60 protein-coding genes and 1 pseudogene (1 of these 61 cut by a window edge) are annotated in these 57,671 nt (G+C 38.8%); 14 read left to right on the plus strand and 47 right to left on the minus strand.

The window, feature by feature from the left end:
* The 3 genes from H1R81_RS13670 to H1R81_RS13680 form a co-directional block, all read right to left on the minus strand.
* On the minus strand, window positions 1-206 hold the start of the coding sequence (locus H1R81_RS13670) for a DUF1801 domain-containing protein (protein WP_181841284.1). 226 nt of this gene lie to the left of the window's left edge; 206 of the gene's 432 nt are visible here — the first part of the coding sequence; its start codon is at window positions 204-206; its stop codon lies off the left edge, out of view.
* A 65-nt stretch (window positions 207-271) separates the two neighbouring features.
* A complete protein-coding gene (locus H1R81_RS13675; protein WP_181841285.1) occupies window positions 272-778 on the minus strand; it encodes an SRPBCC domain-containing protein in 507 nt (168 codons plus the stop codon).
* A complete protein-coding gene (locus H1R81_RS13680; RefSeq protein ID WP_116982384.1) occupies window positions 775-1,101 on the minus strand; it encodes a helix-turn-helix transcriptional regulator in 327 nt (108 codons plus the stop codon). The genes H1R81_RS13675 and H1R81_RS13680 overlap by 4 nt, the downstream gene beginning before the upstream one ends.
* A 169-nt stretch (window positions 1,102-1,270) precedes the next feature.
* Here H1R81_RS13680 and H1R81_RS13685 point away from each other — a divergent pair, with 169 nt between their 5' ends.
* Both H1R81_RS13685 and H1R81_RS13690 read left to right on the plus strand, forming a co-directional pair.
* Window positions 1,271-2,374: a TlpA disulfide reductase family protein gene (locus H1R81_RS13685; protein ID WP_181841286.1), complete on the plus strand. Its 1,104-nt coding sequence runs from the start codon at window positions 1,271-1,273 to the stop codon at window positions 2,372-2,374.
* Between the two features lie 78 nt (window positions 2,375-2,452).
* Entirely contained in the window at window positions 2,453-2,953 is a 501-nt protein-coding gene (locus H1R81_RS13690) for a hypothetical protein (protein WP_181841287.1), read from the plus strand.
* Window positions 2,954-3,026: 73 nt separating this feature from the next.
* Here the strand turns inward: H1R81_RS13690 and H1R81_RS13695 are convergent, their stop codons facing one another.
* Complete coding sequence (locus tag H1R81_RS13695) at window positions 3,027-3,413, minus strand: VOC family protein (RefSeq protein ID WP_181841288.1); 387 nt, start codon at window positions 3,411-3,413, stop codon at window positions 3,027-3,029.
* Window positions 3,414-3,740: 327 nt separating this feature from the next.
* On the opposite strand from H1R81_RS13695, the gene H1R81_RS13700 reads away from it, so the two are divergent.
* On the plus strand, window positions 3,741-4,619 hold the full coding sequence (locus tag H1R81_RS13700; protein ID WP_181841289.1) for a C1q-like domain-containing protein: 879 nt from the start codon (window positions 3,741-3,743) through the stop codon (window positions 4,617-4,619).
* A 72-nt stretch (window positions 4,620-4,691) separates the two neighbouring features.
* On the opposite strand, the gene H1R81_RS13705 is transcribed toward H1R81_RS13700, so the two are convergent.
* From H1R81_RS13705 to H1R81_RS13715, 3 genes are all read right to left on the minus strand, one after another.
* Window positions 4,692-5,168, minus strand: a complete 477-nt coding sequence (locus tag H1R81_RS13705) for a hypothetical protein (protein WP_181841290.1) — start codon at window positions 5,166-5,168, stop codon at window positions 4,692-4,694.
* Window positions 5,169-5,279: 111 nt separating this feature from the next.
* Window positions 5,280-6,227 (minus strand): DUF1080 domain-containing protein, encoded by a 948-nt coding sequence (locus H1R81_RS13710; RefSeq protein WP_181841291.1) that lies wholly within the window; start codon window positions 6,225-6,227, stop codon window positions 5,280-5,282.
* A 140-nt stretch (window positions 6,228-6,367) separates the two neighbouring features.
* The gene (locus H1R81_RS13715; protein WP_181841292.1) at window positions 6,368-8,059 is read right to left on the minus strand and encodes a 3-coathanger stack domain-containing protein; all 1,692 of its coding nucleotides are present in this window, start codon (window positions 8,057-8,059) and stop codon (window positions 6,368-6,370) included.
* 258 nt (window positions 8,060-8,317) lie between these two features.
* On the opposite strand from H1R81_RS13715, the gene H1R81_RS13720 reads away from it, so the two are divergent.
* Window positions 8,318-9,718: a C1 family peptidase gene (locus H1R81_RS13720; protein ID WP_181841293.1), complete on the plus strand. Its 1,401-nt coding sequence runs from the start codon at window positions 8,318-8,320 to the stop codon at window positions 9,716-9,718.
* Window positions 9,719-10,162: 444 nt separating this feature from the next.
* On the opposite strand, the gene H1R81_RS13725 is transcribed toward H1R81_RS13720, so the two are convergent.
* The 4 genes from H1R81_RS13725 to H1R81_RS13740 form a co-directional block, all read right to left on the minus strand.
* Entirely contained in the window at window positions 10,163-11,695 is a 1,533-nt protein-coding gene (locus H1R81_RS13725) for an SBBP repeat-containing protein (RefSeq protein ID WP_181841294.1), read from the minus strand.
* Window positions 11,696-11,920: 225 nt separating this feature from the next.
* The gene (locus H1R81_RS13730; RefSeq protein ID WP_181841295.1) at window positions 11,921-13,432 is read right to left on the minus strand and encodes a hypothetical protein; all 1,512 of its coding nucleotides are present in this window, start codon (window positions 13,430-13,432) and stop codon (window positions 11,921-11,923) included.
* 11 nt (window positions 13,433-13,443) lie between these two features.
* The gene (locus H1R81_RS13735) at window positions 13,444-13,992 is read right to left on the minus strand and encodes an RNA polymerase sigma factor (RefSeq protein ID WP_181841296.1); all 549 of its coding nucleotides are present in this window, start codon (window positions 13,990-13,992) and stop codon (window positions 13,444-13,446) included.
* Window positions 13,993-14,141: 149 nt separating this feature from the next.
* Complete coding sequence (locus H1R81_RS13740; protein WP_181841297.1) at window positions 14,142-15,089, minus strand: Ig-like domain-containing protein; 948 nt, start codon at window positions 15,087-15,089, stop codon at window positions 14,142-14,144.
* Window positions 15,090-15,434: 345 nt separating this feature from the next.
* Here H1R81_RS13740 and H1R81_RS13745 point away from each other — a divergent pair, with 345 nt between their 5' ends.
* A complete protein-coding gene (locus H1R81_RS13745; protein ID WP_181841298.1) occupies window positions 15,435-17,099 on the plus strand; it encodes a tail fiber domain-containing protein in 1,665 nt (554 codons plus the stop codon).
* A 167-nt stretch (window positions 17,100-17,266) separates the two neighbouring features.
* Complete coding sequence (locus H1R81_RS13750; RefSeq protein WP_181841299.1) at window positions 17,267-18,508, plus strand: hypothetical protein; 1,242 nt, start codon at window positions 17,267-17,269, stop codon at window positions 18,506-18,508.
* A 96-nt stretch (window positions 18,509-18,604) separates the two neighbouring features.
* Here the strand turns inward: H1R81_RS13750 and H1R81_RS13755 are convergent, their stop codons facing one another.
* The 34 genes and pseudogenes from H1R81_RS13755 to H1R81_RS13920 form a co-directional block, all read right to left on the minus strand.
* The gene (locus H1R81_RS13755) at window positions 18,605-19,465 is read right to left on the minus strand and encodes a glycosyltransferase family 2 protein (protein ID WP_181841300.1); all 861 of its coding nucleotides are present in this window, start codon (window positions 19,463-19,465) and stop codon (window positions 18,605-18,607) included.
* Window positions 19,466-19,594: 129 nt separating this feature from the next.
* A complete protein-coding gene (locus H1R81_RS13760; protein ID WP_181841301.1) occupies window positions 19,595-21,454 on the minus strand; it encodes a T9SS type A sorting domain-containing protein in 1,860 nt (619 codons plus the stop codon).
* Window positions 21,455-21,668: 214 nt separating this feature from the next.
* Window positions 21,669-24,758: a T9SS type A sorting domain-containing protein gene (locus tag H1R81_RS13765; protein ID WP_181841302.1), complete on the minus strand. Its 3,090-nt coding sequence runs from the start codon at window positions 24,756-24,758 to the stop codon at window positions 21,669-21,671.
* Window positions 24,759-24,826: 68 nt separating this feature from the next.
* Window positions 24,827-25,954 (minus strand): hypothetical protein, encoded by a 1,128-nt coding sequence (locus H1R81_RS13770; protein ID WP_181841303.1) that lies wholly within the window; start codon window positions 25,952-25,954, stop codon window positions 24,827-24,829.
* A 292-nt stretch (window positions 25,955-26,246) separates the two neighbouring features.
* Window positions 26,247-26,852: a 50S ribosomal protein L17 gene (gene rplQ / locus H1R81_RS13775; RefSeq protein WP_181841304.1), complete on the minus strand. Its 606-nt coding sequence runs from the start codon at window positions 26,850-26,852 to the stop codon at window positions 26,247-26,249.
* Window positions 26,853-27,009: 157 nt separating this feature from the next.
* The gene (locus H1R81_RS13780) at window positions 27,010-27,999 is read right to left on the minus strand and encodes a DNA-directed RNA polymerase subunit alpha (protein WP_181841305.1); all 990 of its coding nucleotides are present in this window, start codon (window positions 27,997-27,999) and stop codon (window positions 27,010-27,012) included.
* Between the two features lie 119 nt (window positions 28,000-28,118).
* Window positions 28,119-28,724 carry a 30S ribosomal protein S4 gene (rpsD, locus tag H1R81_RS13785; RefSeq protein ID WP_181841306.1) on the minus strand — a complete coding sequence of 202 codons (606 nt, stop codon included), beginning with the start codon at window positions 28,722-28,724 and terminating at the stop codon, window positions 28,119-28,121.
* Between the two features lie 225 nt (window positions 28,725-28,949).
* Window positions 28,950-29,345 carry a 30S ribosomal protein S11 gene (rpsK, locus tag H1R81_RS13790; protein ID WP_116982355.1) on the minus strand — a complete coding sequence of 132 codons (396 nt, stop codon included), beginning with the start codon at window positions 29,343-29,345 and terminating at the stop codon, window positions 28,950-28,952.
* 111 nt (window positions 29,346-29,456) lie between these two features.
* Window positions 29,457-29,831, minus strand: coding sequence for a 30S ribosomal protein S13 (gene rpsM, locus H1R81_RS13795; protein WP_130022933.1), 375 nt, complete (start codon window positions 29,829-29,831; stop codon window positions 29,457-29,459).
* 6 nt (window positions 29,832-29,837) lie between these two features.
* The gene (gene rpmJ, locus H1R81_RS13800) at window positions 29,838-29,954 is read right to left on the minus strand and encodes a 50S ribosomal protein L36 (RefSeq protein WP_015027349.1); all 117 of its coding nucleotides are present in this window, start codon (window positions 29,952-29,954) and stop codon (window positions 29,838-29,840) included.
* A 169-nt stretch (window positions 29,955-30,123) separates the two neighbouring features.
* Window positions 30,124-30,342 carry a translation initiation factor IF-1 gene (infA, locus tag H1R81_RS13805; RefSeq protein ID WP_181841307.1) on the minus strand — a complete coding sequence of 73 codons (219 nt, stop codon included), beginning with the start codon at window positions 30,340-30,342 and terminating at the stop codon, window positions 30,124-30,126.
* 56 nt (window positions 30,343-30,398) lie between these two features.
* A complete protein-coding gene (gene map / locus H1R81_RS13810; RefSeq protein ID WP_181841308.1) occupies window positions 30,399-31,220 on the minus strand; it encodes a type I methionyl aminopeptidase in 822 nt (273 codons plus the stop codon).
* A gap of 15 nt (window positions 31,221-31,235) precedes the next feature.
* Window positions 31,236-32,570: a preprotein translocase subunit SecY gene (gene secY / locus H1R81_RS13815; protein ID WP_181841309.1), complete on the minus strand. Its 1,335-nt coding sequence runs from the start codon at window positions 32,568-32,570 to the stop codon at window positions 31,236-31,238.
* A gap of 438 nt (window positions 32,571-33,008) precedes the next feature.
* A pseudogene (rplO, locus tag H1R81_RS13820) lies at window positions 33,009-33,446 on the minus strand (50S ribosomal protein L15); the annotation flags it as partial.
* A gap of 110 nt (window positions 33,447-33,556) precedes the next feature.
* The gene (rpmD, locus tag H1R81_RS13825) at window positions 33,557-33,736 is read right to left on the minus strand and encodes a 50S ribosomal protein L30 (RefSeq protein ID WP_181841310.1); all 180 of its coding nucleotides are present in this window, start codon (window positions 33,734-33,736) and stop codon (window positions 33,557-33,559) included.
* A gap of 86 nt (window positions 33,737-33,822) precedes the next feature.
* Window positions 33,823-34,326: a 30S ribosomal protein S5 gene (gene rpsE, locus H1R81_RS13830; protein WP_101727426.1), complete on the minus strand. Its 504-nt coding sequence runs from the start codon at window positions 34,324-34,326 to the stop codon at window positions 33,823-33,825.
* Between the two features lie 18 nt (window positions 34,327-34,344).
* The gene (rplR, locus tag H1R81_RS13835) at window positions 34,345-34,692 is read right to left on the minus strand and encodes a 50S ribosomal protein L18 (protein ID WP_181841311.1); all 348 of its coding nucleotides are present in this window, start codon (window positions 34,690-34,692) and stop codon (window positions 34,345-34,347) included.
* 47 nt (window positions 34,693-34,739) lie between these two features.
* Window positions 34,740-35,300: a 50S ribosomal protein L6 gene (gene rplF, locus H1R81_RS13840; RefSeq protein WP_181841312.1), complete on the minus strand. Its 561-nt coding sequence runs from the start codon at window positions 35,298-35,300 to the stop codon at window positions 34,740-34,742.
* Between the two features lie 124 nt (window positions 35,301-35,424).
* A complete protein-coding gene (gene rpsH / locus H1R81_RS13845) occupies window positions 35,425-35,826 on the minus strand; it encodes a 30S ribosomal protein S8 (protein WP_181841313.1) in 402 nt (133 codons plus the stop codon).
* A 192-nt stretch (window positions 35,827-36,018) separates the two neighbouring features.
* The gene (gene rpsN / locus H1R81_RS13850) at window positions 36,019-36,288 is read right to left on the minus strand and encodes a 30S ribosomal protein S14 (protein ID WP_181841314.1); all 270 of its coding nucleotides are present in this window, start codon (window positions 36,286-36,288) and stop codon (window positions 36,019-36,021) included.
* Window positions 36,289-36,316: 28 nt separating this feature from the next.
* The gene (gene rplE, locus H1R81_RS13855) at window positions 36,317-36,874 is read right to left on the minus strand and encodes a 50S ribosomal protein L5 (RefSeq protein ID WP_181841315.1); all 558 of its coding nucleotides are present in this window, start codon (window positions 36,872-36,874) and stop codon (window positions 36,317-36,319) included.
* 75 nt (window positions 36,875-36,949) lie between these two features.
* Window positions 36,950-37,288, minus strand: coding sequence for a 50S ribosomal protein L24 (gene rplX / locus H1R81_RS13860; protein ID WP_181841316.1), 339 nt, complete (start codon window positions 37,286-37,288; stop codon window positions 36,950-36,952).
* 100 nt (window positions 37,289-37,388) lie between these two features.
* A complete protein-coding gene (gene rplN / locus H1R81_RS13865; protein ID WP_116982343.1) occupies window positions 37,389-37,757 on the minus strand; it encodes a 50S ribosomal protein L14 in 369 nt (122 codons plus the stop codon).
* Window positions 37,758-37,809: 52 nt separating this feature from the next.
* The gene (rpsQ, locus tag H1R81_RS13870; RefSeq protein WP_116982342.1) at window positions 37,810-38,067 is read right to left on the minus strand and encodes a 30S ribosomal protein S17; all 258 of its coding nucleotides are present in this window, start codon (window positions 38,065-38,067) and stop codon (window positions 37,810-37,812) included.
* 41 nt (window positions 38,068-38,108) lie between these two features.
* Window positions 38,109-38,291 (minus strand): 50S ribosomal protein L29, encoded by a 183-nt coding sequence (gene rpmC / locus H1R81_RS13875; protein WP_116982602.1) that lies wholly within the window; start codon window positions 38,289-38,291, stop codon window positions 38,109-38,111.
* Between the two features lie 77 nt (window positions 38,292-38,368).
* The gene (rplP, locus tag H1R81_RS13880) at window positions 38,369-38,797 is read right to left on the minus strand and encodes a 50S ribosomal protein L16 (RefSeq protein ID WP_181841317.1); all 429 of its coding nucleotides are present in this window, start codon (window positions 38,795-38,797) and stop codon (window positions 38,369-38,371) included.
* Window positions 38,798-38,907: 110 nt separating this feature from the next.
* The gene (rpsC, locus tag H1R81_RS13885) at window positions 38,908-39,792 is read right to left on the minus strand and encodes a 30S ribosomal protein S3 (RefSeq protein ID WP_181841318.1); all 885 of its coding nucleotides are present in this window, start codon (window positions 39,790-39,792) and stop codon (window positions 38,908-38,910) included.
* Between the two features lie 84 nt (window positions 39,793-39,876).
* Window positions 39,877-40,221 carry a 50S ribosomal protein L22 gene (gene rplV / locus H1R81_RS13890; RefSeq protein ID WP_181841319.1) on the minus strand — a complete coding sequence of 115 codons (345 nt, stop codon included), beginning with the start codon at window positions 40,219-40,221 and terminating at the stop codon, window positions 39,877-39,879.
* A 20-nt stretch (window positions 40,222-40,241) separates the two neighbouring features.
* Complete coding sequence (gene rpsS, locus H1R81_RS13895; RefSeq protein ID WP_116982338.1) at window positions 40,242-40,520, minus strand: 30S ribosomal protein S19; 279 nt, start codon at window positions 40,518-40,520, stop codon at window positions 40,242-40,244.
* Window positions 40,521-40,548: 28 nt separating this feature from the next.
* Window positions 40,549-41,373, minus strand: coding sequence for a 50S ribosomal protein L2 (rplB, locus tag H1R81_RS13900; protein ID WP_116982337.1), 825 nt, complete (start codon window positions 41,371-41,373; stop codon window positions 40,549-40,551).
* A gap of 76 nt (window positions 41,374-41,449) precedes the next feature.
* Window positions 41,450-41,737 (minus strand): 50S ribosomal protein L23, encoded by a 288-nt coding sequence (gene rplW, locus H1R81_RS13905; RefSeq protein WP_116982336.1) that lies wholly within the window; start codon window positions 41,735-41,737, stop codon window positions 41,450-41,452.
* 35 nt (window positions 41,738-41,772) lie between these two features.
* Window positions 41,773-42,399, minus strand: coding sequence for a 50S ribosomal protein L4 (gene rplD, locus H1R81_RS13910; RefSeq protein ID WP_116982335.1), 627 nt, complete (start codon window positions 42,397-42,399; stop codon window positions 41,773-41,775).
* A 104-nt stretch (window positions 42,400-42,503) separates the two neighbouring features.
* Window positions 42,504-43,124 (minus strand): 50S ribosomal protein L3, encoded by a 621-nt coding sequence (gene rplC / locus H1R81_RS13915; RefSeq protein ID WP_181841320.1) that lies wholly within the window; start codon window positions 43,122-43,124, stop codon window positions 42,504-42,506.
* A 735-nt stretch (window positions 43,125-43,859) separates the two neighbouring features.
* Window positions 43,860-45,089, minus strand: a complete 1,230-nt coding sequence (locus H1R81_RS13920) for an exo-beta-N-acetylmuramidase NamZ domain-containing protein (RefSeq protein WP_181841321.1) — start codon at window positions 45,087-45,089, stop codon at window positions 43,860-43,862.
* Between the two features lie 264 nt (window positions 45,090-45,353).
* Here H1R81_RS13920 and H1R81_RS13925 point away from each other — a divergent pair, with 264 nt between their 5' ends.
* The 3 genes from H1R81_RS13925 (at window position 45,354) to H1R81_RS13935 (ending at window position 48,542) form a co-directional block, all read left to right on the plus strand.
* Window positions 45,354-45,755 carry a thioredoxin family protein gene (locus tag H1R81_RS13925; protein ID WP_181841322.1) on the plus strand — a complete coding sequence of 134 codons (402 nt, stop codon included), beginning with the start codon at window positions 45,354-45,356 and terminating at the stop codon, window positions 45,753-45,755.
* Between the two features lie 247 nt (window positions 45,756-46,002).
* Complete coding sequence (locus H1R81_RS13930; RefSeq protein ID WP_181841323.1) at window positions 46,003-47,844, plus strand: 7TM-DISM domain-containing protein; 1,842 nt, start codon at window positions 46,003-46,005, stop codon at window positions 47,842-47,844.
* A gap of 35 nt (window positions 47,845-47,879) precedes the next feature.
* A complete protein-coding gene (locus H1R81_RS13935; protein ID WP_181841324.1) occupies window positions 47,880-48,542 on the plus strand; it encodes a response regulator transcription factor in 663 nt (220 codons plus the stop codon).
* Between the two features lie 12 nt (window positions 48,543-48,554).
* On the opposite strand, the gene H1R81_RS13940 is transcribed toward H1R81_RS13935, so the two are convergent.
* Together H1R81_RS13940 and H1R81_RS13945 are read right to left on the minus strand one after the other, a co-directional pair.
* Window positions 48,555-49,379 (minus strand): DNA/RNA non-specific endonuclease, encoded by an 825-nt coding sequence (locus H1R81_RS13940; protein ID WP_181841325.1) that lies wholly within the window; start codon window positions 49,377-49,379, stop codon window positions 48,555-48,557.
* Between the two features lie 22 nt (window positions 49,380-49,401).
* The gene (locus tag H1R81_RS13945) at window positions 49,402-52,119 is read right to left on the minus strand and encodes a hypothetical protein (protein ID WP_181841326.1); all 2,718 of its coding nucleotides are present in this window, start codon (window positions 52,117-52,119) and stop codon (window positions 49,402-49,404) included.
* Between the two features lie 180 nt (window positions 52,120-52,299).
* Here H1R81_RS13945 and mnmE point away from each other — a divergent pair, with 180 nt between their 5' ends.
* The 5 genes from mnmE to H1R81_RS13970 all read left to right on the plus strand — a co-directional run bounded on the left by mnmE (window position 52,300) and on the right by H1R81_RS13970 (window position 57,536).
* A complete protein-coding gene (mnmE, locus tag H1R81_RS13950; RefSeq protein ID WP_181841327.1) occupies window positions 52,300-53,670 on the plus strand; it encodes a tRNA uridine-5-carboxymethylaminomethyl(34) synthesis GTPase MnmE in 1,371 nt (456 codons plus the stop codon).
* Between the two features lie 220 nt (window positions 53,671-53,890).
* Complete coding sequence (locus H1R81_RS13955; RefSeq protein WP_181841328.1) at window positions 53,891-54,445, plus strand: helix-turn-helix domain-containing protein; 555 nt, start codon at window positions 53,891-53,893, stop codon at window positions 54,443-54,445.
* A gap of 7 nt (window positions 54,446-54,452) precedes the next feature.
* Complete coding sequence (locus tag H1R81_RS13960) at window positions 54,453-55,601, plus strand: site-specific integrase (RefSeq protein WP_181841329.1); 1,149 nt, start codon at window positions 54,453-54,455, stop codon at window positions 55,599-55,601.
* Window positions 55,602-55,612: 11 nt separating this feature from the next.
* The gene (locus H1R81_RS13965; protein WP_181841330.1) at window positions 55,613-57,055 is read left to right on the plus strand and encodes a hypothetical protein; all 1,443 of its coding nucleotides are present in this window, start codon (window positions 55,613-55,615) and stop codon (window positions 57,053-57,055) included.
* Between the two features lie 127 nt (window positions 57,056-57,182).
* Window positions 57,183-57,536, plus strand: coding sequence for a helix-turn-helix domain-containing protein (locus H1R81_RS13970; protein WP_181841331.1), 354 nt, complete (start codon window positions 57,183-57,185; stop codon window positions 57,534-57,536).
* Window positions 57,537-57,671 lie beyond the last annotated feature (135 nt).

Raw genomic sequence — 57,671 nt, forward strand, 5'->3', positions numbered from 1 at the left:
GTTCCATTTACATAGTGTATAGTGTATAATCCATAACCAATTGTGGGATTAGTGATAACACGGCCATCACTGTCTTTACCATCTGTAAACCACAATTTACCTTCTGGTAACAGCCTAAGTATAAGTTCATGCAACCCCTGCATCTCTTTACGTTTCGGTTCGGGCTGGCTGGCAATATAATCTTTGATTTGCTCTTCTATGTTCATGTTAGATATTATTATAACAAATCAATATGGCAGCCGAAGGGTTGCCATATTGATTAATTGGTATTTCAATTCTTCCCATTACCCAACAACTCATCCAGATTACCAAAACAAGCAGACATACCCTCTATAAATCCATTTTTCACTATAAATTCAAGCGTTTCTACACTTCCATACTGGGCATGAATTTTTACCAGTGTTTTACCATTCTCTTCTCTGAAATCATTTGTGGCAGTGGTACGCGCAAAATTTGGGTTAACAGTTCCGTTTGCATCACAGAATCCTCTCAACTCCACGATGGTCTTCTGAGGTTCAATCTTCTGATAATCATAACGGCTATAGCCAACTTTCTCATCTTGCGGGTTTATCATAGCATAGTGCCAGAAGCCACCCTCTCTGAAATCCATCGTCTGGGTCTCGGCTCTGAATGGTTTCGGAGCATACCATTTATCCAGAATTTCGGGGTTTGTCCACGCTTCCCAAACCATGGCAAGGTCTGCATCAAACTCACGTTTAATGGTAATCGTTCTGTTGTCTTTATCAACAACAAAGTCGAATAATAGGGCTGAGTTCATTTTTTCAGGTTTTTAAGTGTTGCTAATACTTCATCCAATTGATTAAAGCGTGCCTCCCAAATCTCCCGGAATTGGGCCAGCCATTGGTCAATTTCTTTCATTTTGTCTATTTCCAGTTGGTAAAAGATTTCTCTGCCTTGTTGTTTTTGTGTCACCAGTTCACATTCGGTCAGAATCCGCAAATGTTTCGAAACAGCCTGCCGGGTGGTATCAAAATGTTCGGCTATAGCGTTGGGGGTCATTGCCTGTAAAGCAATGAGTGTAATAATCGCCCGTCTCGTCGGGTCGACTATCGCTTGAAATATATCTCGTCTGGTTTCCATTATGCAATTATCTGGTTGCAAATATATGCGCAACTATCTGGTTTCGCAAATTATTTTTTAAAAAAGTTTTATTGATTGATTCGCGCTAAAAAAGTTTACAGTTTATCCTGTGAAAATCGTTAATTCTGAAATAGCTTTACACAACCACAAGTACTTAACCAAAATTATCATGCGTGCCCGACTAAAAACGTTCATTCTCCTATCAATTCTGATACTTCCGTATCAACTACTGGCGCAGAAGAAATTCGCGGTTAAGATTAGTTTTCCACCGAAAGCAAACATTGGCAGTATCTCCATTCGCTATGATAATGGGCGAGATGCCAATAATGAATTAGCGAATGTTATAAAAGCCAATCAGTGTGTAATTGCAGGTGAGTTTTTTTCGAGATATGCTACAATCATCATTAGTTTTGAAGCTGATTCTCTATTCTACTATAGCCGTTTCTGGGTAACGGAAAAAACGGCTACTATCAGGTTTGTAAACAGAGGCGAAAAAAAACTAACTGATGCTATTGATTTAAAAACGGTTGAGGCCGAGAAATTCACTGCCTATGTTTCAGTTGAGCAAAAGGATTTAGACGATTTTTATGAAGAAAATTTTAAGAAAATCGCAGATAATGATTCTTTAAGGTACTTATATTCTCAGAAAATAGATCAACTACAACAGAAACAACTCGCGTTTGTTAAGGCTAATAATAAAGACTATTATAGCTTATGGTTATACCGAGACCTTATCTATACCGATAACAGTTTAGACAGTCTTAATGCTATTTATAGAGCCTTTCCCGATAGTTTAAAAAATACCTATGAAGGAAAAACCATCGAACGGGTACTCTACAGCCGAACCATAAAAAGTGGCGTAAAAGCGCCTGATTTTATTACCAGAGACATCAAAGGCCGCGCGCTTTCGTTAGCAGATTTTAAAGGCAAGTATCTTTTGCTTAATTTCTGGGCTTCGTGGTGTGAGCCTTGTATCGCAGAACTACCAGCTATCAAGCTTATACACGATACTTATGCAAGTAATCAACTGGAAATTCTGGCAGTTACGCAGGATACGAAATACAAGGCTTTTGAAACGGCTGTTAAAAAATACAACATGAACTGGCTACATGTTTTCAGAGATATGGAATTATTTAAATCATACGGTGACATGAGCCTCCCTAAAGTCTTTTTAATAGACCCGACCGGAACTATCATTTATGTACGGGATGAGCAAAATGATATTGATTTGAGTTTGCTTACTAAGTTGATGAGTGAGGAATTGAAGAAATAATATTAGTTCTTGTAATAGCCTTTGCTTGTTTGGATGAAACCTGTTAACTAACAGCAAAATCTTTTATAATAATATTTCATGAAAAAGTTACTTTGTATTTTTCTCATCTTAGCTTCATGTACGCCAAATAAAGTAGAAAGAAAAGATTTGACCTTAAAAAACGGATTTTATTATAAAAACGACAATCTGTTTACAGGAAAAGTAATTTTCAGACGTTCAGATAATTCGATTTCTTATGCAATGAATCTGGTTAATGGTGTACCTGAAGGGAAATCTGAATCTTTTGGTTATATAGAAGACGTGATTCAGGTAGAAAATTATTCAACTATACAAAATCCAACTATACAAAAGCAATTGAACCTGATAAGGATTTCGAAAGATGTATTTATTGAAGGAGATTTGCTGATAGGTCATTATATACATTTAATTACAAATGAAGATTCGGTTCAATTGAAGCGATTTGACAAAGCGTATGTAATAACTCTCCTTAAGCCCATTTTAGATGAAAAAGTAGAGAATCACATTATTTTTTCGAAGGGTGAATTAGAAGAGTCTACTTTAGAGTTTGAAGAATTTTAGTCAGCTCATAATCATTTTTTGCCAACTATAGTTTGGCTCTTAGTCAATTATAAGGAGACTATATTAGAATACCCTACATATAAAACACATTAAACTTATGCCCGTCAGGATCAGCGAAAACAAAGCCGTAATAGCCTTCACCAAAAGCTTCAGGTTGTGAAACTAACTTTCCTCCGGCTTGTTGTATTTCTTCTGCCCAGGTATCAACCTCTTCTTTGCTATTTGCCGAAAGAGTGAAGATGATTTCATTTCCGGTTTTAGTATCAATCAATTGCCCTTTTGTATTAGGTTCCAGAATCTCTTTTTTAAAAAAATGGATGATAAAATTTTCGTCACCAAAGAAGAAACTCGTTAATTGGTCAGATGCACCGTTGTGCTTGAAACCGAGTTGTTGGTAGAATTGTGTGGTTCGTGCTAAATCCTGCACTCCGAAATTAGCCCAGATTTTTTTGGTTTTCATAGATAGAAAGTTTTCGAGATCAATAGTTTTTATTTTCGGTAATCATGAGTGCCCATTATCCGGCACGATTAATACAAACCGTAATATTACGAATACCAACCACTTAATACTAAAATTTGTTCAGATTTGTCTGTTTTGAAAAACCTTCTTTTACGCTACCATACTATGTTTTCGTCTGAAAACCAATGTTAACCAACGACTCAATTCTAAAAATTAACCATTCATTTCCAGCTTGTGGCCATTCGCCAAAGTAAATTTCCTATAACCCATGTTCAAATCTAATTTTGGGAATCAAATCACCCAAAATTATTAAAATGCTTTATAACCATGAAATCAATACTCTTTTCTATAGCTTTTGTTGGCTGCATTTCAATAGGCTTTGCCCAATCTATCAGTCTTGACCCCAATAGTTTACAATTACCTCGAGTAGCTGCAAATCCGGCTTGTGCGGTGGCAGATAAAGGCAAGCTGATTTATAATACTACACAGAATAAAGTATTATTCTGCAATGGCTCTGCCTGGGTTGACCCTTCAACCGCCGCTGCTCCAAGTAATTGGGTAAACTCTGGTAACAATGCTGTATTACTCAACGGCCGCGTGGGTATTGGTACTGAAGCCCCAACTACCACGCTTGATATTAATGGAAACCTGAGAGTGAGGGGCAATTTCCCGGTGAAAGGTTCAACACTCGTAAGTATTGATAATAATGGCACGCTCAACTGGCAAAAACCTTATGCTTTCAGGGCTGAGGGGCTGGAAGGAGAAGCTAATATGACAGTTGGCGCAAATCAGACCGTCCAATTGATGTTTACTTATCCAGATTATAATATTGGACAAATGTATTCGGTTAATTCGGGGAAATTTACAGCCCCGGTGAGAGGAATTTATCATATTGAAACACATGTAGCCAGCTACAAAAAAACACAAGGACCAAACAGCGGTTATGCACCCTATGTGAGTCTGGTAAGAAAAAGAATTGGAGATCCTGTAAACAGAACCATACAATATACAAAATTTGGAATTTATACCGAAGATGGGTCTGATATATTTGGCCCGACAGTGCATCATACAATTAGTGGAGATTTTATGTTGGAAGTAGGAGACGTACTCTGGATTGACCTAAATGCAGAAATTGTGGCACAATTAATTGATGGTGGAAAAAACCAGATTTCTTTCAGTGGCCGATTGGTGATGCAGATTTTTTAAGAGAAGTGTTTTTAATCGTATCTATACCTGAAACAGGTTTGTATGAGTCTGTTTCAGGGATAACCGATTCTCTCAACGTCCTTTCTTTGGCGGGTCATTAAAGAAAAGCGCCCGGTGGCTATCCATACTAAAAGGGATCGCAACTGAATATAAAAAAGTACCCTCTTCCTGAATATCAAAAATGAATAATGCCCAATGATTGATAGCCATATTCAGTTGATTTTCTGAGAACACATGTTCCATGTATTCCATGTTTCCATCAGCTATTATCTGCCTGATGTCATCATACGATGTGCTTCTATCGACTTCTATTGAGTTAAATTTGAAAGTAAAACTTTGCTTAAAGCTGAAATCTATCTTTATATAGTCTAAAATATCATGGGTGTAAGATAGCTGAATAGTATCAATCCTGAAAATGATAATGCTGTGCTTCTTCGATTCATAGGTGTCGTAGGGCGGAGGATATTTCTCATAAAAAAGAGAAACATGGCTATGCATAGGTAACTCTAAAAAGTCTTCCGGGGCCGTAGGTATGTTTATTATCTCCATTAGATAATTAAATCTCTTTTTCGTGTCACTAACAAAAGGTAAATGTCTGGTTATGAAAAAATTAATATAAATCTATTTCAAAACCAGACATTCAGTATAAAACCTTCTCAATTATTTCGCAGGAGTAATCACGATATTACGATACTCAATCGGGCCATGGTCTCCCTGGAAGAAGATCGGACCCGGCTCACCTTCATTACTATCTAATGCGCCACCTGTAATGCCCGGAATCTCGTTTTTGTAGATAATCGTTTTGCCATTCAATACTACTGTTACTACTCTTCCCACTAAAGTAATATCAAAACTCTGCCATTCTCCGGCAGATTTTGCTGGCATTTCCAATGGAGCAATAAAACCATAAACCGCCCCTAACTGGTCTTTCAAAGGGTCTCTGCCTTTGCTGTCTGTCACTTGTACTTCATAACGACCTCTTAAATACACTCCACTATTGCTTTCTTCAGGGTATCTGAACTCTACATGCAGTTTAAAATCGTTGAAAGTCTTAACGGTACGAAGATTAGACCCTGATTTCGGGCTTTTTAACACGCCATTTTCTACAATCCATTGATTGGTTGCTCCGGTAGCTTCCCAGCCATCAAGGTTTTTACCGTTAAATAACTTAATCGGTGTGCCCCACACAGGTGTTTTGGTGCTGTTCAATTTAGGGGCCCGAACTCCTGTCCAACTCACCATTTCACCGCTGGGGGTGTGCATAGTTCCGGTTAGTTTATCGCCATTCAAAGTGGCTTCTACTACTAAATCCTTATCGATATTTTCCCATTGTGGTGGAATTGAAAATGACATTTTATCTCCTTCAAATGTGATACGCGAGATTGGCCTGGCACTACCACCACTGCCCACAAAGTACCCGTTCAGGTATTTTACACCTGAGTGATTCACTTCTAACCACGACGGTGAGGTTTTACCATCTTTATTAGTTATGGTAATATCCCAGCGGCCTTCGATATGCTTAATGGGTGCTAATTGCGCCGATACGGTTTGGCCTAAAATAAAAATAAAGCTGAAAATGCCGGCAATTTTTTGAAATCGAGTAGTCATTTCTGGTATTTTTTAGGTTGAATTAAAAGTTAAAGTAATAAATTTAATTCATCGATAGTGTATCGATGATTTCTACTGGCAAAATAGCAATAAAAGTGGCAGTTTTTCATCAATAAACAGGGTTTATTTTTATCCATGCTTTAATTACAACCGGAAAGATCTGCGCTGAAAACTGCCCCGTTTGCTACCTGAAACCCTGGCATTAACTCAATTTTATTAACTGATTGATAGCTTACACCTGTGGTATTCGGGATACTGCTGATAGAATAGATATTCTGAGAACTTTTAAATTGGGTTAAACCATCAGGGGGTGTACCATATAGCCGATAACTGAATGGACAAGGCTGAGACTCATAGGCTCCGATATCTATGGTGCTGCTTTTCCGGGTATTTCCATCAAAATCATTGTTTCCGGCTTTATTGTCAATAGAGACCCAGCCTGCATTTAAGGCCGGAGAGTTACTCTTCAGATGCAATTCAGGTTGAGGGAACACTGGGTTCAGTAACTGGGGGTCTGTTGTAACAGCGTTTGAATCATAGCCTAAAGATAGATAATGGTTATATGAAAAAACATTATCAGACCCGCCAATATGCTTGACCAATATCAACGAATTAACTCCGTTATCATTATAATACAGATTATAGTTAATTGTCATATTTGTTAAATCAACCGGATTAGTCCACTTCATGAATACTGCATTGCTTGCCTGATAGCGCACAAAACACAGGTTGTTCATAATTGACGAGTTTCTTACTTTTTGCAGCAACAGCTCACCGAAATTCCCATAATATGTTCCATCAAAATAACGATTATTCTTAAAAAGTGTATTGTTCAGCACTGCAGAGTTTTCAACAAAGCCTATATCTCCGCCAACACCAATCCCCCATTTTTCATTATCATATACCAGGTTGTTTCGCAGGGTATCATTACTGGCGGTTTTCCCTTCATTTTCACACCCCAATTGCATACCTACCTGACATCTGAAAACCCTGTTCTGTTCGGCAATAATATTATGCCCTCCATCAATATAGATGCCCGATGCACTTGAATTAACTGATAATTCGGGAAATACACAATTATATACCACATTCGCCCGGATGATTCCGTTTTGGGCTACTCCTGGGCAAAAATTCGCGTATTGCCCTGCTGCCACAATGCCAATATTACTTATGTCGTGCACAGAATTATTGCTTATCAGAAAGCCATTCACATTGCCACTTACCGAAAGCCCCTCGCTACAGCCAGTCTGGCAATCAAAAATTTCATTGCCATCAATAATTATATCTGTAATAGCTGTCGGGCTACTTCCGCAAACCTTAAGTGGTAAGGCATTTATTAAATTGCATCTTGAAATATTTTCAACCAGTTCATTGGTTTTTATATCACTGATTTTACAATCCCTGATTTCGATATGGTGCGAGCTTCCATCAATATTGAGGCCGTAGGCATTGCGTCCTTTACTGTTTCTAAAATGGACACCCACTATTTTTATATAACTCTGTGACGTAATATTCAGCATTTTCTGGCTTGTAGCAGCACCCCCATCAATTATTACGGTTTCGTTCTGATAATTTTTAAGTGTCAGGTAGTTTAAAGCCGTGCCCGACCGTACTATGTTGAGGTTTGTAGCAGAATAAACACCTCCTCTGATATTTATAATATCTTTATCTATCATTACCATGAATGCCTTTTGTATGGTTTTAAAAGGAGTATTGAGCGTCAACCCATCGTTACCTGCGTCATTTCCACTGGTGGCGTCTACATAGATATTTCGTTGGGCAACAAGTTGGTAGCTGAAAAAAAGCAGCATTAAGGTAAGTTCTTTTTTCATAGCACAGTCAATTGATAAGATTTAGTTAAGATACAATTTTACAAATAATCCGTAATAATAAAAATATAATACCTTAAAATAAATTATAATTTAATCTGATTAAACCAACCCACAATTGTTTTAAAGTATTATGTATCAATTTGCCCGAATTAAAATTCAAATCCCTGATCGAAAACCCTTTCCGAAATAAACTATTCTCCATATCTTCCCGAAATTTTTAATTGCGTTGATTAACATTACACCTAAACATCTATGAGTATGGAATTTAAGCAAAAAGATGGCACTAAGAGTGTCCTGAAAGGCTATGCCTATATGGCAGCAAGCTCAAATGCAGAAAACTACAAGCCCTCGTCAAATCTGAAGAAAAGTGACCTCCCACAAAAAGTTGACCTACGCCCGTACATGACAAAGGTCGAAAACCAGAAACATCTCAGTAGCTGTACAGCTAACGCTACTGCCGGAGCTTATGAGTATCTGGCAAAAAAACATCTGAAAAACAGAGCCTTCGAAGTAAGCCGCTTATTTGTGTATTACAATGCCCGCCTCCGTGCCAGTAGCAATATTCAGGATAAAGGCAGCTATATTCAGTATGCAATTGAGAGTTTACACAAATTAGGAGCCTGTACCGAAGAAACCTGGCCATATGATACTAAAAAAGTAAATGAAAAACCACATTCTGATACATATTCAGAAGCGGCAAATTTTAAGGTACAGGAAACAAAATATGTACCTACCGACCTGAAAGCCTGGAAACAATGTCTGGCAGAGGGATACCCGATTATCTTTGGTATAGCCCTTTTTAAAGGATTCGATAGCTGCAATCAGAACAAGGGTATTGTTCCCATGCCGTCGCCAGATGAAGCCGGTCGCCAGGCGCACGGGCTTCATGCCATGCTTTGTGTGGGGTATTCAGAGGTTGATAAAATGTTTATTGTACGTAATTCGTGGGGAGAGCAATGGGGTGATAAAGGATATTGTTATATGCCTTATGACTATGTAATAAACACTAAACTGAATATGGGAGATAGCTGGATGATTGCACGTACAGCTCCTATACCGGATTATGAAGATACATGGAAAGAAGACAAGAAATCGGTAATAGACGGTGGAAAAGGTTATGACCGCAACGATTTTGTAGTCTATACAGAAGATGATTATGATGATTTTGATGTATTTGACACCATTGAAATAGTTGAGTATGAAGAAGACGGTCCTGAAGAATATGAAGAGTTAGAAGAATATGATGAGGAGGAGTACGAAGAGGAGGAAAGTGATGAGGAAGAAGAAGACGAGGAAGAGGGGTATGACGAGGAAAGCGAAGAGGAAGAAGAAGACGAGGAAGAGGGGTATGACGAGGAAAGCGAAGAGGAAGAAGAAGACGAGGAAGAGGGGTATGACGAGGAAGAGGAGTATGACGAGGAAAGCGAAGAGGAAGAAGAAGACGAGGATGAAGAGTACGATGAGGAAAGTGATGAGGAAGAAGAAGACGAGGATGAAGAGTACGATGAGGAAAGTGATGAGGAAGAAGAAGACGAGGATGAAGAGTACGATGAGGAAAGTGATGAGGAAGAAGAAGACGAGGAAGAGGAGTATGACGAGGAAAGTGATGAGGAAGAAGAAGAGGATGAAGGAGAAGAAGATGATGATGAAGAAGAATAGCAAAAGTGTTAATCCATGCAAATTCTTTTTCATGTATAAATAAAAACGTTTTAGAGAATAAATCTAAGGCGTTTTTATTTATACGTATATCTATTAGAGTTAAACACCTTAAGAATCACAAGGCAAGGTTTGTTTTCATTTTTTTTAACAATTACTCTTCAATGAATTTTTCATTTGACGATTAATTTGTGTCAGTTTTTTTGAATAAAATCCCGTTTAATAAAATTATTTGACAAATGCCTGCAAAATAGCTAAATTAGTTCTTTAGTCAAAAAGCAAAATGTTTTGAGATAAGGGCTACCTTTTGGGTGGCTCATTATTTTTTAGCAGAATATGCTTTGCACCTACAGCCACCCGATAATAAAATTATAGTGTTTGTATTATTTATTTTGAGAATAAAAGCTTTAAAAATATTTTCAAGGGTTTTGTTCAATGGTTTTCTGGTTACTGGTCAAGCCGGACAACAAAAATATCCTTATCTGCTTGAGCTGTTTTAGATGTTTGGCCAAATTTGGCAGTACCCCTGTAGTTACCGACAACATATACATTTCCGGTAGTATCAACAGCTATATCTGTTCCTTCGTCTCTTTCTGTGCCACCTGCTGTTTGTACCCATATAAAATTACCAGTAGATTTGTTATACTTAGCTATCAGAATATCATATTCATAACTCTCAGGAGTGATAATTTTTGAACTAAATGAAACTGTGCTTGAGTAATGCCCTGTGATATAGACACCTGTATCATCAACAGCTATGCCTACACTACCCTCTGTTGATGTTCCACCTGCTGATTTCACCCAAATTATATTACCATTGCCATCATACTTAGTTATAAAGAAATCTCGCCCGCCCTGCGAAGCAATAGAAGTTGTACCAAAAGTGATAGTACCAAAAAAAGTACCCGTTATATAAATATTGCCGTCGCCATCAATAGCCAGATTCTGTCCAATATCATAGTCAGACGCTCCTGCTGTTTGTACCCACTGAAAGTTGCCATTGTTGTCATACTTAGTAAAAAAAATATCACCCCCTCCGTTAGACGTTTTTTGTATTTCTCCAAATGTAGCCATTCCTGTAAAATAGCCTGTTACATACACGTTTCCACTATTATCAATGCCAATACCTGACCCGGATTCATTGCCACCACCACCTGCCGACTGCACCCAATCAAAAGCACCATTGCTATCATACTTAGCTATAAAAATATCATATGTAAAAGACTGTGAAGTAATTGACGTTGCCCCAAATGTTGCTGTATTAGCATAATTACCCGTGACATATACATTATTACTCTCATCAATTGCTATACTTGTTCCCATTGCATCACCTGCACCACCTACCTGCTGCACCCAAAGTAAAACACCATTATTAGTATATCCGGCTATAAATACATCATTATTACCTCCGGAAGTAATACTCGATGTGCCAAAAGTAGCTGTTCCCGAAAAACCGCCTGTGATATAGATATTGCCGCTGGCATCGACCGCTATATCTGATCCATACTCTCCGGCCGTACCTCCTGCCGACTGTGCCCATTGCACAACACCGGCTTTATTATACTTGGCTATAAAAATATCACTATGCCCTGATGAGGTTAAAGTAGTGGCTCCAAATGTAACACTCCCCGAATACATACCAACGACGTAGAAATTACCGCTACCATCTACAGCTATTGATGGGGTAGAATCAAATAATGACCCTTTTATTGATACCAAAGGTGTTAGATTAGGTGTATAATTGTTTGGATTCTGATAGCTGCACAACCATTTGCCGTTGGCATAGATACGTAAACATTTAAAGGTAGTATCATAGGCCAGGTCTCCCTCTTGAGGAGAAGGCAGAGCCAGAATAGCATCATAACTGATCCGGGGGTGAGAGATAACAGGAGTAATGCCCGCAGGTGTAATTGTTACATGCTGGGCTTGTACTTTAGTCAATAAACCAATCAGTACACAGCAATAGATGATTTTTTTCATGCGTTTAATGGTTTGTTTTTAAGTCTGTGAAATGAGAAAACTATAATCAGTACATTAATTTTAGCAACAAGAATCCTGTAACAGCAATATTAACTCACTGTCAATTGTATGATAAAAAAAAGTCTTGAATACTAATTTAGTCTTGTGGGGTTCGCGCTGCACCCATTTCCTGGCACATAATCAGTCACAAAATTATCATAGGAGTCACTTATTTACTCATCGAGCCTACCTCAACAAACTAACACCCATATTCAGTCCAAAGCCTGTAGTGCGATACATAAACAGGTTTTCTAAGGCATGGTGTGAAGATAAAGATACCGATACGGTTGGTTCAAGCCATAAAGCCCAGTGTTCGGCAATGGCTTTGCTTACCCTGTATCCTAAGCGCGCTTGTAGCAAAGGCTTATTTATAGCGGAAGTCTGAAGACCGAATTTCATTCCTAACGAAAGTGCGTGCATTTTCTTTACCTCGTAGAGCACATCGCTTTGCAGTTCGAAATACTGCCAGTTTCTGTTTTCATCTTTAGTTGACCTCCCCGGGTTTATCTGAACCGAATTATCATTCAGAACGGTTACACTTTTCTGAGAATTATCAGTAATACCATAACTGATACGCGATTTCCCTTGAAAATAGCTCATTCCTGTACGTAAATCCATCTTTTTGGCTAATGGATATACAAACCCCAGTTGCGCCGCAAAACCTAAACGCTGCGAAGAACTGCTAAAGTTATTGACCAGTATCTGGTCTCCCTTATTAGGCGAAAACATATAATAACTAAGCGTGGATGATACATTGGCGAATATCTCTGTTGGGGGTATAAACACCAGTCTTCGTTTTTCTTCTTCGGCCACAGATAATTCAGCCACAGGTAATTCCGGGGCTTCTAATGGCCTGGCTGTTACGGCTAATTGTTGTACCTCTTTTCCATTAAGGGTATTGATATTCGGAAACAAGGTATCCTTTACTACTAACACCGGGTTTGCTTCATTTGCTAAAGCATCCGCACTACCCACAGGTTGATCTGGAACAGGATTAACCGCCAATTTAGGTTCACCTGTTTTCTCTTCTGCAATAGTTTTAGCTGTTTCTTTTGCCTGCCTATCGTCATTGTGTGCCAATACTGCTTTCTCTGTTTCATATGGCTTTGTCTCTGTTATAACAGATTTCTCAGTTCCTGATTCCTGAGTAACAGGGTTCACAGCAATAATCGGTTTGTTTTCTTCCTGATTCTTTTTTTCAACAGATACTTTAGCTATTGTTTCTTGGGTATCTGTTGTTGCTAACTGTGTTTTTTTCAGACCTGGTGTCTGTGCGGCAACCCTGTTCTTTTGGTTGCCAATCGTTTCTGTTGAGGCTAATGGCTTTGGTTCATTATTCACAGGATTTCCTGTTTTGATACCAGTTGCGGTGTTTGAAGCAACAGTATTATCTTTTTGGGTTAAGTCTGGCTTTCTGGGTTGCGATGTAATCTCATTCGGTTGCTTAGGCAAATCACCTGTCCGGACAGTATGATCCGGTTGTATGAAAAAATAGACCCCCAATAGCAAGCCTAACAAGACAGTTGCTGCAATGCCCACAGGACCGCGCATATTGCTCCACCATACAATAAAAGGCCGTTCCTTTTCAGGTTTTATGCGCGCCTGAATCTTTTCCCATAGCATATCGTCAGGCATTTCGTCAAAATTCCCGAAACGCTTCCGATACTCATTTTCCAAGTTTTCATCAAAATTTTCCATCTTTTATCTGGCTAATCAATGGCTACTCCAATGGTCTGTAATTTTTTTTTAAGCACTTTCTTTGCAAAGAATAGTTGAGACTTAGAAGTGCCTTCTGAAATCTTCATCATCTCTGCTATTTCCTGATGGCTATAGCCATCAATAACATATAGGTTAAACACCATACGAGCCCCGTCTGGCAGTTCGTTCACCGCACTCAATAGTTCCTGATTACTCATCTGCGAAATCACCGATTCACTCTGCCAGTCTGACGGCATGGCTTCGGGTATTTCGCTTATATCCACCAGGTTGACCTTCTTGTGGTAATAGTCAATGCACACATTTACTACTACCCGGCGGATCCATGCACTTAGCTGGTCTGCACTACGCAATTCTTTCAGGTTAAGGAATATCTTTACGAAAGCGTCCTGAAAAATATCTTCGGCATCTTCTTTATTTTGTGCATACCTTCGGCAAATGCCAAAAAAGCGACCCTTATACTGGTGGTAAAGAGCCGCCTGTGCTTTAGAATCTCTTCTTAAGCACCCTTCTAAGAGTTCAAGGTCACTTTTTGTTTGCACAAAAGCTGGTAAAAATCGAGGCTAATAATAATTTATTTAGATGGCCGCTAAGCAGTGTGAAATATGAATGAGGATTGACGAATTAGCGAATAATTCTTATTGCTTTGAGAGATTTGCTAATTCACAATTCACTAATTCGTCATTCACTATTAATTAAAATTCACTGTAACTTTCGCTTTGATAAAAAGTCTTTCAGAGCGATACAAAGCATATTCAAAACTTTGCTGGCCTTTATAAGGCTCTGTTAATTTATACATAATCATTGGGCGTGTACCCAACGTTTTGTCGATTCTGAGTGTCCCGACAGCCGGATTGGTCAGAATCCTCAACTCGGCATCTTTATACAAGCTACATAACCTGTCGTTCTGTAATACATCCAATTGTAATTCTGAATTAGGCGTATAGCTCAGGATATTAATAATATCGTCAATGATACCATTCATACACTCTGCCGACTCAGCTATTTTCAGGTCAACCGAAGCCACAGGGTTCTTTTTAGTATTGATCCCTACCCGATAGAACAAAATGTCATCTCCTGCATAATCTTTGTTGGGTGTGTAGACAATGCGCTGATTCACTACTTCTGCCTTACCGTTTTTTGGAGGAATCTCAATTACCAACGAGTTATCTGCAATTGAGCTACAGGTTTTGTCATTCAGCATGACATTGATTTCAATGCTCTTTTCAGACTCCACCTTCGCATTATCCCCTAAGGCCCCTGCATAGCAAGGTAAATCTGAGGGATTGCTGACAAAGTTGATTTTTACTTCTTCTGTGATGCTTCCTCCGGTAGGGGTTTTACCTTCCACAGAGAAAGCATCAGAGGTAGCCAGCCTGTTGGTTGGGCGATAGAAAATGAATCCGTTTTCTATAAATTTCGCTTCACCATTTTTGGGCAACTGGCTAATCGAAAGAGAAGTAGCTTCCTTTAGTTCAGCAAACGCAGTGGGGTCTATGGTAAGATTATTCTCCTGCAATGTAAAGAAAGTGTTAGCCGGATTTTCGTCTTCGAGTGTCGGGCCTATTGCATCTTCCTTAGCGATATCGCAAGAAATTACTGTCACCAATAATATAAGTATATATAATTTCCGAAGCATTTTTCTGGTTAATTACAGTCTTGACTGCCAAGGTCTTGAAAAGGTTGTAATGAATGTAAAAAAAAATTATGTTTATTTAAAATTTAGTGCTGGATATATTTAATAAAAGAAACCTTAACAATGCCCGCTCAAAATTGTTATATTTAAATTATACTGTTCAGGAATTTCGATGTATATTCAATCATTTGTCAAATTCCTTTCCATTTTTTGTTTTCTGTTGTAAAGAAAGTGCTTTCCGCTGGGGTTATCTAACTGCCTGTTTATAATAAGCCCTGTTTAATTAATCAGTTTTTTACCTAATATCTGATAAGTCCATTATTCATGAGTTCATAAACCGCATCAGCCATGAAAAAAACATTTTTACTTATTCTTTGCTTACTGGTTTTTAGTCAGTTAGTTATTGCACAGACTGTCACATTGGCTACCACAACAGCTAACCCTACAAAGGGTACAGTTTACTTCAATAACAGCACCAATCAACTCCAATACTGGAATGGCACAGCCTGGCTTTCCATTACAAATGCCGCCTCTGCCACTGGCTGGGCACTGAACGGAACTAATATTTATAAAACCAATACTGGTAATGTGGGCATTGGTACATCAACACCTGGCAGACCACTAACAGTGGTAAGTAGTGGGATAGGAATAAGCCAGGAAACCGCCGATGGAGAGACCAGAGTTGGTTTTTATACAAGTTCAGGTGGTGCTTATGTTCAGACACATACGCCTCATGATCTGAAATTTGCCACTGATAATTCCAGCACAAAAATGATTTTACAACATAGTACGGGCAATTTTGGTGTAGGTACTTCAAGTCCTACCAACAAATTACAAGTCGGGTCAGTAGGCCCAACCGGATTTGCCGGAAATCATATTGCCTTTGGTAATGGAACACATGCCGGAGCATTTTACCAATCAAGTACCACAAGTGCATGGGTCTCTTCGGTTGATATTGTTCTGCGGCCGCGCTATCCTTCAGGTGGCTATGTCGGTATCAATGTAGCAAACCCTGCTAACTTATTACAAATCGGTTCAATGGGTTCAACCGGCTATGCAGGCAATGATATTGCCTTTGGCAATGGCACAAATGCCGCTGGCATTTCTCAGTCAAACGGAGGGCTTTCAATAGCTTCAACCACTGACATTCTTTTCAGAGCTAACAATAATAGTACTGTAGTAGGTATAGGCGGTGGTCGGGTTGGCATAAACACCCTTACCCCAAGAGGCCCATTGGATGTGATAGGTTCGTCTTCTGTTCAACCACCTTTTATATACTTAAAGCGTAATTCTAATACAGGTAGCTATACATTAACCAATTCTTCCAGTGATGCAGCTGCTATTTCAATTTATGCGGAGTGGGGTGTTTGTGCCATACAATTTGTGGCTATATCAGATGCACGTATCAAAAACGTTGTCGGTATCAGCAATTCAGAAAAGGATTTAGCCACCATCAGAGCCTTGGAGATAACAGATTATACCATGAAAGACTATCTACAACATGGTAATAAGGTGTATAAAAAAGTGATAGCACAACAGGTAGAAAAGGTATATCCGCAAGCAGTCAGTAAAGACAAAGATATTATTCCTGATATTTATACATTGGCTCAGAATGTTGTTTTTGACCAAACAAACAAGACACTTAAATGTACATTGGCAAAGCCATACGCTATAAAGGTTGGTGAAAAACTCCAGTTTATTCACCCTGAAAAAGGCAAGCTCAAAGCCGAAGTGATTGAAGTTTCGGGCAATGGTTTTACTGTAAAAGACTGGGAACACCCCACTGATAATATATTTGTATATGGCAGAGAAGTAACCGATTTCCGTAGTGTGGATTACGAAGCTATTTCGATGTTGGGTATCAGTGCCATTCAGCAACTGGCTAAAGAAAATGACGAATTAAAAACTAAGAATAAAGAAACCGACAAGCGAATTGAGCTATTAACTGCCCGAATGGAAGCACTTGAGGCAGCCCTTGGAGCGCAGTTGGGGAAAGCACCGACAGGGAAATAAGAATTGTGTGTATTGCTCTTGTACTGCTTTTGGCCAAACGGCTGGCCCTCTGTTCAAACAGTGGGCTATGCCGAAACCAATCATATACACATTCACTCAGTTTCGTCACTATTGGCAAATGTAACATTTCAATCGTACCTTTGCGAACCAAATAAAAAACAATACCGATGTCTGTAGTTTTAGGGAAAGTATCTATCTCTCTTTTGTTAAGTCTTTTTACTATTATTTTACTCTACAAAAAAGAAAAAATTAATGGTTTTTTATCAGTAAATAGTCATTTAGCTATCATCGGTGCCTGGTTTGGGTTGCGTTTGCTGCCTTTTTGTATGGTTTATGTTTTTCTGAATTTTAGTGTAAAGTCTGACGTCATCTTTTTTTATGACACCGCCCGACAAGCCCTAAAAGGAATGGTAGTCTACCGTGATTTCTGGCAACCCTACTCTCCTCTGTTCCCCTATCTGAATGCCGTCACTTTAGCCATTGTCGACTCTCCTAAATCTATCATTTTTCTGATGATGATCTACGAATTGATCGCTATCTATCTTACCAAAGCCATGTTTAGTAATAAATACACTGTTTTTTATATAGTGCTTTACCTGGCTCTACCCGCACCATTTATCTTTCTGTTATTTGGCGGACAGGAAGACATATTTCTGTGGCTATTTATTGCCTGGGGCATCTGGTATTATAAAAAATCTGGCAATGCGATTCATATCGGATTTATATTAGGTCTGGGTATATTATGCACAAAAATACTGCTTATTATTCCTATAGCCCTTTTGTTGATTTTTTCCAGACTCAGAGGCAAGATTTTAACCGGTCTTTTAATTGTTGGTATTCCTTCTGTTGCTATTATGCTATATCTGGTTGGAGAAAAAATCCTGGCTCCGCTTCAGTTAGGCGATTTGCCCTTTGCTCCTAATCTGGTGAGTATCCTGAGTCCGGTTATTGGCGGTGTACAGCCCCAAAGTAAACTGCTTAACTGGGGGGGGCTGTTGATTATTCTGGCGGGGGCTTTCTATTACCTCAAAAATCTTAAACCTTATAGCGAAACCCGTTTACTGGTTTTTGCTTTTATACTTACCAATATGATTACGATTATCGTACATAAAAATTCATTACCGAATTATTTATATACGATTCTGCTACCAGTTATTTATTTCTTTGGGGAGTCGTTTAAAACCAGACAATGGGTATTGATGATACTCCTGAATATCATTGGGGCTGTTCACCCCTCTTTATGGTATTATTTAGGCGGGAAATACTATGATTCGTTCATTGGATGGAATATGCTTAATGTGCTGGAATACCTCTTGCAGATTGTGTACTTAGGGCTATGCATCTATTTTGTATATTTCCTGAGCCAGTTGTCATCAGGAAAAATCAAAACGCCATCGATTGGGGAGTAAAGTATATTTTGCAACAAAGAAATTGCCACCATGTACACAATGTTACACAATCAGTTGATATAGTCAAATTGTGTACATTGTTGCAAAATATATAGATTACTTTCTCTTCTCCTTCCGCTCCATTTCATTGATTTTAGCATCTACTAAAAACCTGAACCAGAAACCTTGCAGATAGTGAAAGGTACGGCCGGAGGTAGTTTCTAAAAAGCCTAAACGGATAACAAAACGATAGAAGAAATAAATCATAGGTCTGACAAAAAGCGGCATATTCCACCATATTTTCTTGAAAATGGCTTTTCTTTCATCTGGACTTCCAAATAGATTAGGTTTCAGGGTTTGTCCTCTTAATCCTTTTTTACGCTGAAACTCTTCTTGTGCTGTCAGGTTGCTGTACCGGATCTGTTTATGTAGCCAGAAATCCAGATCATGTTCTTTCAGGTTATCTTCTATCAGTATTTCGTCTTTCCAGATAATGGCTTTGCCTTCTATCACAAAGCGGTGATCCATGTTTTCGTTCAGGTCAGACCAGCCCTTACCTGTGCGGAACATCTTGAGCATATAAAAATTTCTATAGCCGCCATACTTTAATCTTTCGCCCTGAAAATAGTTATGCCGGTTCAGATAAATCCCATTCACATCGGCCGGAACAGCGGCATCTGAAAAAGAGCCGAGTTTTTTCAGTAATTCTTCTGATGGATACTGGTCGGCATCTAAACCTACTATCCAGGGTGTAGTAATAGGGCAGTTTTTTAAGGCAAAATCCCATTGCTTGGGATGATTTTCAAACTTGTTCACTTTTACAGTAGCACCATATTGCCCGGCAATAGCCACAGTATCGTCTGTACTACCTGAGTCAACAATGAATATGGGCGCATGCAATCCGGCAATTTTAGACAATAATCTTTTGATGTGTACAGACTCGTTGTAGGTCAGAATAACTATAGAAATATCACTCATGATAATTGAATACGGAGAATGGGCTATAAAAGGTCGCTATTGGAAATCAGGTGTAAAATTAGTAAATATCGATTGTGTATTTGTATAAAGAGAAGAATAATGTTTAATAAAAGGCTATGTACCAAAGCGTTAATTCCTCTTTACCACTCTCCTGACTATCCGCTGCTCCCCTATATCGAAAGTCAGCAGATATACGCCAGCAGGCAACTCTTTTAATTCTAAATTGTACTTATTTCTTATTTTCCAGCTTTTAATAAGCTTTCCGGCCATGTCTGTCAGCTTTATTTCTGTACCTGTATTAACCCAAGCAGGTAATTCAATTGAAACCGATTCATTGAAAGGATTCGGATAAACCTTAACCTGTATATCTGTGTCGGGTTCTTCCGAAAGCAGATTTTCAACCACAATACTGACAGGCTCTGAAATAGCCATACAACCCGATTTCTCAATCCGCAACCGATATGTGCCACTCTGCTTTATCTCAAATTCAGCCTGATTGGCTCCTGCAATTGGTTCGGTATCTTTCAGCCATTGAAAACTGACATTCGTACAGCCATTGGCTCTGATAAAACTCTGTTCATTTACAAATACTGTGGTTTTATCCGTCGTAAGCATAGGCGGATTAAGCATCAGAAACTTATTGGAAGTATCGGCAGTGCACCCTTTTAAAGTTATAGCATTGGTTTCATAAATACAGCCGTCACTCTTATTGATTATCGCTTTATAAATCCCTTTATCTCTGATAAACAATTCATTGGTATGTTCATTTTTAAGCAATGTATCATTCTTTGTCCAGTTATAGCTGAAAGCCTTGTTGAGCTCCACAAATACTTTGAACGAATCTACTACACAACCCGAACCCGCATAGGCATATCCTAAGTTAAGGTCGGATGAAGGTTTTTTAGCAAAATCAATAAACGAATTATAGGTACATTCGTAAGAATCTGATCCTACTAAATATTTAACCGAAAAAGTATAGTAGCCATTTTTAGTTGCTTTATAATAGGGCAAGGTTTCATTGGGTATATCCTGCCCGTTCAATCGCCATACAATACTCTTAAACTGGTACTTCTGCATAAAAGCATCGTCAACTTTCAGCAGGGCATCGCCGGTACAGGCATTGTCTATTCTGTTAATGGGTAATGATTTGGGGAAATCGGCCGGAACTAACCTATATTTACCCGACAGGTAGGTTCGGTTTCGGTTCGGGATATGTACACTTACCTGATAGTCTCCGGTAGTAACCGGATTAAAATGGCTATTGGTTGAGTCTTTTACCGGAATACCGTTAAGAAACCACTGGTATTCTACTGGAATGTCAGACCCAAAAGTACATTTCAGGTAAGGCCCGGGGCGGCAGGGGTCGTCTAACTGCAAAAAGGTATTTTTAACTATTTCAATGGCAACTCCTGTGTTTAATACCAATTCATTCGATTCCTTGTTGATGTTCTGATAATGCTCTATTACTTTATAGATTCCATCTGCTTCATAATTAATCGCAGTTGAGGTCTCTCCTGCAAGTAGCTGATTATTTTTATACCATTCAAGGCTACTACCTGCTATAGTGGGTATAACAGTCAGTTTATTCCTGTTATAATCAATAAAAAGCACAAGAGAGGCATCAGTTGCCGGGGTATAAAGACCGATGAAATTGGCAGAGGCACTGGTACACTCAGAATTGCTTTTACTTGTCAACTGTAGAGTATAGTATCCTGTCTCTGTTGCCTGAATAGTCTTTCTTGCACCATCAGGTATTCTATCACCATTTCTATACCATTGGTAGTTAAAGTCATTTTCTGATAACAATGAATCTGTGGTTTTTGTAGGTCTTAGTATATTTCCCGATTTTTCAATTTTAAACGACCCGATAATACAGGTATCTATGCTGGTTTTTTGTATCCCTATTCCCTTTTCAGATTCGACATTCCATCCAAACGCTGCCTGGCACCAATACACAGAAAAAAATATGTAGCATAGTATATTCTTCATAAAGACCGACAGGTTACTCTTAAGGGTAAAAAAGTTTGGTATCTGAAATTTTGTGGAGATTTTATCAGTAAAATTACTCATTATCAGACTCATTTCAGCTAAAAAAATTATAAGTATTGACTGAAACGAGTCGATATGGTTGTATGCAGCAAGAAAAATATATATACGTAAGAAGGAGTCTTTATAATACAGCAACAAATTGCAATCACCCTACTTACTTCTTCACAATCTTCTTTACAAAACGCTGCTTATCGGTTTCGATGGTAAGCAGGTAAACACCTTCAGATAAATCTTTTAAATTTATGGTGGTGGTTTGTGTAAAAGAAGCTTTTCTCAGAGTTTCGCCTTTGCTATTTTGCAAGGTTATAGAACTATTGCCAACACTCGCGACAGGAATAACGATTTGTAGTGTTTCAGTAGCAGGATTCGGGAAAGCCCTGATTTCAATTTCAGCTGTTCCCTCTTCAGATAAGATGCTTTCAACTATAATATCAATCGTATTTGATACGTTCTTGCACCCAAATTTTTCAATCTGCAAAGCATAAGAACCCGTTTGCCGGAGTTCGAGCGCCGGTTCATTTGCACCTGTCAGTGGTATTTCATCTTTCAACCACTGGAAATTCACATCCGTACAACCCTCTGCCTTGATAAAACTTTTCTCATTGGCTAAAATCGTTTTTTTCTCTGCACTGATTACCGGCGGATTAAGCATTACAAATTGCGCAAAAGCATCAGACGCACAACCCGACAGGCTTATTTCGTCTGTTTCTTTAATACAACCATCACCTCTGTCCACATATGCTCTGTAAATGCTTTTATCTTTTACAAATAACTCGTTAGAAGTCTGATTGTTAAGTAGGGTATCGTTTCTTGCCCATTGATATTTATATGCCTGATTGGCTTCCACAAATACTTTAAAAGAATCTACCTTACAGCCCGACCCCGCATAACCATACCCAATGTTTACATTAAAATCAGGTTTCTTTTCAAAATGTGTAAAGGAATTATAATTACACGAGGTCTTTTCAGAATAAAAAGTTGTGTATCTCACCGAAGAGGTATAATCACCACTGGCGGTGGCTCTGATAAACAGATTTTTCTCATTGGGTAATTCCTGTCCGTTTAGTTTCCAGGTTATATCTTCAATCAGGTATTTGGTGGCAAAAGCATCATCTATTTTAATAACTGCCGCTGTGCCACAACCATTGTCTACCTTTGAGAGTGGCAATGCCTGTAAATAATCTTTGCGGTCTAACCTATACTTACGTGAAGCATACACTTTGCCCGTATTGAGGTTAATAATACTGGCGTGATAATCACCTGAGGCAACAGCCATCAGGTGGGTTTCTGTAGAGTCTGGAATCAACTGGTCATTCAGAAACCATCGGTACAGTAATCCTTCTCCGGTAATATTAGTTGAGATTCTGAAATAAGGGAACGGCTCACAATGATTGCCGAGGCCGTCAATGGTTTCTTTATGGAGTTCAATCCCATAGCCATCCTGTATGATAATTTCTTTCGATTCGACTGTTACACTACAACCAGGTACGGTTCTTTTAATTTTATAGACACCGTCTGGTGGATTCGTCAGCATATTTCCCTGAACATTGATTAGCTGATTATCCTGATACCACTGGTCGGTATCACTATTGGTAGATAGTCTGTAATTATCCGGGTCATAATGAAAAACTATATCGGTAGTCCGGTGTGCATATAATTCTTTTGAGGACACTAATACATTATTGGCCGATTTGACCTCACAACTTTTATCGGCCTTATTAATTAGTTTTAAGCTATAATATCCCTCCTCCATAGCCTGATAGCTTGGTTCTGTGGCTCGTCTGATTATTTCACCATCTTTATACCATTGAAAAGCGAAATCGTTATGGGGTATAATTACATTCTCGGAGAGTTTCATGGCCTGGCCTGCACAACTCTCCTGATTGGCAATTATTACACTTGTAGAGGTGCAGTTTTGAATATCCAACTCCGTCTTTCTTTTGAGAATAGAGTAGGTAAAATTATTGAAATTGTAAAAATTGGTAAGGAAGATATTATTTCGGCTATCTAAAGCCATTGAAGTTGCATAACCAAACTGGTCGAAAATCGATTCTTTATCTACATAACTCACTTTTCCATCGGCCGAATATTTAGCTAAAAAAATAAATCGCTGGTTAGGCTGTGATAACTTGATTTTATCATTAAAAGTCAGTTCGGTTCCTTCGGCAAAGCCTAACAGATAAGGTTCTCCGGCTTTATTCACTGTCAGATCATTTACCAGAAGGAAGTCTGGAAGTTTATCAGTATTTGTAGTCACAGAATTGCTCCAAACCGTAACTCCATCCGTTTCACTCGCTTTCAACAAGAAGATACTTCTTTGCCCTGCATTATCCGAGCTCTGACCTGATACAAATACATAGCCGTAGTTATCCAGAGTAATATCATTACACCTATCAGTAGCTATGCCTCCAATTTGTTTTACCCATATTATCCCACCATTCTGCTCGCATTGAGCATAAAATACATCATCCTCTCCTTTTGATGTAAGTATATTGCAGGCTCCGAAATCTCTTGATTCACTAAAGGTTCCGCTTATAAAAATTTTAGACTGCCGATTCACCTCAACTGCGTTTACTATTATTCCGGTATCGTCAAATTTATGAATCCAGACCAGTTTACCATTTCTATCCAATTTTAGTAGGAACGATTTCCTCCACCCGTCCATGTCTACTATTGAGTTGTTACCCTCAGCTTGAAAATTTCCTTGAAACCGACCTACTATAAAGAGATTCCCGTCTTTATCAATAGTTGGCTTTCCAATTGATTCGTCAGAAATACTGCCGAATCTTTTTATCCATTTCAGTTGCCCTGTGGCTGTATATTTTGCTACGAATATCTCTTTATCCAGTCCACCGAGAAAAGTCGATTTACCGTCAAAATCAAGAAATCGCTCATACACCCCTATCATATACACATTACTGCTATCATCACTCAGAAGCGTAATTTCAGGAGTATTATAACTACGGATATAATGAAACCATTGAACAGACTTTTCAGGATTAAATTTCACAATAAAACTTGCCCCCTCTTTAGGCACTACAAACCTCCTCGACTCAATAATCAGATCGCTCTCAATATGGTCTTTCCTATAATTGCCACTGGCTATGAGGTTATCCTGTGCATCAACAATGGCATAATCAACCATTACTTTTTCGCCTATGCCAAAAGTAATATTACTACCATCTTGTGCAAAGCTGGTAAAACAGATACTTATTAATATGCTAAGCAGAACTATTATTCTCATATATATATAACTACTCCCTTAACATCTTCCACGCCACAAACTGAGTCTGAAGCTGAGACAGGTAAACACTACGGAAACGAAACAGGAATTAATAAATTAATAAAAGCAATTACTATAACCAAAGCCTTTAGCTGCACTGAGTTTATCCGCTCTTTGATAATTATCAGGGATATAAGCCAGAAAATAAAAGTAAAAGAGAGTGTTCTTACAGTGTCTCCAACCAGAAAACTAACGGCAACCATTGGCAACCAACTGCCCAGAGCCAGTAATATTTTAAGATACTGTTTGTCGCGATACAAAATAATAAATACCATCATAATCACTAAAGCAAATCCTTCTACTGAAACCGAACTACGTTTGCCATACCACAAACTCGTGAATTTAATGAAATAGATGTAACGGTCTAAACTGAAATGTTCTACATCTTCGGAGGCTAAATGATATGTATTTGATAAATAGACTCTTATTACCAGATACAATAGTACGTTGGTGGCAACTAATGCTAAAGCCTTTATGGAATCTTTTTTGCGGAGGTGATAATAGCAATGATGGAATAACCACAAACCAATGGCCATAAGCACGCTGCGTTCATCACACCAGAAAGCTAACTGACAAAATAACGTCATAATCATTGGTTGCCTGATTATTAACGCACATAGCATAAAGAAAAATGTATAGCCATCGCCATGTCCGAAACAATTAAAGAAAAAACATGACCCCACATACACATTCACAAAGGCAAAGAACAGATAAAAAGTCAGTAATTTATCATCAAAAATCTTTGCCAGCAGGTTCACTAATAAATACAGAAAACCTACCCCTAATATTACCTGTAAAAGATACAACCCCAGGCTGTTCAGATGAAAATAATGTGCGATCAGCGGAATCGTGAGCCTGAAAATACGATTTGCTTCATGTGAACCGGATTCGTATTGATGGCTGACAAGCGGCGCTTCTCCCTGCGCTATAATACTGTTCCAGAAAAAGAAAGGCTGCGGATTATGCAGAAGTACATCAGCATAAAAACTTCTGAAATTTTCATAGATATATCCTCTGTTAAAAACAAATAACCAGGCAAAACTAAAAAGACAGGAAAACAGCACCACCCTGACTTTCCAGTATTTGCTACTCAGGATTGATTTTTCTAAAAATGATTCTAATGGGTTAAACAGCGACCATAAATTAATTGTTTCCATACTCTTTCTTTCTGTATGCACAGCGTTTGCAATTCAATATACCACATTGACTGGCTATACGTTTGAAAGGTTGGATTGATGAAGAGAAAAATAAAGATGTTTTTTATGCTGTAAAGACGAAACAACTGACGCCAGCATGGGTTCTGGGTACAGATAAATTATCTGCTATTTTTTATGTGTCAAATTGCATTTATTGAAACGGATAATTCAATGAGGTTAACATATATTGTATCACTGCGAAACAAAAAAGCCCCTGATTTCTCAGGGGCTCTCTGCATGCGTATGTAAAAGCTTACGCTTCTTTTGTACCTTCTTCTTCTGAAGCCGGAGTTTCTTCTGCTGCCGGAGTAGCGTCTGCTACTTCTGTAGCTGGTTCAGCTTCAACAGCTGCTACAGGAGCTTCGTCTTCTACTACTTCTGCTGATGACTCGTCTGCTACTGCTACAGGAGTAACATCTGCATTACCTTCAGATTTCTTACCACCACGACGGCTACGACGAGTTTTAGTAGTTTTTTCTTCTACTGCTGTCGAGAATGCTTCGTTGTAATCAACCAACTCAATCAAAGCTACTTCTGCGTTATCACCAAAACGTGTACCTAATTTAATGATACGGGTGTATCCACCATTACGGCTGGCTACTTTCTCAGCGATTTCTCCGAATAATGTTTTGATTGACTCTTTATCCTGCAAATAAGAGAATACTGTACGGCGTGAGTGCGTAGTATCGTTTTTTGATTTGGTGATTAATGGCTCAACGAATTTGCGTAATTCTTTCGCTTTTGCCAGAGTAGTTTCAATACGTTTGTATTGAATCAACGAAATCGCCAGGTTTTTCAATAACGCATCTCTATGCGAATGTGTTCTGCCTAAATGATTGGTTTTGTTACCGTGTCTCATTGTAATATTTTCGTAAGTAACGGTCAGAATCCCCTACGCAGTCTTGGGTACTCCACCTATTACGATTAGTAATTTATTTTACTCGAATACTGCGGTTTCGATTATACAAAAAATTCCCCTCCGGTATGACTGTCATAAGGAGGGGAAGAAATCAATATCAATCTTCGTCTAATTTATACTTTTGCACATCCATTCCGAAATGCAAACCTTTATCAGCTACTAATTGCTCTAACTCGGTTAATGACTTTTTACCGAAATTGCGGAACTTCATCATATCGGCTACCTCTAATCTTGCAAGGTCGCCCAATGTACGAATATCTGCCGACTTCAAACAGTTGTAAGCACGAACCGACAAATCAAGGTCTTGAAGAGAAGTTTTCAATAGCTTACGCATATGTAAGAATTCTTCATCAACAATATTATCTTCGTCATCTTTCTTGGTATCAAATACCATATTTTCGTCTGTAAACTTCAAGAAGTGCTGAATCAGAATATGAGCTGCTTCCTGCAAAGCTCTTTCAGGGTGGATCGAACCATCCGTTTTGATTTCAAGCAACAATTTTTCGTAGTCAGTACGTTGTTCTACACGGGTATTTTCAATGCTATACTTCACATTTTTAATGGGTGTATAGATGGAGTCAACCGAAATAAAACCGATTGGCAGGTCGTTTGATTTATGCTCCTCTGCAGAAACATAACCACGGCCTTTATCTACTATAATTTCAATTTCGATTTCCTTCTGGTCGTCCAGACGGGCGATTACCAGTTCAGGATTCAAAATCTGGAAACTTTGTGTGAATTTACCGAGGTCGCCCGCAGTTAAAACACTTTGATTTTTTACTCTGACGGTGAACTTATTATCTACATAATCAGAAACTTTTTTGAAGCGAACCATTTTGAGATTCAAGATGATTTCCGTCACATCATCTACAACCCCATCAATGCTCGAAAATTCGTGTAATACCCCCGGAAATCTTACCGACGTGATTGCATAACCTTCTAATGAAGATAAAAGAATACGACGTAAGGCGTTCCCGATGGTCACACCATACCCTCTTTCAAGTGGCTTAAACTCGAAAAAGCCATGGAAGTCGTCAGCTTTTTCCATGACGACCTTGTCAGGCATTTGAAATGCTAATATTGACATACGTATGCAGTGTGTTTGTTTTCGTTAACGAAAAAGGTGGTTAGCTATACCCACCAATAAAAAAACGTAGCTGTGCCACCACCGATTTTGTCGGCAATGGCACAACTAATAGACAAATATTATTTGTTATATAACTCGACGATTGCTTGCTCGTTGAAGTTTTCAGGAATCTGATCACGCTCAGGGAAATTAATAAACTTACCTGCAAATTCTGCGCTATCCCACTCTAACCAGTTGTAACGTTTGGCATTACGAGCTTGTAAACTTGTGGTAATTGCTTCGAGGGCTTTCGATTTTTCACGAACACCTACAATCTGACCCGGTTTCAACACTAATGATGGAATGTTTAGAACTTCGCCATCAACAGTGATATGACGGTGTGTAACCAACTGACGTGCAGCACGGCGTGTTGGAGCAATACCTAAACGATATACGGTATTATCTAAGCGGGCTTCGCACAATTTCAACAGGTTTTCACCTGTACGTCCTTGTTTTACCGAAGCCATATGGAAAAAGCGAGCAAACTGACGCTCCAATATACCGTAAGTATATTTTACTTTTTGTTTTTCGATTAATTGTTGACCGTACTCCGATTTTTTACTTTTACGTCCTTTACCATGTTGGCCTGGAGCGTAATTCTTTTTACTTAATACTTTGCTTGGGCCCATTACCGGCTCGCCAAACTTTCTCGAAATTCTTACTTTCGGACCTGTGTATCTTGCCATTTTTGTTTGATTTAGTGAAATAACGGATTGATTAGCCCCAATGTCCAAACTATCAATCTTATATAGCATCGCTGCTATGTGTTACTTCCGGTGCCTTTCTTAGAAGGACTTCTGGTTGATTATTAAAAATTAAGAAACAGAAGAATGAAAACTTTAACTATCGTTGCCTAAATAAACGAAATTTATCCGGCATTAGTTTAATTTTTTCCACTCTTCTGCTTGCTACTATACTCTTCTGCGTTTTGGAGGACGACAACCATTGTGCGGTAGAGGAGTTACATCGGTGATTGAAGTTACTTCAATACCTGTGCTTTGTACCGTACGGATGGCTGATTCACGACCAGCACCAGGGCCTTTTACAAAAACTTCAGCTTTACGCATACCCGCATCATAAGCTACCTGTGCACAGTTCTGTGACGCCATTTGAGCAGCATACGGAGTGTTTTTCTTAGAACCCTTGAATCCCATTTTACCTGCCGATCCCCAAGAGATTACTTGTCCCTGGCTGTTGGTAATGGAGATAATAATATTATTAAAAGATGCACGGATATGTACCTGACCTACCGGCTCTACGATTACTACTCTTTTTTTGGCTTTATCTTTTCTTTTAGCTTGTGCCATTGTAACAAAACAGTGTTTAATGATTGGCAATACAGAAATACCTGTATTCTGTTCGATTTTACTCCCGTGATTCGTAAAATCCTGTTTAGTATCTTAACCAGATACGCGGGATTACTTAGTAGCTTTCTTTTTGTTTGCTACAGTCTTACGCTTACCTTTACGAGTACGTGAATTGTTTTTGGTACGTTGACCACGAAGTGGTAAACCTTTACGATGGCGAACGCCACGGTAGCAACCAATATCCATTAATCGTTTTATGGCAAGCTGCACTTCAGAACGCAACTGACCTTCTACGGTAAATTCTTCGCTGATAATACCGCGAATAGCATTCGCTTCAGCGTCGTTCCATTCGCCAGCTTTTTTATCCAAGCTAATGTTTGCTTTTTCTAAAATCTTTACTGACGCGCTACGACCAATACCGTAGATGTACGTAAGGGCGATTTCGCCTCTTTTTTTGTCCGGGATGTCAACACCTGCAATCCTCATAGATAATTAACCTTGTCTTTGTTTAAACTTCGGATTTTTTTTGTTAATAACGTAAATTTTACCCTTACGACGGATAACTTTACATTCAGCACTACGCTTCTTTACTGACGCTTTAACTTTCATAATGCAAACCCCTAACCCCTAAAGGGGGACTTTTGTAAGAAGTTTTCATGCTTTGGGGTGTTTACACATGAAACTTTCATTATAAAACTATTAAATCATCGTCATTAGTTCCTTTACCTGCCTTAGCTCCCCTTTAGGGGCCACCGTGGAACGGTTGGGGGCGGTCTTCTTACTTATAACGATAAGTAATTCTTGCTTTTGTTAAATCGTACGGCGACATCTCCAGTCTCACCTTATCGCCTGGCAGAATACGAATATAATTCATTCTCATTTTGCCAGAGATATGGGCAATCAGCTCATGTTTGTTCTCCAGACGCACACGAAACATAGCGTTTGAAAGAGCTTCCGTAATGATGCCGTCTACTTCGATATTTGCTTGTTTTGCCATATATTCTGTTACACAGAAAAATTGTTTTTAGTTTGTTGTCTCTCTGTGCTAAACTCCTATGCAATCACTAAATTTCTTTGAGCCAATACTGTTTCAATGTGCTCAAAAGTGGTTAGTATTTCGCCGACTCCTTTTCTTACAACAATAGTATGTTCAAAGTGGGCTGCTGCTTTTCGGTCTTCAGTGCGTATGGTCCACTGGTCGTTTTCCTGTAATACACTTCTCCTGCCCAGCGTAATCATTGGTTCAATAGCTAAAACCATACCCTCCTGCAATTTCGGGCCATTGCCACGTTTGCCAAAGTTAGGTACTTCCGGCGGCTCGTGCAGATATTTTCCTACACCATGCCCTACCAATTCCCGTACAACGCCATACCCATGTTTTTCGGCGTGGTCTTGCACTGCAAAACTAATATCCCCAATCCGATTTCCTGTTTTTGCCTGTTCTATACCCTTGAAAAGCGATTCGTAGGTACATTTCAGTAAGTCAGCTACATCTTTGGCTATCTCGCCTACAGCATAAGTATAAGCACTATCGGCATGATAACCATCTTTGTAAACACCACAGTCGATTGATACTATATCTCCTTCTTTCAATGTTCTATTACTTGGGATACCGTGCACCACGACATCGTTCACAGAAATACAAAGTGAAGCAGGAAACTTAAGCCCTCCGACATCATAGCCCAAAAAAGACGGATGCCCCTTCTGGTCTTTAATGTATTCGTAAGCTATTTTGTCTAATTCTTTGGTAGTAATACCCGGAGCGATTACTTTTGCCACCTCTGCCTGAGCCTGGCCTAAAATCTGGCCATTGTTTCGGATAATTTCTAACTCCTCGTCCGACTTCAAATATATGATTCTATCCTTTTTGCTCATGGTACTACCTTTTGATTAAATAGATACTGTTGATACCGTCTGGCGGCCTTGGATACGTCCTGATTGCATCAGGCCTTCATAACGTTTCATCAACAAGTAACTTTCAATTTGTTGTAATGTATCTAACACCACACCTACCAGAATTAACAACGACGTACCGCCGAAGAAAGAAGCAAAGTTTTGTGTCATTCCTAATAATCCGGCAAGGGCAGGTAAGATAGCAATTACTGCTAATAAGATACCACCCGGAAGTGTGATTCTGTCTAATATATTAGCGATATAATCAGAGGTTGGCTGACCAGGTTTGATACCTGGGATAAAACCACCACCACGTTTCATATCATCTGCAATCTGATTTGGGTTAATCGAGATAGCCGTATAGAAAAACGTGAAACCAATAATTAATATGGCATAGATTAAACAATACTGCCAGGAGGTTGGACTATTCATGATAATTGCCCAATTCTGGAAAGTATCACTCTTAGTGCTTTCTGCCATGTATGTCAAGATCAAACCCGGAATAAACATCAATGCTTGTCCGAAGATGATCGGCATTACACCAGCAATATTCAGTTTCAAAGGCAGATACTGGCGTTGGCCTGTTACTACCTTGTTACCTACAATCTGTTTTGCGTATTGTACTGGTATTCTACGGGTTGCCTGCGTAATAGCTACAGCAAACAATACTACCATAAATAAAGCTACGATTTCTATGATGAAGAACAGAATCTGACCGCTTCCGCCTCTTGAGTTTGCCTCACCAATGATAGCACCCGGAAATCTTGACACGATCCCGATCATGATCATCATTGAGATCCCGTTTCCGATACCTTTTTCGGTCATGCGCTCACCCATCCACATACACATCACTGTTCCTGCAATGATTAATACAACAGAGCTGATATAGAATAAGCCCTGGCTAATCATGATTGCGTCTGTTGGGATGGTTGTCTGAACATAGGTAAACCCTTGTGCAGCTGCTACGATGATTGTCAACCAGCGTGTAATCTGATTTAACTTTCTACGACCTGACTCGCCCTCTTTCTGCAATTTGCTAAAGTATGGCAAAGCCAATGTTAATAGCTGAATTGCGATAGAAGCAGAGATGTAAGGCATAATACCTAATGCCATGATAGAAGCATTCTTGAACGCACCACCTACCAATGTATTCAAAAGACCTAACAGGCCATTGTTGGCTGTTAAATCCTTTAACTTCGCCACATCAACACCCGGTAAAACTACGTGGGAACCGACACGAAAAATAAGAATTATCAAAAGAGTCTGAAGAATACGCTTCCTCAATTCCTCGATTGACCAGATGTTCTTGAGTGTTGTTATAAATTTGTTCATTTTGTTAGGAAAAACAAGGGTTGGTTGAAATTACTCAGCTCTACCTGCGTTAAGTTTATCCTGCAATTCTTTTAACTCATCTAACTTACCATCACGAGCTAATTCCGCTTGTTCTGCCCAAGTAGTTGGGTCGTGCATTGCATAGTTTGAACCTGCTGCATCAAGAATTTCTTTCACTCTTTCTGCAGGTGTCGCTGCTAAATCTGCAAAGCTAACGATTCCTTCGTTAATAAGCAAATCGGCAATCTTCGGACCTATCCCTTCAATGATTTTCAAATCGTCTCCTTCTGCTGCTTTTTTCGCTTTTTTAGGTTTTGCTTCAACTGCAGTTTCTGCTACTGCGGGAGCTGCTACAACCTCTTGCGCTACTAATTTTTCAGCAGGTTTTCCTGTTTTAACCGCACCTGCCGAAGCAGAAGGGTCAAAAGTTGCATCAACTGTTGCCGAACCACCCGCTTTCTCGATAGCTGCAATAGCTGATGCCGAGAATGCGTTAGCTTTTAAAGCAACCGCTGCTGTTAACTCACCACGACCTAAGATTTTCACACGGTCAGATTTTTGCGTCAAACCGTTGTTGTATAAGAAGCCTAAATCCATGCTATTAGCACCTGTTTTGTCGAACAATGCCTGAATAGTATCAAGGTTAATAGCTTTGTATTCTACTCTGTTAATATTTTTGAAACCAAACTTAGGCACACGACGTTGCAATGGCATCTGACCACCTTCAAAACCACGTTTCTGGCTATAACCAGAACGAGACTTTGCACCCTTATGACCACGTTTTGCAGTACCACCACCGCCAGAACCATGTCCACGGCCTACTCTGTCATTTACTTTAACTGAACCTTTAGCAGGTTGTAATGAACTTAATTTCATTGTAATTCGATTATTTTAATCGGTTAAACATACGCAATTCCGATTTTCGGAATCACTCGGCTATGCCTGGCTTGTGCCTACCCATTCACCCATAAAGGGTAAGAATTGGCTTATGCTTCTTCGATAATCAACAAGTGTTGAACCTTGTTAATCATGCCTTGCATAGCTGGGTTTAATTCTTTTTCTACCGTACGGTTTAATTTGCCAAGACCCAAAGCCGCAATTGTGCGTTTTTGTACTTCTGGTCTGCCAATCGTACTTCTTACCTGAGTAATCTTTACCTTTGCCATTGTTTTATGTAGGTATATTCCGTGTACTTAAAGGTTCCCACCACAAAGGTAACCTTTTGTGGCAATGACCTGAAGGCCGGAAGCTATTATCCGTTAAATACTTTTGTCATTTTCACACTACGTTGGAACGCCACTGCATGTGGTGCACGCATCTGGCTTAAAGCATCGATAGTTGCTTTTACCACGTTGTGAGGGTTTGATGAACCTTTAGATTTTGCCAATACATTGTGGATACCGGCTGCTTCTAATACGGCACGCATCGCACCACCGGCAATAATACCAGTACCAGGGGCTGCTGGTTTTACAAACACAAAACCACCTGAGAATTTACCGTGAATTTCGTGAGGTACAGTATCGTTGATAACCGGAACAGATACCAGGTTTTTCTTAGCATCTTCGATAGCCTTTGCAATTGCATCGGTTACTTCGTTTGCTTTACCTAAGCCTTGTCCAACTACACCTTTACCGTCGCCTAACACAACGATTGCCGAGAAACTAAAACGACGACCACCTTTCACCACTTTGGCTACACGGTTAATGGCTACAACTCTTTCTTTAAGTTCTGCCTCGTTTACTTTTGCTTTATTCATTGATTGAGAATTGCAAGATTAGAATTTCAAACCGCCTTCTCTGGCACCATCTGCCAAGGCTTTAATGTTACCATGATACAAATACCCGTTACGGTCAAACACACAGGCTTCGATACCTTTTTCAGAAGCAATCTCGGCAATTTTCTTACCTACTTCTTTAGAGTTATCAACTTTTACACCTTTCAAACCTAAGCCTGTAGTTGATGCTGAAGCTAAAGTAACGCCTTGGGTGTCGTCGATCAACTGAGCGTATATGGCTGTATTTGAGCGGAATACCGACAAGCGTGGTCTTTCAGGGGTTCCTGAAACCTTGCTGCGGATGCTCCACTTAATTTTTTGTCTTCTATCAGTTTTTACACTTGACATTGTTGTAAATATTTTAAGACCTTGCAACGGGTCAGTATATCTAATGATTATTTCTTCTTACCTGAAGTTTTACCAGCCTTACGACGCACAACTTCACCAACAAAACGAATACCTTTACCTTTGTAGGGTTCAACTTTACGCAGGCCTCTGATTTTTGAAGCTACCAGACCAATCAGTTGTTTGTCTGTTCCTTCAAGGGTTACCAAAGGGTTCTTACCTTTTTCCATCGCAGTAGTTACTTTCAACTCAGATGGAACCACAAAATATACGTTGTGAGAGAAACCTAAGCTTAGGTCTAATACGTTTCCGTTGTTAGAAGCTTTATAACCTACCCCTACAATTTCCATTGAAGTTTTGTATCCGGTACTTACGCCTATAACCATATTATTGATTAATGAGCGATATAAACCGTGCAAAGCTTTGTGGCGTTTTTGTTCGGTTGGTCTTTCTACTTTTAATTCGTTGTTTTCAACACCTACTTTGATATCGGAATCAACTTTCTGAGTGAGTTCTCCTTTCGGGCCTTTTACAGTTACAATGTTATGTTCATCAACTGTGATACTTACGCCGGCAGGAAGAGCAACTGGTTTTTTACCAATTCTTGACATTTTTTTTGAGTTTAAGGCTTCAGGACACTTTCGTTGGGAAACGAGTTATCGAGAGCGGTCAACGATTCATTTAATTGTGTTGCAATGCTGCAACGAGAGATAAGCTATTAAAAGGTGTAACCTATTAATAGATGTAGCACAATACTTCGCCACCTACTTTCAACGAACGGGCTTCTTTGTCTGTCATTACACCTTTAGAGGTAGAAACGATAGCAATACCTAATCCGTTTAATACACGTGGAATATCAGTTGTACCAGCGTATTTACGTAAACCTGGTTTAGAAACACGTTTCAATTCTACAATTGCCGATTGTTTCGTAACAGGATTGTACTTCAACGCAATTTTGATAACACCCTGTGGAGCTGTTTCCTCAAATTTATAGCTTTGAATAAAACCTTTATCGTACAGTACTTGTGTAATCGCTTTTTTGATGTTCGAAGCAGGAATTTCTACCACTCTATGACGCGCCTTGATGGCATTTCTGATTCTGGTAAGGAAGTCTGCTATTGGATCCGTTGTAATCATTTTGCTGTTTAATTTTGGATACCTAAGCCAACATTGAGCAGTATCGTGAGCACGACTTTCTCAATTGGGCTGCAAAATTAGAAAATATTTTTAATAATAGTATATATATATGCAAATATTATTTAGCAGAATTTCTTATTCCTGATTAAATACCATTAATTCAGGAAATTCTCCTAAGCAATATCGCTTATCTTACCAAGATGCTTTAGTAACACCCGGAATCAAGCCTTTACCTGCCATTTCGCGGAAAGTAACACGGTTGATACCAAACTTACGCATATATCCTCTTGGACGGCCCGTCAGCTTACAACGGTTATGTAATCTAACCGGAGAAGCATTGCGAGGTAATTTGTCCAGTCCGATATAATCGTTGGCTTCTTTCAAAGCGGCACGTTTCGCTGCATATCTTGCTACCGTTGCCTCTTTTTTTCTATCTCTTGCTTTTATTGATTCTTTTGCCATTGTATGACTTTATGATTAATTTCTAATCTTATGATTGTTTTTTGGCGCTACTTGCAAAGGGCATTCCCATTGCTTTTAATAATTCGTAAGCCTCGGCATCTGTTGGTGCTGATGTTACGAAAGTTATATCCATTCCCTGAATCTTAGAGATTTTATCAATCGAAATCTCAGGGAAAATAATTTGCTCTTTAATACCGAAGGTATAGTTTCCACGACCATCAAACCCTTTATCACTGATACCTTTGAAGTCTCTCACACGCGGAAGCGCAATTGATGTCAGACGATCCAGAAATTCGTACATTTTTTCTCCACGCAAAGTTACTTTTACACCAATCGGCATATTTTCACGAAGTTTGAAGTTTGATACGGCTTTCTTAGAAAGTGTTGCTACAGCTTTCTGACCTGTGATGTTTGTAATTTCTTCCAGACTGCTGTCAATCAATTTCTTGTCGCCAGTTGCAGCACCCACACCACGGTTCACTACGATTTTTTGTAATACAGGAACCTGCATCACCGATTTGTATCCGAACTTGTCTTTCAAAGCCGGTACTACTTCTGTTGTATATTTGTCTCTTAAACGTGCCATTTTTTTAAATCGCTTTTGGGAGAGGATTTCCGACCCTCTTGAGTTGGTCTGGTTTCACAACCAGATTAATGTAAATTAAATAAATTTACCAGTTTCTTTAGAGAAACGTTGTAATTTGCCTTTGTCGTTTTCTTTACGACCAGTACGGGTGGCTTTGCCTGTGGCAGGGTCTACCAACATAACGTTACTGATGTGAATCGGACCTGCAAACTCACGGATTTCGCCTTGCGGGTTTTGTGCCGAAGGTTTTACGTGTTTTTTCTGAATGTTCACGCCTTCAACAACTACCCGTTGTTTTTCAGCATTGATTTCAGTGATTTTACCACGTTTGCCTTTAGAGTTACCTGCAATTACCTCAACTGTATCGCCAGTGCGTACGTGTTGTTTCTTTTGCTTATTGAATTTTCTTTCCATTACTTTTAAATTTGAAAATTTGAATAGTTAAGCATCAGACAAAGCTGCGAGCAGCTCGTCTTGATGGCGGCATAGGCTTTCCCTAATGGTCGCTTTCAAATTAAAGAACTTCAGGAGCCAAAGAAACGATTTTCATGAATTGTTTCTCACGTAATTCACGTGCAACAGGTCCGAAAATACGAGTACCACGTGGCTCGTCTTGGTTGTTTAATAATACTACTGCGTTGTCTTCAAAACGTATATATGAGCCATCTTTGCGACGAACCTCCTTGGTGGTTCTCACTACAACAGCCTTAGATACTGTTCCTTTCTTCATGTTTGAAGAAGATAAGGCCGATTTTACGGATACGACAACTTTGTCACCAATAGAAGCATAACGTTTGCCTGTTCCGCCTAATACACGGATCACAAGCACTTCTTTTGCTCCACTATTATCGGCAACACCTGCTCTTGATTCTTGCTGTAACATTGTCTTGATTTGTTGGCTATCAGCTATAAAGCTAACAGCTATTAGCTTTAAATTACTTCGCTTTTTCTACGATTTCTACTAATCTCCAATTTTTATTCTTGCTCAATGGGCGAGTTTCCTGAATCTTCACGGTATCACCGATACCAGCTTCATTTTTCTCGTCATGGAACATGAATTTCTTGGTTTTGAGCATGAACTTTCCGTATTTCGGGTGTTTCAGTTTACGAACTACAGCTACCACTCCAGATTTATCCATCTTGTTGCTAACTACTGTTCCGATACGCTCTTTTCTAAGATTTCTTTCTTCCATTGTATTTGTCTTAATGTCCTGTTGAACAGGGTATTTAAATATTAACGGGCATTCAATTCTGTCAACATTTGAGCAATCAATCTACGAGACTGACGGATACGCATCGGATTTTCGATAGGCGTGATAGCATGAGCAAACTTCAACTTGTTGATTCTGTCTTTCTCAACAGCGATATTTTGCTGTAACTGCTCAACTGACAATGCTTGGATTTCTGACTTTTTCATTTTGTTTTTGAATGAATGAATGAGTAAAAAATAAAGGTCTCATTCAGGTTACTTTCACAGGGCTTGTACCTTATGAATTATTCTGCATCTTCCTGATAATCTCTACGTACAATGAATTTTGTTTGTACTGGCAATTTTTGGGCTGCCAAACGTAGTGCTTCAGTAGCAACTGCCAAAGGCACACCTGTTGCTTCGAATAGAATAGTACCTGGTTTTACACTTGCTACCCAATACTCAGGGGCACCTTTACCTTTACCCATACGTACTTCGAGTGGCTTTTTAGTGATAGGCTTATCAGGGAAGATACGAATCCATACCTGACCTTCACGTTTCATTGCACGGGTAACCCCGATACGAGCGGCTTCAATCTGACGAGCAGTGATACGGCCCGGCTCTAAAGATTTGATAGCGAATGTTCCGAAAGCAATCTCGTGTCCACGTGTTGCGAGACCTTTGATCCTGCCTTTTTGCTGCTTACGGAATTTGGTTCTTCTTGGTTGTAACATGACGCTATTATATTTTCAGCACTGCTGTGCTTAGTTTCATTTTTAAGATTCGTAAGTTTCAGGCATTAAATTCCAACAAGGAAACCTACGAACCTGAAACTCAAAACTTATTATCTTCTATTATTATTACCTCTATTGTTATTGTTTCCGCCGCGATTGTTTCCGCCACGATTGTTGTTTCCGCCACGATTATTCGGCCCACGGTTATCTCCTCCTCTGTTATCATCACGTCCGCCGCCTCTTCTGTCGTCACGTCCACCGCCTCTGCGGTCATCACGTCCGCCACCTCTTCTATCGTCACGTCCACCACCTTCATTGCCTCTTTCGTTGCCTTGAGATTGTGCACCGCCAGCAGGTGTCAAATCACGCTTACCAAATACTTCGCCTTTAAATACCCATACTTTAATACCGATTTTACCATATACTGTAAGGGCTTCTGATACTGCATAATCAATATCAGCACGAAGTGTATGAAGCGGAATACGTCCTTCCTTATACATTTCATTACGTGCCATTTCGGCTCCGGCCAAACGACCACCCAGTTTCACCTTTATACCTTGTGCACCTACACGAACGGCAGCCTGAATGGCTTGTTTCATGGCACGACGGTAAGAGATACGAGCCTCTAATTGCTGAGCAATTGACTCACCGATTAGTTTAGCATCCAGTTCAGGACGTTTGATTTCATAGATGTTGATCTGAACGTCTTTACCGGTCAGTTTTTTCAACTCTTCTTTGATCTTATCTACTTCGTTACCACCTTTTCCGATAACCACACCCGGACGGGCCGTATGGATAGTAAGAGTGATACGCTTTAAGGTACGCTCGATAACTACTTTCGATATCGCTCCTTTTGGAATACGTGCTGCAACGTATTTACGGATTTCTTGGTCTTCGACAAGTTTTTCGGCAAATGTTTTGCCACCATACCAGTTAGATTCCCATCCTCTGATATAACCAAGTCTAAGACTGACAGGATTAACTTTTTGTCCCATTAGATATTATTTCTTGATTTTACGACGTCTTCGTCGTAGTAAATTTTAATGCGATACGAGTAGTATATCGTTCGCTATGAATGATTAAACTGCACTATCAACTACAATAGTAAGGTGATGCGAACGTTTACGGACTCTGTAAGCACGCCCTTGAGGTGCAGGTCTTAAACGTTTGATCATACGGCCACCGTCAACGAAGATTGATTTCACCACTAATTCGGCATCTTCAATTTTCTGGTCTTCGTTTTTTTGTTGCCAGTTAGCAACTGCTGATAACAAGACCTTCTTGATAACAGGCGATGCGTGTTGCGGTTGGAAACTTAAAATTCCCAAGGCATAACTTACCTTTTTACCTCTGATCAGGTCTGCAACCAGTCTTGCCTTACGTGGCGAGGTAGGATAATCACTTAATTTTGCTACTGCTTCCATTTTTTACAAATGTACAATTATTATCTTTTTCCTTTATCTTTCTTTGCTATGTGACCACGGAAGTTACGAGTCGGAGAGAATTCACCCAATTTGTGACCTACCATGTTATCAGTTACATATACCGGAATAAATTTATTACCGTTATGTACTGCGAAAGTATGTCCAATGAAATCCGGAGAAATCATTGAGCGACGCGACCATGTTTTGATGACTGATTTTTTGCCAGAGTTGTTCATGTCAACAACTTTTTTGTCGAGGCGGTAATCAATATATGGTCCTTTTTTTAGTGAGCGTGCCATAAATACTTATCTATATTCTTTATTTTGATTATTTACTTCTTCTTGAAACGATTAGCTTGGTTGACGGCTTGGTTTTGTCACGCGTTTTCTTACCTTTAGCTAATAAGCCATTACGAGAACGTGGGTGACCTCCTGAAGCACGACCTTCACCACCACCCATCGGGTGATCAACCGGGTTCATAGCAACACCTCTTACACGTGGACGAACACCTAACCAACGTTTACGACCAGCTTTACCATAAGTTACGTTCATATGGTCGGCGTTAGATACAGTACCTACTGTAGCAATACAAGTAGCCAATACCATTCTCATTTCGCCCGATGGCATTTTCAAGGTTACATATTTACCATCTTTGGCCAACACCTGAGCGTAAGTTCCGGCGCTACGTGCCATCTGAGCACCTTTACCAGGGTGTAGCTCGATATTGTGAACAATTGTACCAAGCGGCATGCTACCTAATGGAAGCGAGTTTCCGATTTCTGGTGCAACTGATTTACCAGCGATGATAGTCTGGCCTACTTTCAAGCCTTGTGGGGCAATGATATAAGCTTTTTCGCCGTCAGTATATTGTACTAAGGCAATACGTGCTGAACGGTTTGGATCGTACTCGATAGTTTTTACTTCAGCAGAAACATCTACTTTGCTTCTTTTGAAATCGATGATACGATATTTACGTTTGTGGCCACCACCGATGTAACGTGCAGTGCGGTGTCCTTCGTTATTACGACCACCAGATTTTTTAATCGTAGTAGTTAAGCTTTTCTCAGGTTTACTTGCAGTAATCTCAGAGAAATCTGGAGCTACACGATGACGTTGACCCGGGGTGATTGGTTTTAATTTCTTGATACCCATTTTACTTATTCTTTTGCAGCCTTAAAAGGCTATACTTGAAATTTAATGATGGAATGATTCTGCTTGGAACCGATTCTTATAAATTTTCGTAGAAATCAATCATTTCTCCTTCTTTCAACGAAACAATCGCTTTTTTGAAAGTAGAGGTAACACCAGAAGATGCTCTGCTACGAGTCATTCTTGATTTCTTTTTACCGATTTGACGAATGGTGTTTACATCAGTTACTGATACACCGTACATCTTTTCGACAGCCTTTGCGATTTCGATTTTGTTCGCATCGATAGCTACCTCAAACACAAACTTACCTTTTGCGGTATTTTTTTGTGATTTTTCGGTGATGATTGGTCTTTTAAGTACACTCATTTTCTTAATTTATTAGCAAAGCTGCTGGCAGCTTCTTAGTTCAATATTGATTCTATTTTCGACAAAGCACCTTCGCTAATGATTAACTTATCAGCATTGATTAAGTCATAAGTACTTACTTCGTCTGCACTCAAAACTTTAGTTTTAGGAATGTTACGAGCTGATAAATACACATTGCTATCGTAGTCAGGCAAAATAAAAAGTGTTTTGCTGCCAGTTAATGACAATGCACCCAAAAATGCTAAGTAAGATTTTGTCTTTGGAGAGTCGAATGTAAAGTCTTCAATAACTGAGATGTTATTTTCTTTAGCTCTTGCAGAGAATACCGATTTACGAGCTAAAACTTTTACTTTCTTATTCAATTTGAAATCGTAATCGCGTGGAACTGGTCCGAATACACGACCACCACCTACGAAGGTTGGAGCTTTGGTTGAACCGTGACGAGCACCGCCTGAGCCTTTCTGACGAACAATCTTTTTGGTTGAACGTGCAATTTCAGCTCTTTGTTTAGCTTTGTGTGTACCTTGACGCTGATTAGCCAGATAGTGTTTTACATCCAGGTAAACCACGTGTTCGTTTGGTTCGATTCCGAAGATGGCGTCAGACAAACTTGCCTTACGACCTAAATCTTTTCCGTCTTTACTTAATACTGATAATTCCATTTTGTTTGCCGTATTTTTTCGATGTCGTCCGGTTTCGACCTTCCTGTTTAGTGAATGAGTGATTGAGTGATTTAGTGATTAACTATATATCCCTCAACACCAACTTATTTATGTAAAGTAATGTATGAGTTTTTCGCTCCAGGGATTGAACCGCTGATAACAATCAAATTTTGCTCCGACAATACTTTCAATACTTTAAGGTTTTGTACAGTGGTACGGGTGTTGCCCATACGACCCGCCATACGGATACCTTTGAATACTCTTGATGGGAATGAACACGCACCGATTGAACCAGGGTGACGTCCTCTGTTGTGCTGACCGTGGGTCTGACCACCAACACCGCTGAATCCGTGGCGTTTTACAACCCCCTGGAAACCACGACCTTTTGAGTTACCGCTTGCATCAAGGAAATCACCTACAGCAAAAACATCTTCAATACGAATAGTATCGCCAAGGCTGTATTCTTTGTCAAACTCTTTGAACTCAACTAATTTACGTTTAGGCGTTGTGCCTGCTTTTTTGAAATGACCTACCAACGGACGGCTTGTGTTTTTTTCTTTCTTGTCGCCGTAGCCTAACTGGATAGCTCTATAGCCATCTTTATCTTCAGTACGAACCTGAGTTACAACACATGGACCAGCCTCGATAAGAGTACATGGTACTGCTTGACCTTCTGCGTTGAAGATAGTTGTCATTCCAACTTTCTTTCCGATAATTCCAGACATGGTATTTTACGCTTTATTTTGCTATTATAACCTAATTTGTTTCTTCTTCGGCCAAAATTGCTTTCGGCGTGCGAACGGGGGTGCAAAATTCCGAAAAATTATGCACGAAACCAAACTTCGGTCAAAAAATTATTTACTACTACCAGAGGTTAGCAACTGCCAACTTGTTCATTACACTGCAAACCGTCGCAGACAAGCCGCTTGGGTAAGGTCAAAAAAAACTAAAGGCGCAGGACGATTCCTTGTTACCTTGCAGTGATTCCTGTAAAATTCATAGCTTTCGGAGACTGTTCTGAATGAGTATGTACGAAACGAATTCGTTATTGCTTACAGTCAAAGTTAAACTGGTTTCCCGAATGAGTCGGGACTTCATTTAACCGTATGAGAAGTACTCCGTTTTCAATTGAGGTGCAAAGGTACAAGTTTTTTTGATTCATACAATTATAATCAAAAAAGTTTTTTAATTATTTTTCTTGTAGTCAGGGGGTTATGGGGGATGATGAGTTTGGTTGGAAAATTGCATGAACCCTTGTTCACAGAATGAAACGGTTCGCCGTGCGAACACAATATTGGCTAAAGTCAATTAATTGAATTTTGCCAATATTAGTATTCCTCCAGCTAAAGCTGGAGGCAATTGATTCAATAGTAACAAGAAAGCAATCATCTAATCGGCTTTAGCCGAACCTTTGTTGTCTTAGAATACTACAAAGGTTCTTTTTCAATTGCCGATTTATATTAATCCGGATACAACAAATACTTAGCCCTAATAGCCTTAAATTTCGATAATCCGGGCTCCCAGCTTTTTCTGATGTCTTCTTCCGATACCCCCGCTATAATCTGTTTTCTTAATTGATCTGTACCTATACGCAAATCAAAAGCTGATATATCCTGGCCCGGTCTTCCCGGAGTAAAGAAATGAGCCTTATCCGGATAAGCATTATATAATTCAATTAACCATTTTAAATTAATTTGTTTGCTCTTCCGAAGATTGGCAATATCATAGTTGCGGAGGTCAAGACCATAACAAACAGAATCTTTATGATTGGGTCTCTCACTCATGCCGGGAATACTCACCGGTTTATATGAAAATGAATACTTGTCATTCAACTTAGGTGCTCCCAATATAGTAAAGGGCATATAGGTTCCCCTACCCTCATTGATAGCCGTTCCTTCAAACATACATAAACTCGGGAAAAGCATTACAGCTTGCTGTGTATTCAAATTCGGTGACGGATGTATCGGCAATACATAAGGCATATCATGACTATAATTGGCAACTTTAATAATATTTAGTTTGCATGGTTCATTCAGGTAACCTTCACCATTAAGATACTGTGCAAATTCACCGATAGTCATGCCATGAGTCATCGGTGTATAATGAATCCCAATTGCCGATTTAAATCTATCTTCAGTCATTACAGGTCCGTCTACTACATAGGCATTAGGATTAGGTCTGTCCAGAATCAGCAGTTCTTTATTGTTTTCTGCACAGGCTTCCATGATATATTCAAGCGTATTAATATTGGTATAATAGCGGCAACCCACATCCTGAATATCAAAGACCATCAGGTCTACATCAGCCAGCTGTTCTTTGGTTGGTTTCTGGTTTTTACCATACAAAGAGATGATTGGAAGCCCGGTTTTAGTATCTATCTCATTGCTCACCGCAGCGCCATTGCTGGCATTGCCTCTGAAACCGTGCTCAGGCCCAAACACTTTTACTATGTTAATGCCAAGACTCAATAAACTGTCTACACTGCTTTTCTTGCCAATGATGGAACTCTGATTGGCCACCAGACCAATGCGTTTTCCTTTCAGATACGGCAGATATTTTTCAGTCTGGTCGGCACCTGTGATAATTTCTGATTTTTTGGATGTATTCTTTCTTGTTGCCGCAATTTGCGCAGAACAGCCGCTATTGCCAAGCACAAGAAGCGTTAAAAGAAGTATGGAAACAAGTCTCATTATTTTTAGAAGGTCAAATCAGGATGCTAATGAATAATACAATTGCAATATATAGTTTAGAGATGATATTTTACAAAAGTAGCAAATAAGAAGATAGGCAACATCAATTAAAGAATGCTATGTTGCTAAAATATTTACTAAATCCATCAGGCACAGAATACTGATGGCCATTAACAAACATTCACAAATCGTTAGGAAATCCTTAACACCTGCCTATACGTAGTTGCGCTACTTTTGAGCTTTGTTTCAACAAAATATACATTTATGAAAAAGCATTACACACTGTTTATGGTGTGCTTGAGTTTTGCCGCCTTCGGGCAAAGCTCAAGCCCTTTTATTAATCTTGAAAGCCTTGATGCCCAAGGTAATACCATGTTGCTCGGCCCCTGCTCTGAGGTTGTATTTATGCGATACCCCTACAACCGGTGGTATGATAAATATTATAGTGAGTACACAGTTGATTCGAGTTCTGCACAATCTTTTAAAGCCAATACAAAAGATATTGAAATATTGATTTTTGGCGCAACCTGGTGCGGAGACACCCGGCAGAACTTGCCCCGTTTCCTGAAAATCCTCGAAAGTGTTGAACTCCCTAATGCAAAACTCAGGTTATCAAATCTCTACCTCCTGCCTTTCGATGGTTCAGGAGTTGAAATGACTTTATGATTCATACCTATCTTTAACAGGTTTTACCATTTACGGCAAGAATTGTCTTAAATGAAAAAACATAGGGTTATTTTATCTGTTTTTCAGATTTCTCTCTGAGATTCAGTCTTTAGCTATTAAATTTCCATGCTTTCTGAATACTTGCTAATCTTTTCTGAAAAACATAAAGGCTAATAGAACAATACTTTGTAAATTCCGGCCTGTTCAATAACACAATTGCCCTATTTTAACCTGTAAATAGCCATACATGAAATCAGTACTACTCTATTGGGTTCTGTGTAGTATCGTTTTTTCAATAAGCACTCATGCCCAACACAGGATTGAGTATTTCAGAGATGTAAGCAAGCAGTTGCCTGCCCATGTAATTGCCCGGCAGACATTTCAGCCACTTGAAGATAACCTCATTAATTTCGGACAAGACAGTGCCAATCACTGGCTAAGAGTATCTATTCATAATAATAGCAGACATCATGAAAAATACTTTTTTGAAATCGCCTTTGTATGGCTCGATTCTGTGGCCTTCTACCGGCAGAATCTTACGCTTATCCAATCACTTACCTGGCAAACACCTTTGCCCGAAAGGCTGTACCCTCACCGTAACTTTATTCTCCCGGTCTTGCTGAAACCCCACAGCGACACCACTTTGTATGCCAGATTCTATAAAAAACGAATGCTGATTAAAGGGGAAGCAAATATTGAGAGCGAAGAAGCCTTTTTCTCTGACCGTATTGCAGATACAGGCTATTACAGTTTCTTTACGGGTATTGTGGCCATTGTTTTTATTTTTGCAATGGCCATCTTTTTTACCACCAGAGACCAGGTCTACCTGTACTATGCCGGATATGTACTGTTTTTGCTGGGCTATACCATTACTGGTGCTGGCTTTTTTCTGCCGGCTTATCAAAAGGGGATTGGATTCATCTCGGCTTCCGAACTCCGTAACTGGATGCTGTTCGCTTCATTGATATTTCTGATGCTGTTTATCAAAAATTATGTAATGGGTGGGCAAAGATTAAGCCGTACTAATAGGATAATCTGGCGCATAACTCTTGGGCTTCTATTGGCATTAACCGTTCAAAGGGCAGTACTCGTTTATTTTCAACAAACCGATGGTTTTCAGCCTTATATCATATTGGCTTGCATGGTATGCTGTTTTTTATTGTTGATTGTGCTTACCTTTTATTTTGTTGTTTATGCTTATTTCAACAATATCAACGCCACACTGGCCAAAAACTACCTGATTGGCATTACCCCTTTCTTTCTATTCGGAGTTTTTTCTTATTTCCGTACTTTTGAACTTATTGAACATAACTGGCTGCTCGACCAGAAGGTCCAGGTGGCTTGCGTGGTTTTTGACATCGTAGTATTGATGTTCGGTCTGAGTATCCGTTATAAGGCTTTGCGCGAAGAAAAAGAAAAACAGGCCCGGCTGGCGCTTGAAAACAAACTCACTTTGCAATACGAAAAAGAACGGATCAGTCGAGACCTCCACGATAGCGTAGGCTCACAGCTAACCATAGTGGCAACCAGCCTTGATGCTGCTACATATCTGGCACATAAACAGAAACTTGAACCTCAGAAGCTCGAAAAAATCAATGAAAATGTGCGTGAAGCTGTACAGAATCTGCGTGATACCATCTGGGCTACACACCAGACATCCATCAGTTTAGATGATTTCGATAAACGCCTGCGTAATTACATACTCAATGCAATTGAAGATAAATTATCCGTAAGTATCAATCTTAAATTGAATAATCCGGCTATAAGTATTAGTTCCATGCAGGCAATTAATCTTTTCAGGGTTATTCAGGAGGCTATTCAGAATGTACTGAAACATGCACAAGCCTCGAAGATCAGCATTACCTGTGAACAAACCGAAGGTGAAATCAGCATAACTATCAGTGATAATGGTATTGGTATGGCAGAAGCCCCCACCAAAAACACAGAATCTTACGGAGTCAGGAATATGCGAAACAGAATAGATGAGGTTAAAGGAAAATTCATGATTGAATCAGTAACAGGTGGTGGCACTACAATTAGTATAGTTCTGCCCATTTATACGGCAATTGCCGTATTGGATGAGGGATAAATAAGATAGTACTTTGTAAAATATTATTCGCCTGTATGAGTATTATCAGCATTGGTCTTGTAGACGACAACCCTGTTTTATTAGGAAACATCAGTCATAACCTCTCGGTTTTTGAGGAGTTGAGGATTGATTTTACTGCCGTAAACGGGGCTGACGCTTTGGAGAAACTTAGTAAACATAGTCCTGATATTATACTGATGGACATTGAAATGCCTGTTATGGATGGTATTGAAGCTACGTGGGAGATAAAAAAAAGGAATCCGTCTCAGAAAATAATGATGCTGACAGTGCTTGACCGTGACGACAAAATTTTTGAGGCCATCAAAGCAGGTGCATCAGGGTACTTACTGAAAGACGAAAAGCCGACCAGAATACTAAAAAGCATAGAAGAACTGATGGACGGTGGCGCACCGATGTCGCCGATTATTGCGGCCAGGACTCTTGATATTTTACGAAGTCAGACTATTACAGAAGCACCGTCAGTAGCTTATCCTTCACCTGAATCATTCAATTTATCTAAAAGAGAAATCGAAATCCTTGAAAAGATTGCCGCCGGATTAAGCTACACCCAGATTGCCGACGAGTTATTTATTTCTGCCAGAACTACTCGCAAGCATACCGAAAATATCTATCAGAAACTCCATGTCCATTCAAAATTAGAAGCCGTGCAACTGGCAAAGAAGAATAAGTGGGTGTAAGAAAACTTATCATTAATTAGTCTCCCCATTATCAACCCGACTCTCCAATTGTTTCTGTATAGAGTTGGATACATTTGAAAGAAAATCATAGCCCGTTAAATCTTCCAGGGCGTCAACACTCAACCGATATTCTCCCCAATTGCTTTTGATTGACTGACGGTTAGGGATTTTTATGGCAACTACCCGTGTTTCACTATTTACTCTATCAATATCATTATCTCCTAAAGGTAAAATTACAATTACTTTCCACAGAGATTCAGGTACTACCACTTTCCCTTCCAGTGTTTTAGTTGTACCACCATTGCTGCCAGAGCCACCTTGCCCCAGCACACCTGCTACTATATATAGTTCATTTCCGACAGAAGCCAGTTTTCTGCAATAGGTTTCCAGCGCCACCCATGTATCTCTATTGCTATTAGGTGATTGCGGAACTATGTTAGTCATCAGATACGTCGCTTCATTATCTGTCTCAGACCTGTCTCTGTCAGCAGACGGACATAGATGCCCTCTATCAAAACCCGAACCCACATAATCGCTTGTTTTTACTTTATACCAGCTCTCCGGTAAGGAATCGTCAGACCTGAAATTTTCTGCCCTTGTGGCATCGCCTTTCCAAGCCATAGACAAATGCCATGCTACCCAGTTAGCGGTTCCTCTTGAACGATTATAAGATAAGGCAAATTGCGTTTTTTCCATCAGGAAATTATTCTCATTTGTTCGGGCATCAGACGGATTCCCCATAGCAAGATTGTTATCCCTTCCTGCAATGATTGAATCCTTTTCGCAGGAGAAAATAAGAATACATAAAAACAGAACTATAGGGATTCGTTTTTGCATGATCAAGAGTTTTCTTTACTTCCTACTTCAATTTCACCGACCACACCTCAAACCGTGTCTTGTTAGTATTGTAAATAAAGAGTTTATTGTAGGCTTCTGAATACGAGACCGCAGGTAAGGCCGTAGCAGCAAGAGGTTTATCGCCTAACATCTGACCTTTAAAATCAAATAATGTATTATTCTTTCCGTCGAAAATGCCTACAAAGCGTAAATCATTACCCAAATCAAAATATCGTAACTGTGATTTCATAAAATTGGTACTACCTATCTCTATAATCGGGCCACCTTGCTTACTCATAATCAGTAATGAGGTAGGTGTACGGCGGACAATCAGCCAGTCTTTATGATTCTGGTCGAAAATCACCTCAAATACTGTGGCTTTATCAGGTCGTTCTAACTGAATATTGGCTGCACTCAGCGAATTACCATTCATATCCACTTTCTTTAACTCGCCGGTTTCTGAGATGAGCGCAATAATAGAGTTTTTACCCTGCCCCTCTTCTATGACCATTTCTGCCGGACGAGCCGACAACGGAACTATCGGGAAGCCTTTCAGAAACGGCCCCGCTTCATAAATTACGTTCAGTGTACCGTCTTTTTGCAGAATTGCCAGATAAGTATTGTTTTTGAACTTTACAGGCTGAATCCTGATAATATCTGTCAGATGCACGGGTGTTCTGACACGGTTAATCTTCTGTGTTTCTTCATTAATAATATATACATTACCTCCGTCGTCGGCCACATATATTTTTGTTTCGCTGGCGGCAACAGCTCTGATCGACCCGTTGAAATCTATATCGGCATAATTAGCCATCAGACCAGTCTGGTTTTCTCTCGTAAAAAACAGGAGCTTATCGGCTGTAGTAGCTAAATAATGCAAAGCCCCATTCTGAAAATAATCGGTTGGTAACAAATATGTACTCGTCAGCGGCTGGCCTATAGGGATCTGATTGATTTCTTTAGCCGAATTACTAAGCAAAACAGCCTGACCGTCAGCTCGCTGCAATAGAATTTCCTCTGATGTGTTATAAGCATTTTTAATAATGAAGGGCTTGCCCATAAAGGCTGTGCCAGTGCTGAGGCTATCCTGCAAAAAGAAACGATTGACCAGAACTTCTTTCTGGGTTTGCGGCACTTTTTCTATCAGGAGTTTGGTACCGAAAGTATTGTTAATAACGAAGTTTTCTACTGCCACAAAGCGGAGGTCTTTGGCTCTTTGCTCATGCTTGATGGTACTGCTTCGCCATTTTTGAGGTAAAGAGTAATAAAGATTGTTCCAGATTCTTTGCGGGCTGATAATAGCTGTAACCTGTGCCTGCGGACGAAGCTTCTTTACAAAATCTGTATAAATATTAGATTTTGCCCAGGTTTGTCCGAAATTCAGTTTGTTAAGATATTCGCGCATGGCATCGTCATCGCTCGAAAGAATCATATAATCGCCAATCTGTGTATAATAGCAATCGGCAAAACCTCTGAAAACAGAGCCAAAAAGCAAAGCCGGAAGCTGACTTATCTGGATATTCCGCACATAATTATTCAGATAGCTGAAAGGCTGAGGTTTAAAGTAAGAAGAGAGTTTCCCGGCATCATCGGCCAGGTCATCAAACATATTAAGTGCCTCGGCAGGATCATCAGTTTTAATGAGTAGTATCTTTTTTGAGGGTTCATCGGCTGAGGTTTCCATTTCACATAATACCACCTCGTTTTTCAGAATAGAATACAGGCTGGTGAGATTTACGCCTAAAAAGCGGTTCAGGCTATCTCTTTCTGCTAACAATGTCTGTTCGTTTCCTCTGAAATAATTATTAAAATCCTGCGCTAACTTTGTTTTATTTTTAAAACTGATACGGAAGGTGATGGCTGTATTTTCAGGAATCAGGTCTGTACAGGTGAAAGGTTGGGGCATTTGCTGGCTGAAAATACCCAGAAAAGGAATGGTATTGGTGCCCTGCGAATAAATATAGGCTGAAACGGTATTGGGTATTTTAGGTTTTTCAAAAACAATATCGGGATTTCTTGGTGTGATATTACCAAAAAACTCTATCAGGTTTGGTGACAGTTGCGAGGGCAGGATGTCGGCCACATCTTGCAGATTCCGGCTCTTGAAATAAATATGGGCGATACCCCTTCGGCTTTCTTTGAAAGGCATACTTTCTAAGGGTGTTCCTAATTTGATACGATTCACTACTTCTTCTAACAGTACTTTTGAGCCACTGCAAATCAGGAAATCATCATAAACTAAAAAATTAAACAATAGCTGATTATTGACTGAATATAATTCTTCTAATCTGACACCCCTGTAGTTGCGCCCGTATGCTTTCCTTTTTGCTGGGTCTGGAGTAGCTAATTGATGCAGGAAACTGGCGTCACCAAAAGCACCTGCCGGAATATATACGATGTATTCAAGATTCTTTTTGGTTTCCCGATGAAGCGAGTAAGTAATGCGTTTTTTATAGAGAAATTTCTGGGCTGTGGCAGAGTCGTCAATGCTATGGGCAATCTGTTTCAGTGGTTGAAGCGCATCATAAAAAAAAGGAATATCAGCCAATTGTGTAGAATCGAGCTCTTTCTTATTGAAAAGTGAATGTTGAATTTGCGAACTTTCGACCACCAGAAAAGCGTTGTCAGGAATATAATTCCAGGCATCCCTACGGGGAGCAAACCAGATGCGGTAAGCTATGTATATCGCCACCAATGCCAACAGGGCGTTGATATACCACAGGTATTTTGTTCGTATCATAAGAAAGCGACGTAATTCTTTATAAAGTTGGCGTTTAATGCCTGAACTACTTTTAAACGCAAAAGTTTAAAACTTTAAAAGTAGATTTGCAAAAATAAATAAATTTTAATCAAATTTCCTTGAAATCCAGCCAATTTGCTCAATAGTTATGACTTAATGGTGGGGGTTTAGTCAATAAATATGGTTCAGTCAGACACAATCTGTGCATTAGCCACGCCACAAGGCGTTGGGGCTATCGGGGTAATCCGGGTTTCGGGTGAACGGACTTTTGAAATTGTAAACAACATTTTCAAAGGAAAAGATTTGACTCAGGTTGAATCCCATACCATCCATTTTGGCACAATTAGGGACTATTCTCAAAATCTACAGGGAAAAATCATCGACGAAGTCCTGCTTTCAGTATTTAAAACTCCACGCAGTTTTACTAAAGAAGACATAATAGAAATATCATGTCATGGTAGTGATTATATCATTAAATATATTCTCAAGTTACTTATCCAGAATGGTTGCCGGATGGCAAAGCCAGGTGAGTTTACACAAAGAGCATTCCTGAACGGACAGTTCGACCTCGTGCAAGCTGAAGCAGTAGCCGATCTTATTGCCGCCGACTCAGAAGCTGCGCACAAAACTGCTTTAAACCAAATGCGCGGTGGGTTCTCTACACAATTAAAAGCCTTACGGGAAGAGTTAGTGCATTTTGCTTCGTTAGTAGAACTGGAACTGGATTTTGGTGAAGAAGATGTAGAATTTGCCGGACGAGATGATTTAAGACATTTAATATTGAAAATTCAGAATTTTCTGAAAAAATTAATAGATTCTTTTGATGCAGGAAACGTAATCAAAGAGGGTATTCCTGTAGCCATTATCGGCCCACCCAATGCCGGGAAATCGACTTTATTAAATATCCTGCTCAACGAAGACAAAGCCATTGTGACTGACATTGCCGGAACCACCCGTGATGTAATCGAAGACATACTTTTTATAGGCGGCATCAAATTCCGTATTATCGACACGGCAGGTATCCGCGAAACCAAAGATGTAGTAGAAACCATCGGCATCGAACGCTCGAAACAGGCGATGGAAAAAGCAGAAATCATCATTCTGCTTTTCGAAAACGAAATCGATCAGCTTTTCTTAGCCAATATTTTTGCGGAGATGATTAAAGACAAGGAGGTGATTTGGGTAAGAAATAAGATTGATTTAGCAGGTGCCTTTAATTCGGCAGAAGTTGCCTCTACACCTATTTCAACAATCCATATTTCAGCCAAAAACAATATTGGTATCGAAGAGTTGCAAGGCGTCATAGTAGCGAAAGCAAAATTAAAGAAGCAATCAGACACGATGCTCACCAACCTACGCCATTACGAGCATTTGGTCAAGGCGCATGATGCTTTAGGAGAAGTGCTAAATGGATTAAGTTCAGGCATTACAGGGGATTTTCTGGCGCAGGATATTCGATTATCTTTATACCATTTAGGAGAAATAACCGGACAAATAACCACAGATGATCTACTGGCGAATATTTTTAGTAAGTTTTGTATTGGAAAGTAATCGGGCAAAATAAAGCAATAACAACATTATAAAAAAACACCATAAAGCCTTGATATTCAAGGCTTTTTTATTATTCATACTATTATTTATTTTGTTTTATTATCTGGTTATTTTGATTAGATTTGTACCTTATTTGTACCTCAAACGGATTTTATAACAGAGTCCGTATTTTTTGCGAAATTATGGCACATATAGACACACTAGTAAACATTAAGACACAATGAGTTCACATATTCAAATTAATAGAATTTGCCAACATTGTGGTAAGGAGTTCATTGCTCGTACAACTACCACTTCGTATTGTTCGCATAAGTGTAATAGTTCAGCATATAAAGCTAAAACAAGAAAAGCCAAAATAGAAAAAAGTAATGAGCAAGTTCAACTTGTCAAAAGTAAACCTGTAGAAGATTTAAAATTTAAAGCATTCCTCAGTATTGCAGATACAAGCAAACTTCTAGGAATTAGCCGACGTACAATTTACCGAATGATTGAAAGGGGTGAAATGATTATTGCTAAGGCTGGTAGACGGAGCATTTTAAGACGTTCAGATATTGATAATTTGTTCGATAATCCTACAACAATAATTCCTAAAATTAAATATACACAAACTGAATATGATATTTCTGACTGTTATAATATGCAGGAAATTCAGGATAAGTTTGGCGTGTCTGGAAAGGCATTGTATGGAATCATAAAACGAAATAATATTCCTAAACTCCCAAAAGGAAAATTTGTATATGTACCTAAAGTTATGATTGATAAGATACTAAATTAACCTATCTATGGCTACTAAAGTTACTCTAAGGCAAAAAACAATTTCTGATGGTAAAGAAAGTCTATATTTAGACTTCTATCCTCCTATCCCCAATCCCAAAACAGGCAAACTAACGCGTCGAGAAGTTTTAAAGCTATATATCTCTAAAAAGCCTAAAAATCCAATTGAAAAACAGAGTAATAAAGAAACACTACAAATTGCAGAGCAAATAAGAGCTAAATGGCAAAATGAATTGAATAAGCCAGAAATCTATACTGAACAGGAAAAAGAAAGGCTAAGATTAAAAGAAATAGGAGAAGGAAATTTTGTAGCATACTTTAAGAAATTAGTGAACAAACGTAAAGGTTCTAATTATGATAATTGGACTTCTGCTTATTTATATCTGGAAGCTTTCACAGATGGAAATGTAAAATTCGCTGACCTTAATCAAAGATTTTTTGAAGACCTCAAAGAATACCTGCTAACTACTAAAAGTAATAAAAGCGATAAAGTTAATCTTTCTCAAAACTCAGCAGTATCTTATTTTGGGAAGATAAAAGCAGCCCTTAAACAGGCTTTTAAAGATGGTTTCTTGCAAATAGACCTGAATACAAAAATACAGCCTCTAAAGCCTTTGGAGACGCATAGAAGTGTACTGACGCTTGAAGAAATCAATCAACTTATAAAAACAGATTGTAAAAATCCTCTTTTAAAGAAAGCAGCAATATTTTCAGCACTTACAGGGTTAAGGCATAGTGACATAAAAAAGCTAATTTGGAATGAAATAGAATATATAGAAGGGAATGGTCACTTTATCAAATTTATACAGCAAAAGTCTAAAGGCGCCGAAATGATGCCAATATCAGCCCAAGCATATAATTTATTAGGTGAACGTCAAGAACCGAATAAGAAAGTTTTTGAAGGTCTTAAATACTCCGCCTATGAGAATCAACTTTTAAGAGATTGGATTATAAAAGCTGGCATTAATAAAGAGATTAAATTTCACTCTTTTCGTCATAGTTACGCTGTTTTGCAATTAAGTTTAGGAACTGACATATATACTGTTTCCAAGATGCTAGGACATAGAGAACTGAAAACTACGCAGATTTATACAAAGATTGTTGATGATACAAAACGAAAAGCAGCTGATACTATAAAGTTTGATTTTAACTTCTAACAAAAGAGAATATGTTTGGAGATATAAATATCATTAATCCTGAAGCTTTCACAGCTTTATTAAAGGCATTAGAAGAAGGCAAAGACCATTTTGTTTCTTTAGGAAGCGAAGATTTTGAAAAACCCTTTTCTAGTATAGAACCTATTGAAGGATATGAAAAAGAAGTAAATCTTTTGACAGGTAAAACATTCCCATATTGCTGTGCATATCATGAAAATATGTTTGAAGATACACAGAGATGGTTTAAAGAATTTCCAAATTGCTGTGATCTCCATAGAAAACTTATTTATACAAATTGGTTTAATAAAGAAAAGTATCAAGAAGTTGTTTTTAAAATTTTGAATCAATGTGCTTACACTGAATATTTAATTTCGAAACGAATAACAAATTCAGATTGGTTTGAAGATATAACAGACTACCTTGAAACAAACATTTTAAGTTTTGGTCAACTACCAAAAGGATTCGGGACAGTAGGTTTAGAGAGATATACCTTATATACTAAACATTATATTCAAACAAGTAAGCTAGCAGGTTTTTCTAACGAGAAAAAACAAAAACTAATAGATTATATTGAAGCCTATGAAAAAATAGAAGATAACTATATTGATTTAAATATTCTTTGCTCCGTGTATAATGAATGGTTTAAAATATTCCCCTTTGAACTAACAAGTTATTTTGGACATCTAAAAGAGTTTTATGCCAATCATTTACTAGTTCTCAAAGGAAATACTAAAATTAACAGATATAACGGATTAGAAAAAACCGAATTACATACAAAAAGTAGTTTAATTACTTTTTTAGTTGATTTAACTGACAAAATTCTTACAGAAATCAATGGTGCAGTTCTTTATGAGAAGGGCCTCATTACAGATATTCAAAAAACAAAATTAGATCTAATTGTTAATGAAAGAAAACTAAAAGCTAAACAAGGCTATAAAAGTGATAATTTACATGAAAATAAGGAGTATATTTTAATGCTACAGGACTGGTTTAAAGACGAAAAAAGATTTATTGATGAGCTCATTCCTATTCTTATAACCAAAAAATCTTCTTCGACTTGCTCTACAAAAAATTATAATAATAACTCAAAGGTAGTACCTGCAACTAATAATCCAGAAGAGGAATCTTTAATAAATAAACCAAATTTTTGTAGCTTTTTCAATACAATTTCTTCGTACAATTTTATAATGAATTTACTTGTATCCGAAGGATATTTACAAGAGAATACTTATATATGGAAAGACTGTACAAAAGGAAACAAGGGTTTATTAGTAGCAATTATAAAATATTTACATAATCAAAAATTCTATAGGGATAATAAAAAACCTTCAAATGAAGAAATCAAGACTATTTGTCGAATTACCTTTGGACAAGAGATTAGTATAGACACTATAAAAAAAAGTCAGATAAATCAATTTAACCTAGAGTTTATCCCACCCTATTCAGCAATATAGCAAAAGTTCCTTCGCACTGTAATACTCCAAATACCTAAAATGCACTAGAGTATTTTAGGTATTGCTAATTTTGTTTTTCTATTTTTTTTTATATTTTATTTGAGGCTCAATTAAATAAAAGAGCCAAATGGATTATTTATTATCCCCAATTAGACTTAATGAGTTAGAAATTCTCATTCAAAATTCGTTAGAAAAAGCACTAAAAAATCAATCTAATATTTCTTCTATAATAGAAGATAAATGGCTTGATCTTAACGGCTTATGTGCGTATCTGCCAGATAAACCTGTTAAACCTACAGTTTACACCTGGGTTCATAATTCTATTATTCCATATCACAAAAAAGGAAAGAAATTATTCTTTTTAAAATCTGAAATTGACCAATGGCTAAAAGAAGGCAGAAAAAAAACCAAATTTGATATTAAAGAAGAAGCAGATTTACATTTATCAAAATTAAGAAAAAAAGGAGGTAGACAATGTTGAAAACATCAACTACCTCCATTATTTCTTTCTATAAAACTCAAAACAAAGATAATCAAAAAACTTGTATTAAGCTCCTTTATAACCTTTTTCTAAATCATACTCATGTTATTTTAACATATAGCCTCAAAAAACAAC

The sequence above is a fragment of the Emticicia sp. BO119 genome, assembly GCF_013912375.1.
Taxonomy (GTDB): domain Bacteria; phylum Bacteroidota; class Bacteroidia; order Cytophagales; family Spirosomataceae; genus Emticicia.

Excerpts from the sequence above, each read along its gene's own strand:
- H1R81_RS13675 (WP_181841285.1), bottom strand. The coding sequence starts at position 778 with ATGAACTCAGCCCTATTATTCGACTTTGTTGTTGATAAAGACAACAGA.
- H1R81_RS13680 (WP_116982384.1), bottom strand. The coding sequence starts at position 1,101 with ATGGAAACCAGACGAGATATATTTCAAGCGATAGTCGACCCGACGAGA.
- H1R81_RS13685 (WP_181841286.1), top strand. The coding sequence starts at position 1,271 with ATGCGTGCCCGACTAAAAACGTTCATTCTCCTATCAATTCTGATACTT.
- H1R81_RS13690 (WP_181841287.1), top strand. The coding sequence starts at position 2,453 with ATGAAAAAGTTACTTTGTATTTTTCTCATCTTAGCTTCATGTACGCCA.
- H1R81_RS13695 (WP_181841288.1), bottom strand. The coding sequence starts at position 3,413 with ATGAAAACCAAAAAAATCTGGGCTAATTTCGGAGTGCAGGATTTAGCA.
- H1R81_RS13700 (WP_181841289.1), top strand. The coding sequence starts at position 3,741 with ATGAAATCAATACTCTTTTCTATAGCTTTTGTTGGCTGCATTTCAATA.
- H1R81_RS13705 (WP_181841290.1), bottom strand. The coding sequence starts at position 5,168 with ATGGAGATAATAAACATACCTACGGCCCCGGAAGACTTTTTAGAGTTA.
- H1R81_RS13710 (WP_181841291.1), bottom strand. The coding sequence starts at position 6,227 with ATGACTACTCGATTTCAAAAAATTGCCGGCATTTTCAGCTTTATTTTT.
- H1R81_RS13715 (WP_181841292.1), bottom strand. The coding sequence starts at position 8,059 with ATGAAAAAAGAACTTACCTTAATGCTGCTTTTTTTCAGCTACCAACTT.
- H1R81_RS13720 (WP_181841293.1), top strand. The coding sequence starts at position 8,318 with ATGGAATTTAAGCAAAAAGATGGCACTAAGAGTGTCCTGAAAGGCTAT.
- H1R81_RS13725 (WP_181841294.1), bottom strand. The coding sequence starts at position 11,695 with ATGAAAAAAATCATCTATTGCTGTGTACTGATTGGTTTATTGACTAAA.
- H1R81_RS13730 (WP_181841295.1), bottom strand. The coding sequence starts at position 13,432 with ATGGAAAATTTTGATGAAAACTTGGAAAATGAGTATCGGAAGCGTTTC.
- H1R81_RS13740 (WP_181841297.1), bottom strand. The coding sequence starts at position 15,089 with ATGCTTCGGAAATTATATATACTTATATTATTGGTGACAGTAATTTCT.
- H1R81_RS13745 (WP_181841298.1), top strand. The coding sequence starts at position 15,435 with ATGAAAAAAACATTTTTACTTATTCTTTGCTTACTGGTTTTTAGTCAG.
- H1R81_RS13750 (WP_181841299.1), top strand. The coding sequence starts at position 17,267 with ATGTCTGTAGTTTTAGGGAAAGTATCTATCTCTCTTTTGTTAAGTCTT.
- H1R81_RS13755 (WP_181841300.1), bottom strand. The coding sequence starts at position 19,465 with ATGAGTGATATTTCTATAGTTATTCTGACCTACAACGAGTCTGTACAC.
- H1R81_RS13760 (WP_181841301.1), bottom strand. The coding sequence starts at position 21,454 with ATGAAGAATATACTATGCTACATATTTTTTTCTGTGTATTGGTGCCAG.
- H1R81_RS13765 (WP_181841302.1), bottom strand. The coding sequence starts at position 24,758 with ATGAGAATAATAGTTCTGCTTAGCATATTAATAAGTATCTGTTTTACC.
- H1R81_RS13770 (WP_181841303.1), bottom strand. The coding sequence starts at position 25,954 with ATGGAAACAATTAATTTATGGTCGCTGTTTAACCCATTAGAATCATTT.
- rplQ (WP_181841304.1), bottom strand. The coding sequence starts at position 26,852 with ATGAGACACGGTAACAAAACCAATCATTTAGGCAGAACACATTCGCAT.
- H1R81_RS13780 (WP_181841305.1), bottom strand. The coding sequence starts at position 27,999 with ATGTCAATATTAGCATTTCAAATGCCTGACAAGGTCGTCATGGAAAAA.
- rpsD (WP_181841306.1), bottom strand. The coding sequence starts at position 28,724 with ATGGCAAGATACACAGGTCCGAAAGTAAGAATTTCGAGAAAGTTTGGC.
- rpsK (WP_116982355.1), bottom strand. The coding sequence starts at position 29,345 with ATGGCACAAGCTAAAAGAAAAGATAAAGCCAAAAAAAGAGTAGTAATC.
- rpsM (WP_130022933.1), bottom strand. The coding sequence starts at position 29,831 with ATGAGGATTGCAGGTGTTGACATCCCGGACAAAAAAAGAGGCGAAATC.
- rpmJ (WP_015027349.1), bottom strand. The coding sequence starts at position 29,954 with ATGAAAGTTAAAGCGTCAGTAAAGAAGCGTAGTGCTGAATGTAAAGTT.
- infA (WP_181841307.1), bottom strand. The coding sequence starts at position 30,342 with ATGGCAAAACAAGCAAATATCGAAGTAGACGGCATCATTACGGAAGCT.
- map (WP_181841308.1), bottom strand. The coding sequence starts at position 31,220 with ATGAGCAAAAAGGATAGAATCATATATTTGAAGTCGGACGAGGAGTTA.
- secY (WP_181841309.1), bottom strand. The coding sequence starts at position 32,570 with ATGAACAAATTTATAACAACACTCAAGAACATCTGGTCAATCGAGGAA.
- rpmD (WP_181841310.1), bottom strand. The coding sequence starts at position 33,736 with ATGGCAAAGGTAAAGATTACTCAGGTAAGAAGTACGATTGGCAGACCA.
- rpsE (WP_101727426.1), bottom strand. The coding sequence starts at position 34,326 with ATGAATAAAGCAAAAGTAAACGAGGCAGAACTTAAAGAAAGAGTTGTA.
- rplR (WP_181841311.1), bottom strand. The coding sequence starts at position 34,692 with ATGTCAAGTGTAAAAACTGATAGAAGACAAAAAATTAAGTGGAGCATC.
- rplF (WP_181841312.1), bottom strand. The coding sequence starts at position 35,300 with ATGTCAAGAATTGGTAAAAAACCAGTTGCTCTTCCTGCCGGCGTAAGT.
- rpsH (WP_181841313.1), bottom strand. The coding sequence starts at position 35,826 with ATGATTACAACGGATCCAATAGCAGACTTCCTTACCAGAATCAGAAAT.
- rpsN (WP_181841314.1), bottom strand. The coding sequence starts at position 36,288 with ATGGCAAAAGAATCAATAAAAGCAAGAGATAGAAAAAAAGAGGCAACG.
- rplE (WP_181841315.1), bottom strand. The coding sequence starts at position 36,874 with ATGGCACGTTTAAGAGACAAATATACAACAGAAGTAGTACCGGCTTTG.
- rplX (WP_181841316.1), bottom strand. The coding sequence starts at position 37,288 with ATGGAAAGAAAATTCAATAAGCAAAAGAAACAACACGTACGCACTGGC.
- rplN (WP_116982343.1), bottom strand. The coding sequence starts at position 37,757 with ATGTTACAGCAAGAATCAAGAGCAGGTGTTGCCGATAATAGTGGAGCA.
- rpsQ (WP_116982342.1), bottom strand. The coding sequence starts at position 38,067 with ATGGAAGAAAGAAATCTTAGAAAAGAGCGTATCGGAACAGTAGTTAGC.
- rpmC (WP_116982602.1), bottom strand. The coding sequence starts at position 38,291 with ATGAAAAAGTCAGAAATCCAAGCATTGTCAGTTGAGCAGTTACAGCAA.
- rplP (WP_181841317.1), bottom strand. The coding sequence starts at position 38,797 with ATGTTACAACCAAGAAGAACCAAATTCCGTAAGCAGCAAAAAGGCAGG.
- rpsC (WP_181841318.1), bottom strand. The coding sequence starts at position 39,792 with ATGGGACAAAAAGTTAATCCTGTCAGTCTTAGACTTGGTTATATCAGA.
- rplV (WP_181841319.1), bottom strand. The coding sequence starts at position 40,221 with ATGGAAGCAGTAGCAAAATTAAGTGATTATCCTACCTCGCCACGTAAG.
- rpsS (WP_116982338.1), bottom strand. The coding sequence starts at position 40,520 with ATGGCACGCTCACTAAAAAAAGGACCATATATTGATTACCGCCTCGAC.
- rplB (WP_116982337.1), bottom strand. The coding sequence starts at position 41,373 with ATGGGTATCAAGAAATTAAAACCAATCACCCCGGGTCAACGTCATCGT.
- rplW (WP_116982336.1), bottom strand. The coding sequence starts at position 41,737 with ATGAGTGTACTTAAAAGACCAATCATCACCGAAAAATCACAAAAAAAT.
- rplD (WP_116982335.1), bottom strand. The coding sequence starts at position 42,399 with ATGGAATTATCAGTATTAAGTAAAGACGGAAAAGATTTAGGTCGTAAG.
- rplC (WP_181841320.1), bottom strand. The coding sequence starts at position 43,124 with ATGTCTGGAATTATCGGAAAGAAAGTTGGAATGACAACTATCTTCAAC.
- H1R81_RS13920 (WP_181841321.1), bottom strand. The coding sequence starts at position 45,089 with ATGAGACTTGTTTCCATACTTCTTTTAACGCTTCTTGTGCTTGGCAAT.
- H1R81_RS13925 (WP_181841322.1), top strand. The coding sequence starts at position 45,354 with ATGAAAAAGCATTACACACTGTTTATGGTGTGCTTGAGTTTTGCCGCC.
- H1R81_RS13930 (WP_181841323.1), top strand. The coding sequence starts at position 46,003 with ATGAAATCAGTACTACTCTATTGGGTTCTGTGTAGTATCGTTTTTTCA.
- H1R81_RS13935 (WP_181841324.1), top strand. The coding sequence starts at position 47,880 with ATGAGTATTATCAGCATTGGTCTTGTAGACGACAACCCTGTTTTATTA.
- H1R81_RS13940 (WP_181841325.1), bottom strand. The coding sequence starts at position 49,379 with ATGCAAAAACGAATCCCTATAGTTCTGTTTTTATGTATTCTTATTTTC.
- H1R81_RS13945 (WP_181841326.1), bottom strand. The coding sequence starts at position 52,119 with ATGATACGAACAAAATACCTGTGGTATATCAACGCCCTGTTGGCATTG.
- mnmE (WP_181841327.1), top strand. The coding sequence starts at position 52,300 with ATGGTTCAGTCAGACACAATCTGTGCATTAGCCACGCCACAAGGCGTT.
- H1R81_RS13955 (WP_181841328.1), top strand. The coding sequence starts at position 53,891 with ATGAGTTCACATATTCAAATTAATAGAATTTGCCAACATTGTGGTAAG.
- H1R81_RS13960 (WP_181841329.1), top strand. The coding sequence starts at position 54,453 with ATGGCTACTAAAGTTACTCTAAGGCAAAAAACAATTTCTGATGGTAAA.
- H1R81_RS13965 (WP_181841330.1), top strand. The coding sequence starts at position 55,613 with ATGTTTGGAGATATAAATATCATTAATCCTGAAGCTTTCACAGCTTTA.
- H1R81_RS13970 (WP_181841331.1), top strand. The coding sequence starts at position 57,183 with ATGGATTATTTATTATCCCCAATTAGACTTAATGAGTTAGAAATTCTC.